The sequence below is a fragment of the Micromonospora sp. NPDC005806 genome (assembly GCF_042871425.1).
GTDB lineage: Bacteria > Actinomycetota > Actinomycetes > Mycobacteriales > Micromonosporaceae > Micromonospora.
Window position 1 is genome coordinate 1 of record NZ_JBIAIL010000039.1, and the last position, 56,046, is coordinate 56,046.

Below are 56,046 nucleotides of genomic sequence, written 5' to 3' on the forward strand. Positions count from 1 at the left end.
CAGCGCCCCTCCAGTGGTTGGGGTACTCCGGAGCAGATCACCAACCCCGAGTACTCGACCCTCGCCTTCGAGAAGGGGTTGAAGCAGGTCGACGGGTGGCAGGACATGCCGCTGACCCAGGCCGCCCAGACGGTGCAGGTGTCGGCCTACCCGGACGCCTACGCCCAGTGGGAGCAGCAGGCCGCCGACCTCGTCGCCCAGCACTGGAACAACTGACCCACACGCAAGACACACGCCGCTGGCCGGCACCCCGAGACAGGGGTGCCGGCCAGCGGCGTTTTCGCCTCGACGGGGCGGGTCAGCGAACGATCTTGAAGTTGAAAACGGCGGTGCCGAGCCGGCCGTAGAGACGCAGCCAGACCGGCAGCAGCATCTCGGTGCCGCGGGCGGTGGTGATGTCGCCCAGGTCGATCACGTCGGTGTGGCCGAAGCTGGTCAGCAGCTCGGTGACCACCTTCTTGGCGTCCGCGTCGTCGCCGGAGACGAAGACGCTGTGGTCGCCGTCGGCGAGCTGCCGGGGGTACGCCATCAGGTCGGCGGTGAGCGTGTTCAGTGCCTTGACCACCCGGGTGCGCGGGAACGCCCGCTGGATCCGTTCGCCCAGCGAGTCGTCGTTGAGCACCGACAGGGTGGGCGGCAAGCCCCTGCTGAAGTCGAGCGGGTTGGCGATGTCGAGCAGGACCTTGCCGGCCAGGTTCTCCTCGCCGGCTGCGGTGAGCGCGGGCAGGGAGCCGTCGCCACTGGTCGCGTTCACCACCAGTTCCGCGTCGGTGGCGGCCTCGGCGTAGCCGGCCAGGTCGACCTGCGGATGGGTCGCCGCCCACTCGGCCCAGTCCCCGGACTGCGTGGCCGCGACGTCCCGGGTGCCGACGACGACCTCGTGACCCAGCTCGGCCGCCCGCGCGGCGATCGTCCGGCCGACCATGCCGGTGCCCAGTACTGCGATGCGCATGTCGATTCCGTCCTCCGATGGTCGCGCGACGCCGGTGCCCCGCGCTCGGTGAAGTGAGACTAACAGACAGGTCTGTCTACTGCACGGTCTGCTGCCGGCCTGAGCGCCGCCTCGCTGTGCAGAAGGAGGTGGACCGACGGGTCTGTAGACTCGATCGGACCGACCGAGGGAGGACAGACCCGATGCCCGCGCCGCGTACCCCCGCCGGCTCCGCCCGGGAGCGCATCCTGGACACCGCGTTCCGGCTCTTCTACGCGTACGGGCCGCGCGGGGTCGGGGTGGACACGGTGATCGCCGAGTCGGGGGTCGCCAAGGCCACCCTCTACAAGCACTTCCCGAGCAAGGACGACCTGGTGCTGGCGTACCTGGACAAGGTCGACCAGGCGTGGTTCGGGGCGCTGCGCGCCGCGGCCCGGGACGCCGGTGACGACCCGCGCGAGCAACTCGTCGGCATGTTCGACGCGTTGAGCGGGGCCTGCCGCCGGGAGGGGTACCACGGCTGCGCGTTCATCAACACCGCCGCCGAGTCACCCGCCGGCAGCCCGGTGCACGCCCGTACGGTCGAGCACAAGAACGTGGTCCGGGCCTGGGTGACCGACCTGGCCCGGCGGGCCGGGGCGGCCGAGCCCGAGCTGCTGGCCCGCCAGCTCACCCTGCTGCTCGACGGCGGCCTGGCCAGCGGGGTGCTCGACGGCGACCCCGCGGTGGCCGAGGCGGCCAAGCGTTCCGCCCGCGCTCTGGTCGACGCCGCGCTCGGCGGGCGTCAGGCCACCCAGGCGTAGCGGCGTTCGGGGCGGCCGGCCGCGCCGTACTTCAGGGTCACCTCCGCCCGGCCGGTGCCGGCGTAGTGCTCCAGGTAACGGCGGGCGCTGACCCGGGATATGCCGACCCGGTCGGCGCACTCGCTGGCCGACAGGTTTCCCTCGTGCTCGCGCAGGGCGCGTTCCACCAGCTCGGCGGTCTCCGGGCTGAGGCCCCGGGGCAGCGCCGGGGCGGTGGCCACCGAGCCGCTGCGGGAGAGCACCCGGTCGACGTCCGCCTGGTCGGCGACGACCGCCGCGCGCAGCGCGGCCCGGCGGGTGGCGTACTGCTCCAGCCGGGTGCGCAGCTCGTCGAAGCCGAACGGCTTGAGCAGGTAGTTGACCGCGCCGTAGCGGACCGCCCGGCGGACCGCCTCGGCCTCCCGGGCGGCGCTGATCACCAGCACGTCGCAGTCGTGCCGGGCGGCCCGGATCCGGGTCACCACGTCCAGGCCGAACATGTCCGGCAGGTAGAGGTCGAGCAGGACCAGGTCGGGGCGGAGTTCGCCCACCGCGGCCACGGCCTGCTCGCCGGTGCTGGCGGTGCCGACCACCCGGAAGCCGTCGATCCGCTCGACGAAACCGCGGTGGATCCGGGCCACCATGAAGTCGTCGTCGACGACCAGTACGTCGATCATCGCGCCTCCTGCAGCACGTTCGGCGGCACCGACATCCGCGCGGAGAACATCGCGCCCTCCTCGGTGTTCGTCACCGCGACCTCGCCGCCGCGACGATGGCAGACCAGCCGGGTGAGCGCCAGGCCGATGCCCCGTTCGCCGCTGTGGGCCGCCTTGGTGGTGAAGCCGTGGGTGAACACCTCCTGGGCCAGCTCCGGCGCCACCCCGGGACCGGAGTCGCGGACGACGATCTCCACCGAGGAGGCATCCTGGCGCAGCTCGACCTCCACCCAGGCGGGGCGGTCGGACGACTCCCCGCCCACCGCCTCGACCGCGTTGTCGACCAGGTTGCCCAGCACGGTGGAGACGTCCGCCGCCAGCTCGGGCGGCAGCCGGTCCAGTCCGGTCCGCTCGGAGATCCGCAGCTCCACCCGGCGCTCGGCGGCGACCGCTGACTTCGCCATCACCAGCGCCGCCACCGCGGTGTCGTGGATCCGGCTGGTGATCGTGAGGTCCAGCGAGGCGCGGTGCCGGCTCAGCGCGTCGACGTACCGGACCACCTCGTCGTGCTCGCCGATCTGGATCAGCCCGGAGATGGTGTGCAGCTGGTTGGCGAACTCGTGGGTCTGCGCCCGGAGCAGCTCGGTGGTGCTGCGGAACCCGCCGATCTCCTGCTCCAGCCGGGCCAGCTCGGTCCGGTCCCGCAGCGTGGTGACGGAACCGAGCCGGCGCCCGTCCTTGCGGATCGTCATCCGGTTCATCACCAGCACCCGGCCGCCCCGGACCACCACCTGGTCCCGGGCTTCCGGGCCGCCGGCGCCGGCCAGGACGTCCCGCAGCCGGCCGTTGATCCGCAGCTCGGCGAGGCTGCGGCCGAGGCAGTGTTCGGGCAGGTCGAGCAGCCGCCGGCCGACCCCGTTGACCAGGGTGATCCGGTGCTGCGGGTCCAGCGCGATCACCCCCTCGGCGATGCCGTGCAGCAGCGCCTCCCGGTGCTCGGCCAGCCCGGCGATCTCGCGCGGCTCCAGGCCGAGGGTCTGCCGTTTGATCCGCCGGGCCAACAGCCACGACCCGACCACGCCGAGGCCGCAGGCGATGCCCAGGTAGGTGAACAGATAGGAGGAGGCCCCGACCAGCCGCTCCGACCAGGTCGGCGCCGTCTCGCCGACGACCACCACGCCCAGGTACCGCCCGAGGTTCTCCCCCTTCCGGTCCCCGAGCACCGGCACCTGGGCCACCAACTGTCGGGTGCCGCCGACCTCCAGCTCGCCGAACCAGCTCCGCCCCTGTGCCACCTGTGGGTCGCCGAGCACCACCGGGCTGCCGACCAGCGTCGGGTCCGTTGAGCTGACCACCCGGCCCCGGTCGTTCGCCACGATCACGGCGGTCACCCCGGACCTGTTCAGGGTGCTCTGCAGCAGCGGGGCGATCGCCTCTGTGGGCGCGGGCTGGTTGAGCTGGTCGCGCAGCAGCGGGCTGCTGGCGAGCTCCTCGCCGAGCGCGGCGACCCGACGCCCCTCGACGCGGTTGAAGGTGGCCGCCGACTGGGCCAGCGAGACAGCCGCGACCGCCACCAGCACCACGACGATGATCGCGAGCTGGAGGACGAGCAGCTGCCCGGCGAGCGTACGCCGCCGGGACGTGACCGCGACCACAAAGACCTCAACTTCCGATGGTGACACAACGCAGACAGGGGACCTGCCCGGGAGCCACCATCTTGCCGCCGGACTCATTCGAAACGGAAGAGAAACATGATGGCAACTCGGAGAAACGTGCTGGTCATGGGCGTGGCCGCCGCGACGGCGCTCGCCCTCGCGGCCTGCGGTGCCACCGCCGACAAGAACGGGGCCGGCTCCGCCAACGACGGCAAGCCGGTCACCGGACTGCGGATCATGGTCCCGAACACCCCCGGCGGCGGGTACGACACCACGGCCCGCACCGCCGCGAAGGTGATGGAGGACGCCAAGATCGCCACCGGCGTGCAGGTGTTCAACCTGCCCGGCGCGGGCGGCACGGTCGGCCTCCAGCGGACCGTGAACGAGAAGGGCAACGGCAAGCTCGCCATGCAGATGGGGCTGGGCGTGGTCGGTGCCTCCTACACCTCGAAGTCGGCGGCGACGCTGACCCAGACCACCCCGCTGGCCAAGATGATCGAGGAAGCCGGCGCCATCGTGGTGCCGAAGGACTCCCCGTACAAGAACATCAACGACCTGATCGCGGCCTGGAAGGCCGACCCCAAGAAGATCGCGGTCGGCGGCGGCTCGTCCCCCGGCGGCCCGGACCACCTGCTGCCCATGCAGCTCGCCAAGACCGTGGGCATCGACCCCAAGCAGGTCAACTTCGTCTCGTACGACGGCGGCGGCGAGCTGCTGCCGGCCCTGCTCGGCGGCAAGGTGGCCTTCGGCGCCAGCGGCTTCGGCGAGTTCCTCAAGCAGGTCGAGGCCGGCCAGATCCGGGTCCTCGCGGTGACCAGCGAGGCGCCGATCGAGGTGCTCAAGGACGTGCCGACCCTCAAGGCGTCCGGCATCGATCTGGTCTTCACCAACTGGCGCGGCATCGTCGCGCCGCCCGGGATCAGCGACGCCGACAAGAAGGTGTGGATCGACGTGCTGACGAAGATGCACGACTCCGCCGAGTGGAAGGCCGAGCTGGCCAAGCGCGGCTGGACCGACGCCTTCGTCACCGGTGACGAGTTCGGCACCTTCCTGACCGAGCAGGACAAGGCGGTTGCCGACATCCTCAAGCAGCTCGGGTTGGCATGACCGACAGGACGACCCGACCGGACCGGGGCGGCGACCAGCCGCCCCGGCCGGCCGCATCAATCGTGCCGGACCAGGCGGCGCCGCCGGACCGGGAGACGGGCGGCTTGCCCCCCGCGCCCGCCCCGGTCGCGGACCCGCCGGCCGCCGATCCGGCGGGGCAGCCCGCCGGATCGGCGGCACCTCCCGCAGGCGACGCGCCGGACGGTGACGGGCTGGCGGCGGAGAGCCCAGCGCCCAAGCGGGACCGGGCGCAGTACGGGATGTGCGTCTTCCTGGCCCTCGTCGGCGGGCTGGTCATCTTCGACGCGACGACGCGCATCGGGCAGGCGATCAACAGCGCGGACCCGATCGGCCCGAAGCCGGTGCCGATCCTGCTCGGCGTGCTGCTGCTCATCGTCGCCGCGATCTACGCGGTGGACGTGGCCCGCGGCGGCGCCGGTGAGGCGGAGGCCGGCGAGGACGTCGACCTGAGCACCCGGATCGACTGGCGGACCGTGCTGCTGCTGATCGGGGCGTTCCTGGTCAACGCTGTGCTCATCGACCGGCTCGGCTGGGTGATCAGCGGGACGATCCTCTTCTGGGGTTCGGCGTACGCGCTCGGCAACCGCCACTACTTCCGGAACCTGCTGATCTCCGTCGCGCTGTCGCTGATCACGTTCTACGCCTTCGCCATCGGGCTCGGTGTCAGCCTGCCCGCCGGCGTACTGCAAGGGATCCTGTAATGGAAAACCTGGGCAATCTGCTCGACGGGTTCGGCCATGTGCTGACCCCGATGAACCTGCTGATCGCGCTGCTCGGCGTGACCATCGGCACCGCAGTCGGCGTCCTGCCCGGCATCGGCCCGGCGATGACGGTGGCGCTGCTGCTGCCGGTCGCCTACAGCATGGGGCCGACCTCGGCGCTCATCATGTTCTGCGGCATCTTCTACGGCGGCATGTACGGCGGCTCGACCACCTCGATCCTGCTCAACACCCCCGGCGAGTCGTCCTCAGTGGTGACCGCGATCGAGGGCAACAAGATGGCGAAGGCGGGCCGCGCCGCACAGGCTCTGGCCACCGCCGCGATCGGCTCGTTCGTCGCCGGCACCATCGCCACGCTGCTGCTGGTGCTGGTCGCCCCGCCGGTGGTGAAGTTCGCGGTCAGTCTCGGCTCGCCCGAGTACCTCGCGGTGATGCTGCTCGCGTTCGTGGCGGTCACCGCGGTGCTCGGCGCGTCCCGGGTACGCGGCTTCGCCTCGCTGCTGCTCGGCCTGATCATCGGCGTGATCGGGGTCGATCAGACCGGTCAGCAGCGGCTCACCTTCGGGATCCCGCAGCTCATCGACGGCATCGACGTGGTCGTGGTGGCGGTCGGCATCTTCGCCATGGGCGAGGCGCTCTGGATCGCCGCCCACCTGCGCCGCAAGTCCGGTGAGGTGATCCCGGTCGGCCAGCCGTGGATGGGCCGGGAGGACTGGAAGCGGTCCTGGAAGCCCTGGCTGCGCGGCACCGCGTTCGGGTTCCCGTTCGGCGCGGTGCCGGCGGGTGGGGCGGAGATCCCGACCTTCCTGTCGTACATCACCGAGAAGAAGCTCTCCAAGCACAAGGCGGAGTTCGGCAAGGGCGCGATCGAGGGCGTCGCCGGGCCGGAGGCGGCCAACAACGCCTCGGCCGCCGGCACCCTGGTGCCGATGCTGGCGCTCGGCCTGCCCACCAACGCCACCGCCGCGGTGATGCTGGCCGCCTTCGAACAGTTCGGCATCCAGCCCGGGCCGTTGCTCTTCGAGCAGGAGTCCACGCTGGTCTGGACGCTGATCGCGAGCCTCTTCATCGGCAACCTGCTGCTGCTGGTGCTCAACCTGCCGCTCGCCCCGGCCTGGGCCCGGCTGCTGCGGATCCCGCGCCCGTACCTCTACGCCGGGATCATCTTCTTCGCCTCGATGGGCGCGTACGCGGTCAACGCCCAGTCGTTCGACCTGTTCCTGCTACTCATCCTCGGCCTGCTCGGCTTCGGCATGCGTCGCTTCGGCCTGCCGATCCTGCCGCTGATCGTCGGCATCATCCTCGGCCCGCGTGCCGAGCTGCACGGCCGACGGGCGCTGCAGCTCTCCGGCGGCGAGCTGCACGGCCTGATCGGTGGCTGGGTGTCCTGGGTGATCTACGCCGCCATCCTGGTGGTGCTCCTCTGGCCGCTGATCGGTCGGTTCGTGGTCCGGCCGCTGCGAGGAAGGTTGGTGACCGGATGACCGTGCTGGTGGGTTACGTGCCCTCGGCCCTGGGCGAGGCGGACCTGCACGCGGCGATCGAGCAGGCCCGGTTCCGCAACGAGCCGGTGTTGGTGCTGAACACCTCGCGCGGCGACGCGTACGCCGACCCGCGCCTCGCCCAAGAGGCCGACCTGGACCGGGTGGTCCGCGAGCTGGTCGCCGCGGGGGTGCCGCACGACGTGCGGCAGCTCATGCGAGGGCGGGACGCGGTCGAGGAGATCGAGGAGATCGTCGAGGCCGAGGACGTGTCGCTGGTCGTGATCGGCATCCGGCACCGTACCCCGGTCGGGAAGCTGATCATGGGGTCGAACGCCCAGGAGATCCTGCTCCGGGTGCCCTGCCCGGTCCTCGCGGTGAAGGCCGACTGAGTGGCGCCCGGGGACTACACGGTCCCCGGGCGCGCCCAGACCGCGCTGCTGCTCGCGCACACGATCGTGGTGCAGGCGGTCACCTTCATGCTTCGGCCGGCGTCCGCGTACCGGGCGCTCGAGCTGGACGTGCCGGGAGCGTGGCTGGGCGTGCTCGGGGCCAGCTTCGCCGTCGTACCGCTGGTGCTGGCCGTCCCCTCCGGACACGCGGTGGACCGGTTCGGCGAGCGCCGGATCGCGCTCGCCGGATCGGCTCTGCTCGCCGCGGCCGGCCTCGGCTTCGTGCTGTTCGCCGACTCGGTGGCCGGCCTGGTGGTGGCCAGCATGGCGCTCGGCACCGCGCACCTCTGCGCGGTGGTGGCCCAGCAGGCGCTGGTCGCCAACCGCACCCCGGCCCACCGGTACGACGCCGCGTTCGGCTACTACACCTTCGCGGCCTCGCTGGGACAGGCGCTCGGCCCCGGCCTCATCATTCTCTTCGGTGGAGACCGCCCCATCCCGGACACCCGGGCCATCTTCCTCGGCGCCACCGCGGTGGCGGTGCCGCTGCTGGTCGTCGCCCTGTTCCTGCGCCCGTCCGGGCACCACCGGGAGGCCGCCGACGGGCCCGGCACCGGCGGGATGCGCGACCTGCTGCGTCAGCCCGGCCTGGTCCGTGCCCTCACGGTCAGCTGCGTCGTCCTGGCGGCGGTGGACATCAGCCTGGTCTACCTGCCCGCCCTCGGAACGGAGCGCGGCATCGCCGCCGGCTCGATCGGCGTCCTGCTCGGCGTCCGCGCGGTCGCCTCGATGGCGTCCCGGCTGCTGCTCGGCCGGCTGGTCGCTGCGGTCGGCCGGCGGGCGCTGCTGGTCGGCACCGTCACCCTCTCCGCCGTCGGGCTGGGCCTGCTGCTGCCCCCGCTGCCGTTCCCGATGCTGATCCTGGTGGTGACTCTCGCCGGGCTCGGACTCGGTGCGGGCCAGCTGCTGACCATGTCGTTCCTGGCCGAGGTGGCCCCGCCCGGGCTGCGTGGCCGGGCGATGTCGCTGCGGCTCACCGGCAACCGGCTCGGTCAGGTGCTCATCCCCAGCGCCGCCGGGGTGCTCGCGGCGGGCGCCGGAGCCGCCGGCGTCCTCGCCTGCACGGCCGCCGGCCTCGGCGCGGCAGCCGTGGCCGCCACCCGCCTGCACCGCTCACCGCCCGCCAATCCGAACCCCTGAGTGAGATCCGAACCCCTGAGTGAGAGAAGGACGCCATGGAGACGCCCACCACCGCCGACCGCTACGACCGGTACGGCGACGCCCTCGGCTCGTGCGACACGCAGCTGCGTCAGTTCGGCGCGATCCGGGCCTTCGGCGGACCGGCCGTCACGGTGCGCTGCTTCGAGGACAACGCCCTGGTCAAGTCGATCGTCTCGGAGCCCGGGGAGGGCCGGGTCCTGGTGGTGGACGGCGCCGGCTCCCTGCACACCGCCCTGATGGGCGACCTCATCGCCGGCACGGCGGCGCAGAACGGCTGGGCGGGCGTGGTCATCAACGGCGCGGTGCGCGACGTCGCCGCCCTGGCCACCCTCCAGATCGGCATCAAGGCGCTCGGCACCAACCCGCGCAAGAGCGCCAAGACCGGCGCCGGCGAGCGGGACGTGCCGGTGTCGTTCGGCGACTGCGTCTTCACGCCCGGCGCCGAGGTGTACAGCGACGACGACGGGATCGTGGTCCGGCCCGTCGCCGGGCAGGACTAGCCCTCGCTGGCCGGGTGCGGGGCGACCTGGCCCTGGCGGAGCCGGGCGGCGCAGAGTTCGGCCAGCTTGGCGTACGCGGGGGCGCCGATCAGCGCGGTCAGCTCCGGGCCGTACGAGACGTACATCGACTCGGCGCCGACGTGTGCGTCGGTGGAGGACGTGCACCACCAGTCCAGGTCGTGCCCGCCCGCGCCCCAGCCCCGCCGGTCGAACTCGCCGAGCGTGGAGATCAGCACCTTGGTGTTGTCCGGCCGCTTGTGCCAGTCCTGGTCCCGGCGGATCGGCAGCTGCCAGCAGACGTCCGGCTTGTACTCCAGCGGATGCACCCCGTCCCGCAGCGCCTGGGCGTGCAGCGCGCAGCCGCCCCCGCCGGGGAAATCGGCGTCGTTGAGGAAGACGCACGGCGCGTCGACGTCCCGGGTGGCCGTACGCCGGGCCGGGTTCTTCCCGTCGATCGTGTCGTTCTCGGTCCAGTTCTTGAAGCCCCGGCGGAAGTGCTGCCAGGTCTCCGGGGTGAGCTTCCGGACCGCCGCCCTGACCCGCTTCTCGTCGTCGGAGTCGGTGAAGAACGCCCCGTGCGAGCAGCAGCCGTCCGCGGCCCGGCCGGCGATGATGCCGTGGCAGCCCTTGCCGAAGATGCAGGTCCACCGGGAGAGCAGCCAGGTCAGGTCCGCCCGGACGACGTGCTTCTCGTCGGCCGGGTCGACGAACTCGATCCACTCCCGCGGGAAGTCCAGCCCCACCTCCCGGCTGCGCGGGTCGTCGGGGTCGTCCACCAGCACGTGAAGCTCGATCTGCCCTGTCACCCGGACCAGCGTACGCGCGGTGACCCGAGCCGGCCGGCGAGCCGACGAAACGTGTTGGCCCTAGGGTCGACAGCATGCGACTGGGTGTCCTCGACGTCGGTTCCAACACGGTGCACCTGCTGGTGGTCGACGCCCACCACGGCGCCCACCCCTGGCCGGCGCACTCGGAGAAGGTGGTGCTGCGGCTGGCCGAGCAGATCGGCCCGGGCGGCGCACTCACCGACGCTGGCGCGGACGGGCTGGTCAAGGCCGTCGGCATGGCCCGGGCAGCGGCGGACGGGCTGGGGGCGGACGACCTGTTGGCCTTCGCCACCAGCGCGGTCCGCGAGGCCACCAACGCCGGCGAGGTGCTGGCGCGGGTCCGCGACGAGACCGCCGTACGCCTGGAGGTGCTCTCCGGCGCGGACGAGGCGCGGATGACCTTCCTGGCGGTGCGGCGGTGGTTCGGCTGGTCCGCCGGCCGGCTGCTGGTGATGGACATCGGCGGCGGCTCGCTGGAGCTGGCCGCCGGCATCGACGAGGACCCGGACGTGGCGATCTCGCTGCCGCTGGGCGCCGGGCGGTTGAGCCGGGAGCGGCTTCGGGTCGACCCGTCCGGCGCCGTGCGGCCGGCTCCCGAGGCCGTGGAGGAGCTCCGGGAGTACGTCGACGCCCAGCTCGACCCGGTGCTCAAGCAGCTCACCGAGGTCGGCTGGGAACGCCCCGTGGCCACCTCGAAGACGTTCCGGATGCTGGCCCGGCTGGCCGGCGCGGCCCCCTCCGGCGCCGGGCTGTGGGCCCGGCGCAGTCTGACCCGGACCGGGCTGCGGCAGGTGCTCGGGTTCATCCGGCACATCCCGCCGGCCCAGCTGCCTGAGCTGGAGGGGGTCAGCGCGCAGCGGGCCCACCAGCTCCTCGCCGGGGCGGTGGTGGCCGAGATGGTGATGCGCCGGCTCGACGTCGACTGCCTGGACATCTGCCCGTGGGCGCTACGGGAGGGGGTCATCCTCCGCCGGCTGGATCAGCTGGCGCCGATGTGACCCCGGCCGGCTGGTATGGCCGCTTTGCGGCTGCTCGTCCCGATGTCGGGCGACGGGGGCGGCTACCCTGAGGGACGTGACTTCCCACGTCCCGGTGCTCCTGTCCAGTTCCTCGGTCTTCCCTGAGCGGACCGCGGCGGCGTTCCAGCTCGCCGGGGCGCTGGGCTACGACGGCGTCGAGGTGATGGTCTGGACCGACGTGGTGAGCCAGGACCCGGGCGCGCTGCGCGGCCTGGCCGACCACTACGGCGTCCCGGTCCTCTCGGTGCACGCGCCCTGCCTGCTGGTCACCCAGCGGGTGTGGAGCCCCGACCCGTGGGAGCGGCTGCGCAAGGCCGCCGAGCTGGCCGAGACCCTCGAAGCGCCCACCGTCGTGGTGCACCCACCGTTCACCTGGCAGCGCGACTACGCCCGCAACTTCGCCGAGGGGCTCGACAAGATCGCCGGGCAGTTCGGCGGGCTGCGCTTCGCGGTGGAGAACATGTACCCCGTGCGGATGGCCGGGCGGCAGTTCGTCCCGTACGTCCCGGGCTGGGACCCGACCGACACCGGCTACGCCTCGTACACCCTGGACCTGTCGCACTGTGCCGCGTCGCACACCGACGCGCTGGCGATGGCGGACCGGATGGGCGCCGGGCTGGCCCACGTGCACCTGGGCGACGGCACCGGCGAGGGACGTGATGAGCACCTGGTGCCCGGGCGCGGCGGCCAACCCTGCGCGGAGCTGCTCCGCTCGCTGGCCGGCCGCGGGTTCACCGGCTCGGTCGCGGTGGAGGTGACCACCCGGGGCGCGAAGAGCCGCGCCGTGCGCGAGGCCGACCTGCGCGAGGCGCTCGAATTCGCCCGCGCCAACCTCACCGCCCCCTCCCCGGTCGACGCCTGACCGTTGTCGGGCGTCGACCGGGTCAGCTGACCGGGGTGAGGGTTTCGGCCGCCTGCGCGGGCACCGCCACCTGCTCGCCGACGGCCGCCCGCTTGCGCGCCCGGTGCGCGGCCACGTGGGAGCGGGTCGCGCAGCGCTCCGAGCAGAACCGCCGGCAGCAGTTCGACGACGTGTCCAGGTAGACGTTTCCGCAGCGCTCGTCGGCGCAGACGCCGAACCGGGCGCTGCCGTACTCGCAGAGCCAGACCGACAGGCCCCAGACCGCGCCGGCCAGGTATTCCGAGCTGACCGAGGCGCCCCGGCTGGTCACGTGCATGTGCCAGTCGCTGGAGTCGTGGCCGGAGATGCGCGGCTGCACCGGGAACGCCTCCAGCAGCGTGTTCAGCTCCGCCACCGCCTCGGTGTCCCGGCCCGAGGTGCCGAATTCGAAGACGTCGCGCAGGCGCTTCTGCGCCCGCCGGAAGATCGCCAGGTCCCGCTCCGCGACCTCGTCGCGCATCCACGCGTTGTCGTCGGGGAAGAGGGCCCGCAGGTCGTCGAGGTCGTCCAGCCGGGCGTTGACGAGATCAACCCCGGTCCGGGCGTACGCGTCGAAGTTCACGACACAACGGTAGACGACTCACGGGGTTCGCGGCGCATCGATGTAGTGGGGCAGGAACCGCGCGTAACCGTCCGTGATGAGGCTCTCGCTTTCGCGTACGCCGGCGCCGGCCGACTCGCCGTCGACGATCCAGCTCCCCAGCACCATCCGGTTCCCGGTGAACTCGGGCAATGCCCGGAACTCCTGGTAGCAGAAGCCCTCGTCGCCGTAGATCCCCGGGTTGGTGATCTCGGTGCCGGAGGTGACGATGCGGACCGAACCGCCCTCCCGGCCGAGCAGCGGCTTGGCCACGTACTCGGTCATCCCGCCCGGCGAGTCCAGGTATGCCGGCAGCAGGTACTCGTGGCCCGGGTACAGCTCCCAGAGCACCGCGAGCAGCGCCTTGTTCGACAGCAGCAGCTTCCAGGCCGGCTCGATCCAGGCGGTCGGGGTGCCCGGCTCCAGCGCGGGCGGCCCGTACGGCTCGGCCAGCATCCACTCCCAGGGATAGAGCTTGAAGCAGGTGGTGATCGGCCGGTCGTCGGCGTCGACGAAGCGTCGCCCGTCCCAGCCGATCCGCTGGATCGGCAGGAGTGTGACGTCCAGCCCGGCCTGGCGGGCGGTCTCGGCCAGGTAGCCCGCGGTGATCTGGTCCTCGCCCGACTCCTCCTCGTCGGACCAGGCCACGTGCACCCGCGGGTCGTGCAGGCCGGCGCCGATCTTGGCCCACGCCCCGACCAGCCGCTCATGCAGGCTGTTCCACTGGTCCGCGTCGGGCCGGGTGCGCTCCAGCCAGTACCACTGCACGATGCTCGCCTCGACCAGCGCGGTCGGGGTGTCGGCGTTGTACTCCAGCAGCTTGGGCGGCCAGCTGCCGTCGTACCAGAGGTCGAAGCGGCCGTAGAGGGTCGGCGGCCCCTCCCGCAGCGATCGGGCGACCGCCTCGGCCGCCCAGGCCGGGATGCCGAACTCGGCGTACCGGTTGCGGGCCACCACGTGCTCGGCGGCGACCACCGACATCCGGTGCAGCTCCTCGGTCGCCTCCTCCAGTCGGAGCACCTCGTCCAGCTCGAAGGCGTACGCGGCGGTCTCGTCCCAGTACGACATGATCCCGCCGTCGGGCAGCTCGGTGTCGACGTACACCAGGCCCTGCGCGCGGATGGTGGCGTCCCACTCGGCGCGCGGGGTGCTCGCCTCGCGCCGCACGTCAGCCGCCGCAGGAGGCGAGGTGGGTGCCGAAGCCGCCGCGGTCGGGCAGCGCGGCGGCGACCGGGGCGGGGGTGTCCCGGCCGCCGGCCGCCGCGGGGACCCGCAGGGCCAGCGCGACGGTGTCCCCGCCACCCCCGGCCGGGCCGAGGGCGCAGTCGTCATCGTCGTCGGTCATGTTGCAGCCGGAGAGGGTGAGTGCCAGGACGGTCAGCGTGCCGAGCTGGACGGTGGCCGACCGGAGCCGGCGTCGGGGGCGTCGTTCCACATGATCGTTGTAGCTGACCGGCGCCAGCCTCGCGCCCCGGCCGGAACGCTGCGTGACGTTGGCCGCCGCCCCCCGGCGCGGGCCCACGGGTGGGCGTTACGCTCGGCTCATGCTCCGTTCCGTCATCCTCGCCGCCTCCCGGTCATCCCAGGTCGAGCGGCTCGTCGCGACGGCCCCGTTCACCCGGGACGTCGTCCGCCGGTTCGTCGCCGGCGCCGGCACCGACGACGCGCTGCGCGCGACCCGCGCACTCGTCGTCGACGGCCAAGCGGTCACCCTCGACTACTTGGGCGAGGACACCACCACCCCCGAGCAGGCCAACGCCACCCGGGACGAGTACCTCAAGCTGCTGCGGCTGCTCTCCGCCGCCGAGCTCACCCCGGCGGCCGAGGTGAGCGTGAAGCTCTCCGCGCTCGGGCAGATGTTCGACGAGCAGCTCGCGTACGACAACGCGCGGGCGATCTGCGCGGCGGCCGACGCGGCGGGCACCACGGTCACCCTGGACATGGAGGACCACACCACCACCGACTCGACGCTGGACATCCTCGCCAAGCTGCGCAAGGACTACCCGTCGACCGGCGCGGTGCTCCAGGCGTACCTGCGGCGTACCGAGTCGGACTGCCGGGAGCTGTCCGGCGTCGGGTCCCGGGTGCGGCTCTGCAAGGGCGCGTACAAGGAGCCCGAGTCGGTGGCGTACCAGTCCGCCCGCGAGGTGGACAAGTCGTACGTGCGCTGCCTGAACGTGCTGATGGCCGGGGACGGCTACCCGATGCTGGCCACCCACGACCCGCGGCTGATCGCCATCGGCGAGGACCGGGCCCGCTGGTTCGACCGCAGCCCAGACCGGTTCGAGTTCCAGATGCTGTACGGCATCCGCCCGGAGGAGCAGAAGCGGCTCGTCGGCGAGGGCTACATGGTGCGTACCTACGTCCCCTACGGCGACGAGTGGTACGGCTACCTGATGCGGCGCCTCGCCGAGCGTCCGGCCAACCTGATGTTCTTCGGCCGCGCGCTGGTCTCCAAGAAGTGACTCAGGCGTTCGACCAGGCCCGGGTGCAGAGCACCAGGCGGTAGCCGTCCGGGTCGGCGAACGTCATCCCCCAGCGGTCCCAGTACGGGCCGGCGGAGACCCTGGTCCCGCCGGCCCGTTCCAGTCTGTCGAGCAGACCGTCGTCGACCGGCCCGTCCAGGTAGAGCACGAACAGGTCCTCCTCGGTCGGGCTCGGCGCGCCGGTCAGCTGCTCCCCGCCGACGAGTTCCAGGTGCCAGGCCGCGCCCGGCCAGCCGAGCATCACCAGGTCGTGCTCGCCGGGCCCGTCGGCCTCGCCCCGGTAGAGCACCTCCAGACCCAGGCCCTCGGCCCAGAAGCGTTCGGCGACGGCCAGGTCGCGGCTGGGGCGGGCGAGGCGGACGTGGGTGTCTGCGGACAGTGGCATGCGCAGCATCCTGCGACCTCCACTCGGCTTGAGGTCAACCCTTGACGGCGAAAGCTAATGGCATTAGCTTTGTAGCTATGACGATTAGCCAGGTGTCGCGGGACGGCGGAACCATCGCGTACGAGGTGCAGGGGGACGGCGCGCTCGTGGTCCTCTCGCACGGCATGGGGGAGAACCGGGCGGCCTTCCGGCACCTGGTGCCCCGGCTGGTGGCGGCCGGCTACCGGGTGGCCTCGGTCGACGTACGCGGCCACGGCGACTCCAGCCCGCACTGGCCCACGTACGCGCCGGCCGAGGTCGGCGCGGATCTGCTCGCCGTGGTCCGGGCGCTCGGCGGCGGCCCGGCCACCCTGGTCGGCAGCTCGTCCAGCGGCGCCGCGGTCGTCTTCGCCGCCGCCGAGGCACCCGAGCTGGTCAGCGGGATCGTGCAGGTCAGCCCGTTCGTCGCCCAGCCCAAGCCGAACCCGGTGATGCGGCTGGCCCAGGCGGCCGTGCTGCGCAGCCCCCGGCTGTTCGGGATGTTCCACCGCACGCTCTTCCCGTGCGGGCGGCCGGCCGACGACGCCGCGTACCGCAAGGAGATGGTCGCCAAGCTGCGCGGCCGGATGGCCGCGGTGCGCGGCGTGATCGAGCCGGTCGACCCGCACTGGACCGCGCGGGCGCGGAACGTCCGGCAGCCGGTGCTGGTGCTGATGGGTACGAAGGACCCGGACTTCAAGGACCCGGGCGCCGAGGCGCGGGCCGCTCGGCGGCTCTTCGCCACCGCCGAGGCGCGCATGATCGCCGACTCCGGCCACTACCCGCACGCCGACCAGCCCGACGCCACCGCCGCTGACCTGGTGGAGTTCCTGGCAGCGACCGCTCGTGCCTAGGGCCGGCCTGACCCCGCGGACCGTCGTCCGGGAGGCGGCCGTGCTCGCCGACGAGGTCGGCTACGACCGGCTCACCCTGGCCGCCCTCGCCGGCCGGCTCGGGGTCGCGCTGCCCAGCCTCTACAAGCACGTCAAGGGCGTGGACGCGCTGCACCAGAAGCTCGCCGCGCTGGCCACTGCCGAGGTCGCCGACGAGCTGACCGCCGCCGCCGCGGGCCGGGCCGGCGGCGACGCGCTCCGGGCGGTCGCCGCGGCATTCCGCGACTACGCCCGCCGGCACCCCGGCCGCTACCCGGCCACCCAGCGGGTTCCCGACCTCGGGGACCCCGAGCACCTCGCCGCCGGCGACCGGGCCGTCGGCGCGATCTACGCGATCCTGCGGGGGTACGGCCTCGACGGCGACGCGGCCGTCGACGCCACCCGGATGTTCCGTGCCGCGGTCCACGGTTTCATCAGCCTCGAGGCAGCCGGCGGGTTCGGGCTGCCCCGGGACATCGACCGCTCCTTCGACCAGATGGTGGCCGCGCTGGACACCGCGTACCGGGACTGGAGGTCCTGATGAAGGCCGCACTGCTGGGCGTCATCTTCCTGCTGGAGCTGGCGCTGCTCGTCGCCGCCGGCTGGTGGGGGTTCACCCTCGACGCCGGGTGGCCGGTACGCCTGCTCGCCGGGCTCGGCGCACCGCTGCTGATCGCCGTCGTGTGGGGCCTGTTCTGCTCGCCGAAGGCCAGCGTGCCGCTGCCCGCGCCGGCCAAGCTCACCGCCCAGGCCGCCTGCTTCGTCACCGGCGGGCTGCTCCTCGCGCTGGCCGGGCGACCGGTGCCCGGGATCCTGCTGGTGGCCCTCTGGGCCGTGGACAAGGCCCTCCTCACCCTCGCCGGCGACCCGGTCTGACCCGACGTGCGGGTGGGCGCTGGCCCGAAAGCCCGGCGGGTCGTACCCTTCGCCGGTGACCGACGGTGACGAGCGGCCCCCGGGCCCGGCGGTGCGCGGCGGGGAGCAGCGCGCCACCGCGACCGTGGGCGCCGAGGAGCCCGCCGCCCCGCCGCCGACCGATGCCGACCACCCCGCACCGGCGCCCGCAGCGGACAGCGAGCACGCGGAGGCGACCCCGCCCGTGCCGCCGCGCGGCCGACGCCGGCGGCTCTGGATCGCGATCACCCTGGTCCTGGTCCTGGTGCTGGTGGCGTGCGGTGTTCCCGGCGTACTCCAGCTCGGCCTGGTGGGCGACGCGGCCGGGCGTCCCGCCGCCGGCCCGACCGACGACCCGGCCGCGCGTCGTCTCGGCCAGCGGATGACCGCCCAGCTCGACCGACAGGCCGCCGCGCTGCTCGGCGGCGACCGGGCCGGCTTCCTCGCCGTCGCCGATCCGGCCGCCCGCCCCGCCCTCATTCGCCGGTACGCCGCGTTGCGGGCGCTGCGGGTGACGGTGTGGCGACCAGCGGCCGAAGCTCTGCCGACGGCCGTCGACGGGCGGCCGGGGGAGTGGCGACTGCCGGTCAGGTTCGGCTACTGCTTCGTGGTGCCGGGCTGCACCCCGGGCACCGTGGCGACCGGCACCCGGTGGCGGCTGGCGGGGGAGGAGCCCCGGCTGGTCGCCGTCGAGGAGTCCGGGGCGAAGCCGGCCGGCGCCCGACCGTGGGAGGTCAGCGACCTGGCGGTGGCGGTGGGGAAGCGGACCGTCGTGGCCACCACGCCGGCGCTCCGGGCCAGGCTGCCCGGCCTGCTCGCCCAGGCCGAGGCCGCCGCCAAGGTGGCCGACCTGTACGCGGTGACCGGCCTGCCGCCGGACCGCTACCTGGTCTTCTACGCCGGGCGGGCCGAGTGGCAGCGCTGGTACGGCGGCGGCCGCCCGAAGTGGACGGCGGGCTACGCCGTCGGCGTCGGCGGCGGGCGCCACGACGTGGTGCTGAATGCGCAGAGCCTGTCGCCGACCGGGGTCGACGACCTGCTCCGGCACGAGCTGACCCATGCCGCGTCGTTGCCCGACCGGGGCTACTCGGACCGGTCGAGCTGGTGGCTGGTGGAGGGCCTGGCCGAGTACGCCGGCGCGGACGGTCAGCCGGTGGGCCGCTACGACGGCCTGGCCGAGGTGCGCAAACTCGTCCACGGCGGGTGGAACGGCCGGCTCGACTCGCTCGCCCCCGCCGACGACGCGGCCGACGACCGGGTCGGCGGCGCCTACGGCATCGGCTACCTGGCCGTCCGCCACCTGGTCGACCGGTACGGCGAGCAGCGGGTGCTCGACTTCTTCCGGGCCGTGGTGCACGAACACCGGTCGGTGGACGCCGCCTCCGACAAGGTGTTCGGCGACCCGTGGTCCGCCCTGCACGACGACTGCCTCCGGTACGTCCGAGCCGTCGTCGGCGCCTGAGCCGCGGCGACCGCCGAGGGGACTCGGTTAGCGGGGTGGTCGCCCCGGGCTGGTTCGGGGGCGACGTGCGGCGTACTCGTACGATCGACCAGTGCGCCGCCCCCACTTGCCGCGGCTGCCCGCGGCCACCCGCCCCCGCCTGCTCACCGCCCTGCTCGCCGTCGTCGCCCTGACCGGCACCACCGCCGCCTCCTGCGGTGACGACAGCTCGCCGGTCACCGTGGCCCAGGTGGGCCGCTCCGAGGTGGCCGAGGTGATCGACGCGCCGGCCACCGTGGCCGCCCGGGCCGCCGCCACCCTCACCGCCCCCGCCGACGGCACCCTGGCCAGCCTGCGTGTCCAACCCGGTCAGCGGGTCGTCCGCGGTCAGGTGCTCGCCGTCATCGACTCGCCGTCCGCGCAGGACCGGCTCCGCCAGGCGCGGGAGGCGCTGCGGGCGGCGAAGCGGGCCGGCCGGGGCGTCGGCGTGGGCGACCTGGGCGGCCGGCGGCGCGGCACCGACCAGGCGGCGGCCGAGGCGTTCGACGCCGCGCGCCGGGCCGCCGGGAAGATCGGTGACCCACAGCTGCGGTCGGCGCTGCTGCTCCAGGTCGAGTCCGCGCAGCGGCAGTACGAGTCGGCCGCCCGCGCCGCCGACCGGGCGGTCGCCGCGGTGCAGCGCGGGATGGCCGGGCTGAACAGCGCCGTCGGCGCGCTGTCGGCCGCGCAGCGGCTCCAGGCGCAGCAGGCGTACGACCTGGCGAAGGCGACCGTCGACGCGTTGACCCTGCGCGCCCCGATCCCGGGAGTGGTGCAGCCGGGCGGCACGCGTACCGGCGGGTCGACGGACCTGTCGGCGTTGCTGGGGGCGGCCGGCGGGAACACGGCGGGTGCCGATCCGTCGGTGTTCGGGTCGACCGGGCAGGGCGGGCCGCCGCCGGGGGTGGACGACGCGGTGCCACCCGGCGGCCGGGTCACCGCCGGCACGCCGGTGCTGACCGTCGTGGACACCGGTCAGCTCGGTCTGCTCGCCGAGGTGGACGAGACCGACGTGCTGCTGGTCCGGGCCGGCCTGACCGCCTCGGTGGAGCTGGACGCGGTGACCGGCGCGACCTACGACGCCGCGGTGCGCTCGGTGGACCTGCTGCCCACCACCTCGGCCCGGGGCGGCGTCAGCTACCGGGTCCGGCTCAGTCTCGGCGCCGGTCGGCTCGGCGAGGGGGAGCCCGCTCCGGTGCCCCGGCCCGGCATGAACGCCGTGGTCCACCTCCGGGTCCGCGAGGCCACCGACGCGGTGGCCGTACCGGCCTCGGCGGTCTTCTCCGCCGACGGCCGGGACGTGGTGTGGGTGCTCCGCGACGGCAAGGCGGACCGGGTGTCGGTCACCGTCGGCGTGCAGGGACAGGACCTGGTGCAGATCGTCAGCGGGGTGCAGGACGGCGACCGGATCGTGGTGCGCGGCACCGACCAGGTGCACGACGGCCAGGAGCTGAAGTGAGCCCGGCACCGGATGCCGGACGGCGGGCGCGCCGGTGACCGGCCCGCTCCCCGTCGGGGTGCCGGCGATCGAGGCGGTCGACGTCTCCCGGACGTACGAGCTGGACGGGGTGTCGGTGCCGGCCCTGCGCGGGGTGTCGCTCACCATCGACCCCGGCGAGTACGTGGCGGTGATCGGCCCATCCGGCTCGGGCAAGTCCACGTTGATGCACCTGCTCGGCGGGCTGGACCGGCCGACCGGCGGTCGGCTGGCGATCGGTGGCCGGGACGTGGCCACCCTCTCCGCGCCCGAGCTGGCGACGCTGCGCAACCGGACCATCGGCTTCGTCTTCCAGGCGTTCCACCTGCTGCCCCGGACGTCCGCCGTGGACAACGTGGCGCTGCCCCTGGTCTACCGGGGGGTCGGGGCACGGCAGCGGCGGGAACGCGCGGCGGCGATGCTCGGTCGGGTCGGGCTCGGGCACCGGCTGGACCACCGCCCCAACCAGCTCTCCGGTGGCGAGCAGCAGCGGGTGGCGATCGCCCGCGCGCTGGTCACCGACCCGGCGGTGCTGCTCGCCGACGAGCCCACCGGCAACCTGGACACCGCCACCGGCGAGGCGGTGCTGGAACTGCTGGAACGGTTGAACGCCGAGTCCGGGGTGGCGCTGGTGATGGTGACCCACGACCAGGAGGTGGCTGCCCGGTCGCGGCGGCGGATCGCCGTACGCGACGGTCTGATCCGGTCCGACACGCTTCATGATCGACCGCTGTCCGGCGCCGCCGGTCGACCTGAGACACTGGACGCCGCTCCCAGCGCGGAGCCCCGGTCCGTGTCCGGACACGGTCCGGGGCACCCGTCCGGTGGCTTCGGTGGCGCCACCGGAGCCACCGGACGCCTTCCGCGTACGGCTGGAGCGGGCGGGACCGGCGACGGGCCGGACCGCGCCGACGGGCCGCGGCCCGACGCGGAGGCCGCGTCCGGAGGTGCCGGATGAGGGTCGCCGAGGCCTGGCGGGTGGCGCTGGGCGCGCTGCGGGCCAACCGGATGCGCAGCGCGCTGACCATGCTCGGGGTGATCATCGGGGTCGCCTCGGTGGTGGTGCTGGTCGCCATCGGCACCGGCACCAAGCAGACGGTCGAGCAGCAGGTGGAGGGACTCGGCTCGAACCTGCTCCTGGTGGTCCCCGGCAAGATCGACGTGGGCACCGCGCCGGTGGTCTCGCCGCTCGACCTGAAGGACGTGGACGCCGTCTCCCGGGTCGTCGGCGACCCGGGGCGGGTGGCCGTCACCGTCACCTCCGGCGCCACCGCCCGGGCCGGCAACCGCTCCGACTTCACCACCGTCCAGGGGGTGCTGGAGACCACCCCGCGGGTCTTCACCCGCTCGCTCGCCCGGGGCCGCTACCTCACCGGGGCCGACGTGGACACCAGCCGCCGGGTGGCGGTGCTCGGGGCGTCCGTGGCGCGGACGCTCTTCCCGGACCGGGACCCGCTCGGCCAGCAGGTCGCCCTGGCCGGGGTGCGGTTCCGGGTGATCGGCGTCTTCGCCCCGCTCGGGCAGAGCCTGGGCGTGGACCGGGACGACGAGGTGCACATCCCGGTGACCGCGGCGCAGCGGCTCTGGGGCACCCAGCGGATCGACGGCATCGCGGTCAAGGCTCCCGACCGGGAGCGGATCGACCAGCTCGGCGACCGGATCGTCGCCGAACTGTCGCGCCGGCACCCGGACACCGAGTTCAGCGCGGTCACCCAGCAGCAGATCCTCGGCGTGCTCGGGGACATCCTCGTCGTGCTGACCGGGGTGCTGGCCGCCATCGCCGGCATCTCGTTGCTGGTCGGCGGGGTCGGCGTCTCCAACATCATGCTGGTCTCGGTGCGCGAACGGACCCGGGAGATCGGCCTGCGCAAGGCGGTGGGGGCGCGACCCCGGGACATCGGGGTGCAGTTCCTGCTGGAGGCGGTGCTGCTCACCTCGCTCGGCGGGTTGACCGGGATGGCGCTCGGCGTGGGCACCGCGCTGCTGGTCGACGCGGTCTCGCCGATCCCGGCGGCGATCACCTGGTGGTCGCTGGCGCTCGCGTTCGGGGTCTCGGCGGCGGTGGGCATCGTCTTCGGCGTGGTGCCGGCCCAGCGCGCCGGCCGGCTCGACCCGGTGGTGGCGCTGCGGGCCGAGTGACACCGGGACACCAGTGGGGCCATCCCGGCCGCAGGACGGCCTCCCGGAACGGGACGGGACGCGCTTCTGGGAAGAAAACGCCAGGTCAACGGTGCGGAAACGGCTGATTGTCCATGATCATCCGTGGGAAGGGATCGCGCCGGTCACAGCCGTCCCGCTACCGTACTGGTAACACGCGCGTTGCCCGTCGTGGCCGGATCAACCAGCCCGGTGGCACGCGCCGGGCATGGGAATGGGTCGGTGAGCCATGGCCGGGTCGCAGTCCGACGCTCGACTGTCGGATGTCAGGTTCCTGACCGTCGCCGAGGTGGCGACGGTCATGCGGGTGTCCAAGATGACGGTCTACCGCCTCGTGCACAGCGGTGAGCTGACCGCGGTGCGGGTCGGCCGGTCGTTCCGGGTGCCTGAGCACGCCGTGCACGAATACCTCCGGGGCGCCTTCCAGGAAAGCGCCTGACGCACCGGCGGCCAGGCCGACGAGTGCGACGAAAGGGGCATCGACGGGGGCGCGTTGGTCCTGCTGACGCACTCCGGCTACCCTGGACCCCGACCGTGACCGCACCCTGGTGTGCCCTGCCCACCATGCTGGTCCGGTCCGTTGTCCGCAAGCGGTCACGACGCCACCCGCGGTGGTGTCTCCCGGTCCGCCCCGCACGTTGCATCGAAAGGCTGTCGTATGGGCTCGGTGGTCAAGAAGCGCCGCAAGCGCATGGCTAAGAAGAAGCACCGCAAGCTGCTGCGCAAGACCCGCGTCCAGCGTCGCCGTCTCGGCAAGTGACCGGGGCCGGGCCCTGGCCCGGCACTCGGCACCACTTGCCAACTGTCGACCCTCGGAGGCTCAGGTGATCAGGCCGTGCACGTCCCGGCTCGATCCCGCCTGCCAGGCAAGGCGCACGACATGACCCCCGGTGGCACCTCAGGTGCTCCGGGGGTCGTCGTCGTGACCGGGGTCGGCCGCTACCTGGGTGCGCATGTCGCCGCCCGCCTCGCCGCCGACCCCCGCATCGAACGCGTCATCGGGGTCGACCCGGCCACCCCCAATCCCGAGTTCACCGACCTGCTGCGCGGGGTCGAGCGGGTCCACCTCGACGTCGACTCGCTCGGCGGCCTGCTGGTCGACCTCGACGTCGACGCCGTGATGCACCTGGCCCTGGTCACCGCCCCCGACCCGCAGCACGGCGGCCGGGCGGCGATGAAGGAACAGAACGTCATCGGCACCATGCAACTGCTCGCCGCGTGCCAGCGGGCGCCCCGGCTGCGCAGGCTCGTGGTGCGCTCCTCGACCGCCGCGTACGGGGTGTCCTTCCGCGACCCGGCCGTCTTCACCGAGGAGACCGAACCACGCGAGGTGCCGCGCGGGGGTTTCGGCCGCGACATCCTCGACATCGAGGGGTACGTCCGCGGGTTCCGCCGCCGGCGCCCTGACGTCACCGCGACCGTGCTGCGCTTCGCGCCGTTCATCGGCTCCGCCGCGGACACCACGCTCACCCGCTACTTCGCCCAGCCGGTGGTGCCCACCGTCTTCGGCCGCGACCCGCGCCTGCAGTTCGTCCACATCGACGACGCCCTGGAGGTGCTGCACCGTTCGGTCGCCGAGGAGCACCCGGGGACGTACAACGTCGCCGGTCCGGGGGTGCTCTCGCTGTCCCAGGCGATCCGGCGGGCCGGCCGGGTGGGCGTACCGGTGCTCGAACCGGGCCTGTCCGGGGCCGCCGCGATCGCCCGCAGCCTCGGCTTCGGCCGCTACGGGTTGGACCAGGTCGACCTCTTCGTGCACGGTCGGGTGGTGGACACCACCAGACTGGAGCGGGAGTACGGCTTCACGCCCCGCTCGACGGCCGACGCCTTCGACGACTTCATCCGCGCCCACCACGGTGGGGTCGTGGTGACCCGGTCCCAGCTCGCCGCGGCCGAGCAACTGCTGCTGGAGAGCATCCGGCAGGTCCGGGCCGCGGTCCGGGAGCGCTCGTGAGCGGGGCCGAGGAGCGGGGCGAGGCCCGCTACGACGTACCGATGCCCACACCCGCACCGGACGCGGAGCCGGCGCGGCGCAACGGACACCGGCGGGCCACGGCGACCGCCGCCGGGCCGTTGGCGACCGGCGCCCCGACCGCCGACGAGCCGGACACCTCCGCCGACGAGCCGGCGCGGACCCCGACGGACGACCCGGGCGGCGCCGGCCCGAAGAAGCCGGTCGCGAAGCAGGCCGTCGCGAAGAAGGCCGTCGCGAAGAAGGCCGTCGCGAAGAAGGCCGTCGCGAAGAAGGCCGTGGCCGGTAAGGCCGCCGCTGGCGCGACGGACGCGGTGACGACGAGCGGCCCGAAGGACCGCGGGGCGGACGAGCGGCCGGGAACCCGCGCCGGGGCGCCGCCCGGGCCGGCGGTGGCGGACCGGCCGGGGGACCACTGGGACCGCAAGGTCGCCAAGGGGCTCGCCTTTCTGCGGCGGCGGCTCTCCGGCGACTACGAGGTGGACGAGTTCGGCTTCGACCCGGACCTGACCGACGCCGTCTTCCACCCGCTGGTTCGGCTGCTCTACCGGGACTGGTTCCGCACCGAGGTCTTCGGCGTGGAGCACATCCCCGACGCCGGCCCCGGCCTGGTCGTCGGCAACCACTCCGGCACCGTGGCGCTGGACGCCCTGGTGCTGGCCGCCGCGCTGCACGACCGGCACCCCGGCCGCCGCTACCTGCGGCTGCTCGGCGCGGACCTGGTCTTCCGGATGCCGGTGGTCTCCGAGATCGCCCGCAAGACCGGGGGCACGGTGGCCTGCAACCCGGACGCGGAGCGACTGCTCGGCCATGGCGAGTTGGTCGGTGTCTTCCCGGAGGGCTTCAAAGGCGTCGGCAAGCTCTACTCCGACCGCTACAAGCTTCAGCGCTTCGGGCGGGGCGGCTTCGTCTCGGCGGCCCTGCGTACCGGCACGCCGATCGTGCCGGTGGCGATCGTCGGTGGCGAGGAGATCTACCCGATGCTGGCCGACATCAAGCCGCTCGCCCGGCTGCTCAAGCTGCCGTACTTCCCGGTGACGCCGACCTTCCCCTGGTTGGGGCCGCTGGGCATGGTGCCGCTGCCGAGCAAGTGGCTGATCGAGTTCTGCCCGCCGATCCCCACCGCGCACCTGCGCGACTCCGCGGACGATCCGCTGGTCGTGTTCAACCTCGCCGACCAGGTGCGGGAGACCATCCAGCAGACCCTGCACAAGCTGCTCGAACGCCGCCCCGACCCGTTCGGCCCCTGACCGGCGGGCGTGCGTCAGTCGGCGCGGTGGCGGCGGCGGTGAAGGGCCAGGCCGGCGGTGACGGCGCCGGCGAGCAGCCCGGCGGCGGCCGTCGACGGTACGGCGATCCTGACGGCCCGGCGGCCGGTGCGGAAGTCGCGGACGTCCCAGCCCCGCTCGCGGGCCTGCCGGAGCAGCGCCGGATCCGGGTTGATCGCCACCGGGTGACCCACAGTGGACAGCATCGGCAGGTCGTTGGCGGAATCGCTGTAGGCGGCGCAACGGCCCAGCTCCAGCCCCTCGACCGCGGCGAGCTGAGTGATCGCCTCGGCCTTGGCCGGCCCGTGCATCAGGTCGCCGACCAGCCGGCCGGTGTACGCCCCGCCGACCACCTCGGCGACCGTGCCGATCGCCCCGGTCAGCCCGAGCCGGGCCGCGATCACCCGGCCGATCTCCACCGGGGCCGCGCTGACCAGCCAGACCCGCTGGCCCTCGGCCAGGTGCCGCTCCGCCAGCTTGCGGGTGCCGGCCCAGATCCGCGGGGCCATCAGCTCGTCGAAGATCTCATCCGCGAGCCGTTCCACATCGTCCACCCGCCAGCCCTGGATGAAGGCGAGCGCCGCCTCCTTGGCCTGCGACATGTCTCCGGCGTGCTCGGTGGCGAGCAGTCGGAACTTCGCCTGCTGCCAGGCGAACCGGGCCAGGTCACCGGTGGTGAAGTACTTGCGGGCGGCCAGCCCGCGGGCGAACCAGTAGATCGACGCGCCCTGCATCATCGTGTTGTCCACATCGAAGAAGGCGGCGGCGGTGCGGTCGGGGGTGGGGGTGACCGGGGGTGCCTCCGCGGTCTCCGACCAGCCGGCGGTGTGTCCGTGGACGTCGGTGCTGACCGTCACCTTCCGGGTCCGGGTCACCGCGATCTCCCTCCCCCTCGCCGACCGGGTACGCCTCCGCATCGAGCCTATCCGGCGGTGCGTGACGGACGGATGTCCGCCGGGAGAAGTGTGGCGGCTCTCGCCGCGCGGTCAGCGGTCGCCGGGGCAGGAGACCGGGGCGGGACCGAGGGCGTCACTGGCCACCGGGGCCGGCAGCCTGCAGGCGATCGCCGCGCGCAGCCCGTCGGCCCGCTTGCCGACGGCGTCGAGCAGGGCCAGCGACCGGCGGGTCCGGTCCCGCTCGACGTGGTCCGCCCGGTCGAGCAGCCCGCTGACCGCCTGCCGCTGGCCGGTGAGGAACCCGTTGATCGCGTCCAGGCCGGCCGGGTCGGAGCGCTGAGCCGCCACGGTGGTCAGCAGGCGTACGCCCTGCCGGGTGTCGGCGTCCATGTCGTCCAGGACCGCGCTGAAGCCGAGTCGGTCGCCACGGACGCTGGCCGCCTCGTCGAGCCGGGTCCGGGCGAAGTCGAGGAAGAGCTGGCCCCGGCTGATGTCCGAGCTGGTCAGGGCGAGTTGGGCGCGCTCGGTGGAACGCTTCATGCCGTAGAGGGCGTCACCGGGCACCGCGTTCTCGCTGGCGGCGGAGATGCCGGAGAGGGCCACTGCCCCGGCGGCCACGCCGACCAGAATCGCGCCCCGGGCCCGGACCCGCCGGCCGGTCACCGCCGGCAGCAGGGACTGGCGCCGTCCGCCGGACGTCGTGGCGACCGCGGTCTTCGCCGCGGTGCCGGCGCCCTCCCGCTCGGCGGCGGCGACCAGCATGGCGCGCAGGCCGGTGCGGAACTCCGCGTCGACCTTGACGGTCGGCGGGTCGGCGGTGAGCCGCTGACTCACCGCGACGAGGGCGGCGAGATCATCGTCGGCCCGGGAACGGGCGTGGTGCCGCCGCCGGTCGCCGTTGGCCTCCTCGAGGAGCTGCGCGAAGCGTTCGGCACGCCGACGGGAGAAGAGGTCGCTGTCCACCGCAGGCACCCCCTCTCGCTGGTCGCGGCCGGTTGGCCGTCATGTCACCGGCGACCGGTGGCTGCCTGACCCCGACGGCCGGCCGAGTCGGCCGACCATGCCCGCCGGACCGGGTGGCCCCGGGGACGTCGGGACAACCACTGGCCGCACTCGGTGAAACGGACCGCGTCGGGTGCTGGTTACGGGGCGGGCGGGGATGAAATCACCAAGCGTGATCGTCGTCACGAGGCACCGGGAGGCACGCGTACCCCCGCCGGGCAGGTCGCCGGGAGGGTGGGGAAGGGTAGGGATCAGGGCTGGAAGCCGTCGGGCAGGAGCCGGGCCAGGGCCCGGACCGCCCGGTACTGCAACGCCTTGATCGCGCCCTCGTTCTTGCCCATCGCCCGGGCCGTCTCGGCCACCGAGAAGCCCTGGAGGAAACGGAGCACGATGCATTCCTGCTGCTCCGGGTTGAGCTGCTTGACCGCGGTGAGCAGCGCGACGTTGGTGATGTGCTCGACCACGGCCGCTTCCGGGCTGCCCTCCGGCCCCCGGTCCTCCCGGTCGGCGTCGAGCACGTCGCCGGTGGTGACCTCCAGCCGGTAGCGGCCGGACTTGAAGTGGTCGGCGACCAGGTTGCGGGCGATGGTGACCAGCCAGGCGCCGAGGTCCCGACCCTGCCAGGTGAAGCTGCCGATCCGCTTGAGCGCCCGGAGGAACGTGTCGGAGGTGAGGTCCTCGGCGAGCTGCCGGTTGCCGACCCGGAAGTAGACGAAGCGGAAGACCGTGTCGACGTACCGGTCGTAGATCAGGCCGAACGCTTCGGCCTCGCCGGCCTGCGCCCGCTCGACCAGCGCCCAGACCTCGGTCGCCGGGTCGGACGGGTCGGGACGGCTCGGGTAACCGGTGGCCGGGGCCTCGGCGGGCACCGCCGGCAGGACGGCCGTGTCGGCGGCCCGGATCGCGGGCAGCACGGCGGTCTCGGCGGCCGACGGCTCGGCGTTGGCCGGGGTCTCACCGCGGCGAGCCTGCGCCGGCATGGTCGGTCGGGAGGGCGCGCCGAGCCGGCCGGCGGCGGGCTTCGCGTTGCTCCCGGGTACCGCCGGGCGCGGCGGCGCCTCGTTGTGGTGCGAGCGGTTGCGGCCCCGCCGCGTCCCCTCACCCCGTACCGCGAGGCTCCACATCCCCTCGGCGGAGGCGCGTGGCGCCGCCTCGAGCCGCTCGTTGACCGGGGTCCGCTGGGTCGGGCCGGTCACTCCGGCGGGGCGTTCCGCGTAGCCGAAGGTGGTCACCGCGCCTCCCCGGTCCAGGCGGGGCGCGGCCGCACCGGCTGTCGCGGCGTGGCGGCGGGACCAGGCGCGCCGCGGCCGGGCAGGGCCGTTCCGGGACGTGCCGACGGGCGGCAGATCCCCTTGAGGTGCTGGTCCAATGCGCTCACAGGCACGGGGGCCTCCTCGGGCTGAGGGGTGTCGACTCACGGCAAACGGGGTGAGCCGACCGCCTGATGATAGGGCCAACGTCACCCGCGCGTGGCAAGTCCGTTACACAGAGCGGAAGTATTTCCCGTGCCGTCGCACGGATGGCGGACCCGTTGTCCGTCGTGTGCGATTGACTTTCGCGCCGGAAACTGGTCCGGAGTGGAAAGTCCTGGTCGGAGCTAATTTGGTACCCCCGCTCGGCGTGTCGCGGCGGCCGTCCCGCGGCACGGTTCCCGGCTGCCCGGGGTTCGCGTGCGGCGGCTTGCCGGCGGCCGGCTCCCGCCCACCGGACTCCCGGGCGGACCGCCGCGCGGTCCCGTCGAGGGGACGCCCGGACCGGCGAAGCCGTCAAGCGTGGCCCGGCGGACGCGGCTGTGCCAGACTCAGCCACCGTGCAGGACGCAGCCGACAGCTCCGCGCCGAACCTCGCCGACCGACTCCGCCGGGCGGCCGACATCCACGGTGACCGCCCCGCGCTGCACTGGCGCGACCGGACGCTGACCTGGTCCGAACTGGACGCCTCGGTCACCGCGACCGCCCGCGCGCTGGTCGTCGCGGCGCCACCGTCGCCCGGCGACGCCCACCCGCCCCGGGTCGCGATCGCCTTCGGCAACACCCCGGACTTCGTGGTCACGTACCTCGCTGTGCTGCGTGCCGGCCTGGTGGCGGTGCCGATCAACCCGGGCTTCACCGCCCGGGAGCTGCGGCATGTGCTCGCCGACTCGGGAGCCGCCGTGCTGGTCTGCGCCGAGGAGGTCCGGGACCTGGTCCCCACGGACGAGCTGCCGGCGCTGACCGCCGCGCACACCGAGCCGCCGGTGATCGACGGTGACGGCCCGGCCGGTTTCCCGGCGCGGGGTGGGGACGACCTCGCCGTCCTGCTCTACACCTCCGGCACCGAGGGCCGGCCCAAGGGGGCGATGCTGTCGCACCGCGCCCTGGCCGCCAACCACGAGCAGGTCGGCCGGATCACCCCGCCGGTGGTCGGCCCCGACGACACCGTGCTGCTCGCGCTGCCGCTCTTCCACGCGTACGGGTTGAACTCCGGGCTGGGCGCCGTCGTGCACCACGGCGCGACCGGGGTGCTGGTCGACGAGCTGGGCCCGACCGGGGCGCTCGACGAGATCGCCCGGTACCGGGTCAGCGTGCTGGTCGGCGTACCGTCGATGTTCCTGACCTGGGCCGACGCGGACGATGCCGGCGCGGCGGCGCTGGCCTCGGTGCGCGTCGCGGTGTGCGGCGCGGCGCCGCTGCCGCCGCCGGTCGCGGCCCGCTTCACCGAGGTCACCGGGCACCCGGTGCACGTCGGGTACGGGCTGACCGAGACCGCGCCGGTGCTCACCTCCACCCTGGTCGACGGGGAGCCCAAGCCCGGATCCGTCGGCCGCCCGCTCCCCGGGGTCGAGCTGCGCCTGGTCGGGGCGGACGGCACGGAGCTGTGGCGGGACGGCGTGCCGGCGGCCGAGGAGGACGCCGACGAGCTGGACCTCTCCGACGACGCGTCGGGTACCGACCCGGGGCAGATCGTGGTGCGCGGCGACAACCTGTTCGCCGGCTACTGGCCGGACGGGCGGGGCGGTCCGGACGCGGACGGCTGGTGGGCCACCGGCGACGTGGCGTACGCGGACGAGGACGGGGACCTGTACCTGGTCGACCGGCTGGGCGAGTTGATCCTGGTGAACGGCTTCAACGTCTACCCGCACGAGGTGGAGTTGGTGCTCCAGGCGCATCCCGGGGTGGCCGAGTCGGCCGTCCTGGGGGTGCCGCACCAGCGAACCGGCGAGACTGTCCGGGCGTACGTGGTGCGGGCGGCCGGCTCGACGGTGACGGGGGAGGAGCTGCTCGGCCACTGCGCGCGTAACCTGGCCCGGTTCAAGTGCCCGACCGCCGTCGAGTTCGTCGACAGCCTGCCCTACTCGGCGATCGGCAAGGTACGCAAGACCGAGCTCCGCCCGGCGGCGCCTCCGGTGCCGGTCCCGGCGCCGCCGACCGAGATCCGCACGGAGGTACCCGATGTCCACTGATCCCCGGCTCACCCTGATCACCCGGCCCGGCTGCCACCTCTGCGATGACGCGAGGGCGGCGCTCGGCCGGGTGGTGGCGGTCACCGGCGACAGCTGGACGGAGTGGGACGTGACCGACGACATCGAGCTGGAGCGCGAGTACGGTGACCGGCTGCCGGTGGTGCTGCTCGACGGCAAGGAGCACGGCTACTGGCGGGTCGAGGAGGAGCGCCTGCTGCGGGACCTGACCACCCCGCAGCTCTGACCGGCCCCTATGGTGCAGCGATGACCTCTGTGCGCCGCCACCTGGTGTGGGACTGGAACGGGACCCTCCTCGACGACCTCGACCTGGTGGTCCGGGCCACCAACGTGGCCTTCGCCAGCGCCGGCGGTCCGGAGGTCAGCGCCGACGAGCACCGGGTGCGGTTCCGCCGGCCGATCGCCGACTACTACGCCGAGATGCTGGGCCGGGTCGTCGACGACGAGGCGTTCGGCGCGCTGGACCGGATCTTCCACGACGCGTACCGGGCCGGGCTGACCAGCTGCGCGCTGGCCGCCGACGCGACCGCCGCGATCGCCGCCTGGCCGGGCAGCCAGTCGCTGCTGTCGATGTGGTTCCACGACGAGCTGGTCCCGACGGTCCACACGTACGGGCTGACCCCGCACTTCAGCCGGGTGGACGGGCTGCGGGCCGCGGTGGGTGGCGGGCACAAGGCCGAGTGGCTGGAGAAGCACCTCGCCGAGCTGGGCCTGGACGGCCGCGAGGCGGTGCTGATCGGTGACTCGCTCGACGACGCCGACGCCGCCGGATCGGCCGGGGCCGCCTGCGTCCTCTACACCGGCGGCCTCTCCGACCCTGCCCGCCTCCGCACCTCCGGCCACCCGGTCGCCGACACCCTCAGCCAGGCCGTCTCGATCGCCCGCGCTCTCCCCTGACCCGTCCCGGCCTCAGCACGGGGGGTCAGGCGCGGAGGTGGGCGAGGACGGCCAGGACGCGGCGGTGGTGGGTGGTGGCGTCGGCGGGGAGGTCGAGCTTGGTGAAGATGTTGCGGACGTGCTTCTCGACCGCGCCGTCGCTGACCACGAGCGCCCTCGCGATGGCGGTGTTCGAGCGGCCCTCGGCCATCAGGGCGAGCACCTCCCGCTCGCGCGGGGTCAGCGCCGCCAGCGGGTCGTCGCGCCGGCGCCGGACCAGCAGCTGGCCGATCACCTCCGGGTCGAGCACCGTGCCGCCGGCCGCCACCCGGTTCAGCGCGTCCAGGAACTCGTCGATCGCCGCCACCCGGTCCTTGAGCAGGTAGCCGATCCCGCCACCGCCGGCCCCGCCGGCGGTGGCGAGCAGGTCGTCCGCGTACGAGACCTCGACGTACTGGGAGAGCACCAGGACCGGCGTACGTGGCACGCGTCGGCGGGCCTCCACCGCGGCCCGCAGCCCCTCGTCGGTGTGCGAGGGCGGCATCCGCACGTCGACCACCGACACGTCCGGGCGGTGCGTCACCACCGCCTCGACCAGGGCGTCCCCGTCCCCGACGGCCGCCACCACCTCGTGCCCCGACTCGGTCAGCAGCCGGACCAGCCCCTCCCGGAGCAGTACGGCGTCATCCGCGATCACCACCCGCATGGTTCCGGTGTCTACCACGTCCCCGTCGGGGTTCACCGGGGCAGCTCGGCGTGGACGACGGTCGGACCGCCGGCCGGGCTGGTCACCTCCAGCGCGCCCCCGGTGGCCCGGACCCGGTCGGCGATGCCGCTCAGGCCGTGCCCCTTGGCCAGGTGGGCCCCGCCCACCCCGTCGTCCCGGACACTGATCTCCAGCCGGCCGACCCGGCGGGTCACGGCCACCCGGCAGGTACCGGCTCGGCTGTGCTTGGCGACGTTGGTCAGCGCCTCGGCCACCACGAAGTACGCGGTGCTCTCCAGCGCCGGGTCCAGCCGGCCGGCGGGCGTGCCCAGGTCGTCGTCGACCACCAGCTCGGTGGGGACCAGGGCGCGGGCGGCGAGGGCGGCCAGGGCGCTGGGCAGGCCCCGGTCGACCAGGATCGGCGGCGCGATGCCCCGGGACAGGGCGCGCAGCTCGTCGAGGGTCTCCCGGGTCTGGGCGACCGCCTCGTCCAGGGTGCGCCGGGCCGCCTCCGGGTCGGCGGCGAGCTGCTGGCGGGCCCGGCTGAGGTCCATGGCGAGGCGGACCAGGCGCTGCTGCGGGCCGTCGTGGATGTCCCGCTCCAGCCGGCGCAGGGCGGACGCCTCGGCGGACGCGGCGGCCCGCTTCTGCTCCTCCAGGGTGCTGATCCGGTTGCGCATCTCGGCCACCCCGGTGAGCAGGGAGCGGGCCAGGCCGGCCTGGAGCCGCGCGCAGGCCCGGGCCACCAGCGGCAGGGTGAGCAGGCAGAACAGGCCGATCGAGGTGTTCAGGGCGACCCGCGCCCCGGCCCCGTCGCCCATCCCGAGGAGCTGGCTCAGGTCCTGGTCGTCCGGCCCGCGCGGGATGGCCCAGTCGTACGCGGCGTAGAGGGTGCCGGCGACCGCGATCGCCCACCAGACCAGCACCACGATGAACGTGGGCAGCGTCACCAGCAGTTTGACGAAGGCGTGCAGCAGGTCGAGCCACGACTGTGGGTCGCGCATCGGCGTGAGGATCCGGCGCCAGTAGCCCGCCCTCGGCTCGGGGGCCAGGTAGACGGGGCGGACCCGGGGCTGGCGGAGCACCGCGGGCAGCCGCAGCCGTTCGAGGTCGGCCAGCGCGCGGGCCGCGTACAGGGTGCCGGCGAGGACGGGCAGGCCGAACGTGGTGACCAGCAGCCCGGCGGTGAGGGAGATCCCCGCCACCGCCAGCACGAATCCGATCAGTGCCAGCGGCAGGCCGAACAGCACGTAGCCGGAGTCGCGCAGGAGCTGCCGGCCGAGGCCCGGGGCGGGGGTGGTGGGGGCGGGCGCGGTGGCCAGCGGTACGGCGGTCATATCCCGAGGCTATGGTCCGCCGTGCGCCGGACCCATCCCGTGCACCGGCCTCTCCGGGGTGGGGTTGTCCCCACCTCGGACGTGACACGCGCCTCGCCACGCCGGTGACACAGCGCGACCGGGCGCGTGCGATTGGTCAGAGAAGTCGGGATTGAGCAATAATCGGCAGGCGGCGCCGAGGGAGCGCGGTCTATCGATCTTGTCGGGATGGAGGTGCAGGTGGAGGCGCGTCGCGAGTCAGCAAGATCGCGATTTGTGCACCCCTTCACAAGCGCCTACTCTGTAGTTTCGACGCGCCCTGCTAGCACAGCCGGCAATATCGGTCGCCAGCGGGAGTCCCGAGACGACCGGCCACCGTCGCTGGTCGAGGATCGCACCGCACGGAGTCTCATGAGTCAGCACCGTCACCCAGGCGCGCCCGGCCGCGCCGGTGCCGTACCGGCGCTCCCGGACCTGCCCGAGGCCACCGTGGCGCGGCTCCCGGAATACCTCCGTGCCCTGCACGCGCTCGCCGAGGCCGGCCACGAGACGGTCTCCAGCGAGGGGCTGGCCAACGCCGCCGGGGTGAACTCCGCGAAGCTCCGCAAGGACCTCTCCCACCTCGGCTCGTACGGCACCCGGGGCGTCGGCTACGACATCGCGCTGCTGATCGACCAGATCGAGTTCGTGCTCGGGCTCACCCAGCGGCGGGCCGTCGCGCTGGTCGGCGTGGGTAATCTCGGTCACGCCCTGGCCGGTTACGACGGCTTCGCCAGCCGCGGGTTCCGGATCGCCGCGCTCCTCGACGCGGACCCGTCCCGGGTCGGCGAGGAGATCAACGGCCTGGTCGTCCGGCACATCGACGAGCTGCCGCAGGTCGCCGTCGAGGAGTCGATCTCGATCGGCGTGATCGCCACCCCGGCCCGGGCCGCCCAGGCGGTGGCCGATCAACTCGTCGCCGTCGGCGTGACGAGCATCCTCAACTTCGCGCCGTGCGTACTCTCAGTTCCGGAGGGGGTCGACGTGCGCAAGGTCGACCTCGCGATCGAGCTGCAGATCCTGTCCTTCCACGAGCACCGCAAGGCGTCGCTGACCGCGCTCCCCGTCTCCGGCGGGTCCGCCCTCACCGCCCTGCCCGGCGGGCTCGCGACCACCGACAACCAGGAGGCGATCGGCACGTGAAACTGCTCGTCGTCGGCGCGTCCTACCGCACCGCCCCGGTCGCGACGCTGGAGCGGCTGGCGGTCCCGCCCGCGGACCTCACCCGCACCCTGGACCGCCTGATCGCCCAGCCGTACGTCGCCGAGGCCGTACTCGTCTCCACCTGCAACCGGGTGGAGGTGTACGCGGCCGTCTCCGGTTTCCACGGCGGCCTCGGGGACATCTGCGCCGTCCTGGCCGAGCAGGCCGGCAGCCCGCCGGCGGCGCTCGCCAACCACCTCTACGTGCACTACGACGCCGCCGCCGTCGACCACGTCTTCCGGGTCGCCGCCGGGCTCGACTCGATGGTGGTCGGCGAGGCGCAGATCCTCGGCCAGCTGCGGGACGCATACCACTCCGCCGCCGGCGCCGACTCCGCCGGGCGGCTGCTGCACGAGCTGATGCAGCAGGCGCTGCGGGTCGGCAAGCGGGCGCACGCCGAGACCAACATCGACCGGGCCGGGCAGAGCGTGGTCACCGCCGCCCTCGACCTGGCCGCCGAGCTGCTCGACGGCGACCTGGCCGGCCGGCCCGCCATGGTGGTCGGCGCGGGCGCGATGGGCTCGCTGGGCGTGGCCACCCTCTCCCGGCTGGGCGCCGGGCCGCTCACGGTCACCAACCGGGGCGCCGACCGGGCCGTCCGGCTGGCCGAGTCGTACGGCGCGAACGCCGTGCCGATGACCGAGCTGGTCGACGCCCTCTCGACAGTGGACACCGTCGTGGCGGCCACCGCGGCCACCGAGCCGGTCCTCACCCTCGACGTGGTGACCCGGGCGTCGGCCCGGCGGGGCGCCGACCGCGGCCCGCTGGTCCTGCTCGACCTGGCCGTCCCGCGCGACGTCGAGGAGGGTGTCGCCGCGCTGCCCGGCGTCGAGGTGATCGACATCGACCGGATGGCGGCGATCCTCGCCGACGGTCCCGCCGCCGCCGACGCCGCCGAGGTGGGCCGGATCGTGGCCGCCGAGGTCGAGGCGTTCCTCAGCTGGCTGCGTGGCGCCGATGTGGCGCCCACCGTGGCCGCGCTGCGCGGGCGCGCCGACGACGTGGTCACCGCCGAGCTGCGCCGGCTCGCCCAGCGCCGCCCCGACTTCAGCGACGACCAGCGCGCGGAGGTCGCCCGCACCGTGCACCGGGTGGTGCAGCGGCTGCTGCACCAGCCGACCGTACGGGTCCGCCAGCTCGCCGCCGAGCCGGGCGGCGACCAGTACGCCGCCCTGCTGCGTGAGTTGTTCGACCTGGAGGTGCCGCAGACCTCCCCGGTCGACACCGTCCCCGACGTGGTGGCGTCCGACATCGACGGTCGTCCGTCGTTCGACGCCGCGGACGTCCCGTCCACCGGAGGTGCGCGATGACCGCCCCCCTGCGCCTCGGCACTCGGGGCAGCGCCCTGGCGATGGCCCAGTCCGGCCACGTCGCCGCGGCCCTCACCGAGGCCACCGGCCGCGCGGTCGAGCTGGTCGAGGTGGTGACCGCCGGCGATCGCTCCACCGCCCCGGTGCACCGGCTCGGCGTCGGCGTCTTCGTCTCCGCGCTCCGGGACGCGCTGACCGCCCGCACCATCGACTTCGCCGTCCACTCGTACAAGGACCTGCCCACGGCGGCGGCCCCCGGGCTGCACATCGCCGCGGTGCCGCCCCGGCAGGACCCGCGGGACGCGCTGGTCGCCCGGGACGGCCGGACGCTCGCCGAGCTGCCGCCCGGCGCGCGGGTCGGCACCGGCGCGCTGCGCCGCATCGCCCAGCTGCACGCGCTCGGGATGCAGCTGGAGGTCACCCCGGTCCGGGGCAACGTGGACACCCGCCTCGGCCGGGTGCTCGGCCCGGACGCCGACCTCGACGCCGTCGTCCTGGCCCGGGCCGGGCTCGCCCGGCTCGGCCGGACCGACGTGATCACCGAGACGCTCGACCCGATGCTGATGCTGCCGGCGCCCGCCCAGGGCGCGCTCGCGGTGGAGTGCCGGGTCGACGACCAGGACCTGGTCGAGCTGCTCGCGATGCTCGACCACGCACCGTCCCGCGCCGCGGTCACCGCGGAGCGGGCACTGCTGGCCACCCTGGAGGCCGGGTGCAGCGCGCCCGTCGCCGCCTACGGCGAACTCGCCGAGGGTGACGCCGGCGAGGAGATCTACCTGCGCGGGGCGGTGATCAGCCCGGACGGTACCCGTGACCTCCGGCTGTCCCGCACCGGAACGCCCGCCGACGCGGCGGAGATCGGCAAGGCACTCGCCGCCGAACTCCTCGAACTCGGCGCCGACTCGATCCTCGGCCAAGAAGGACACGCCGGCCCGGGGACCCAGCAATTTGGGAGCACAGAATGACCCGCACCCGTAAGCCCGTAGGCCGGATCGCGTTCGTCGGGGCCGGACCCGGCGACCCGGGCCTGCTGACCCGCCGGGCGCTGGACGCCCTGGTCGACGCCGACCAGGTGGTGTACGACCGGGGAGTCCCCGAGTCGCTGCTCGAGCACGTCCGCGCCCAGGCCAAGTCCGACGCCGAGTTCAGCCCCGCCGAGGGCGTACCGGGGGACGTGGCGAAGGTGCTGATCTCCGCGGCCCGCTCCGGGCAGAACGCGGTGCACCTGGTCGCCGGGGACCCGTTCGGCCACGACTCGGTGGTCAAGGAGGTGCAGGCGGTCGCGCGTACCGCCGCGCACTTCGAGGTGGTCCCGGGCATCGGCCAGGCCGAGGGGGTGGCCACCTACGCGGGCGTGCCGCTGCCGGGAGTGCGGACCGCCGCCGACGTCGAGGACGTCACCACGCTGGACTTCGACGCGCTGGCCGCGGCCGTCAACCGGGGCTCGCTGGCCCTGGCCGTGGACGCCGGCGACCTGGCCGCCGTCCGGGACGGCCTGCTGGCCGCCGGGGTGGACGGCGCCACCGGCGTCGGCGTGACCGGCGACGGCACCGGCGAGACGCAGTACACCACCACGTCGAGCGTGGACTCCTTCGTCGCGGCGGCGCTCGGCTTCACCGGGCGGGTCGTGCTCACCATCGGTGCCGGCGTCGGCCAGCGGGACAAGCTGAGCTGGTGGGAGAATCGCCCGCTGTACGGCTGGAAGGTGCTCGTCCCGCGGACCAAGGAGCAGGCCGGCGTGATGAGCGCCCGACTGCGCGCGTACGGGGCCATCCCGTGCGAGGTGCCGACCATCGCGGTCGAGCCGCCGCGCACCCCCGCCCAGATGGAGCGGGCGGTCAAGGGCCTGGTCGACGGCCGGTACGCCTGGGTGATCTTCACCTCGGTGAACGCGGTCCGGGCGGTCTGGGAGAAGTTCGCCGAGCACGGCCTGGACGCCCGCCACTTCGGCGGCGTCAAGATCGCCTGCATCGGCGAGGCGACCGCGGACGCGGTGCGGGCCTTCGGCATCCAGCCGGAGCTGATCCCCTCGGGCGAGCAGTCCTCCGAGGGCCTGCTGGCCGAGTTCTCGCCGCACGACGAGATCCTCGACCCGGTCGGCCGGGTGCTGCTGCCGCGCGCCGACATCGCCACCGAGACCCTCGCCGCCGGGCTCACCGAGCGCGGCTGGGAGGTCGACGACGTGACCGCGTACCGGACCGTCCGGGCGGCGCCGCCGCCGGCCGAGATCCGCGACGCGATCAAGTCGGGCGGGTTCGACGCGGTGCTCTTCACCTCGTCCTCCACCGTCCGGAATCTGGTCGGCATCGCCGGGAAGCCGCACGCGCGTACCGTGGTTGCTGTCATCGGGCCCAAGACTGCCGAGACGGCGACGGAGTTCGGCCTGCGGGTCGACGTGCAGCCTCAGCACGCCTCGGTGCCCGACCTGGTGGAGGCGCTCGCCGCCTACGCCGTCGAGTTGCGCGAGAAGCTCGCCGCGATGCCGGCCAAGCAGCGCCGGGGCTCGAAGGTGCAGGGGCCGACCGCGCTGAGGTTCCGGTAGTCGTCACAGGAGGTCCTCATGCCGTACCCCGAGATCCGGCCCCGCCGGCTGCGCCGTAACGCGGCCGTCCGGAGGCTGGTGTCCGAGACCCGCGTCGACCCGGCCGAGCTGGTCGTGCCGATGTTCGTCAAGGAGGGGCTGACCGAGCCGCGGGCCATCGCGTCGCTCCCGGGGGTGCTCCAGCACTCCCGGGACTCGCTCCGCAAGGCCGCCGTCGAGGCGGTCCAGGCGGGCGTCGGCGGGATCATGCTGTTCGGCGTGCCCGCCACGCGGGACGCCACCGGCTCGGGCGGCCTCGACCCGGACGGGATCCTCAACGTCGCCATCCGGGACGTCGTCGCCGAGGTGGGGGACGCCACGGTGGTGATGAGCGACCTCTGCCTGGACGAGTTCACCTCGCACGGGCACTGCGGCCTGCTCACCCCCGACGGCTCGGTGGACAACGACGCCACCCTGGAGGCGTACGCCCGGATGGCGGTCGCCCAGGCCGACGCCGGGGTCCACATGGTCGGGCCGTCCGGGATGATGGACGGCCAGGTCGGCGTGATCCGTCGGGCGCTGGACGCCGCCGGGCACCAGGACGTGTCGGTGCTCGCGTACGCCGTCAAGTACGCCTCCGCCTTCTACGGCCCGTTCCGGGACGCCGTCGAGTCGGCGCTCGACGGCGACCGGCGCACCTACCAGCAGGACCCGGCGAACCTGCGCGAGTCGCTGCGCGAGGTGGAGCTGGACGTCGCCGAGGGCGCCGACCTGGTGATGGTCAAGCCGGCCCTGCCGTACCTCGACGTGGTGTCGGCGGTCCGGGCCGCGGTGGACGTCCCGGTCGCCGCCTACCAGGTCTCCGGCGAATACGCGATGGTCGAGGCGGCCGCCGCGAACGGCTGGATCGACCGCGAGCGGGTGATGCTGGAGACGCTCACCTCGATCCGCCGGGCCGGCGCGCAGATCATCCTCACCTACTGGGCGGTTCAGGCCGCCCAGCTGCTACGCGAGCGCTACTGAGCGGGCACGGTCAGCGCCCGGGCCAGCTCGGCGACGGTGTAGACCCGGCGAGGCTGCTCCGGTAGCTTCCCGCCGCCCGTGCCGCCCGGACCAGTCTGGTTCAGCCCCCTTTGCTCTGCTGCAGCCCACGCAACACCGAAGCGCTCGCGGTGTTGCGTCCGCTGCAGCAGAGCAAAGGCGGGCGCGGAACAGGTTGCGGTTGCCCGGACTGGACGGTCAGGCCGCGCCGACGGCCGGTGGGTGTGCGACGGAACGCACTGTCCACAGCTCTGTCCACAGGGGTTGCCGGTGACGTGCGGTCGCGGGCAGGGTCCGGGGCATGGCATCCGCGCTCGATCCGCCGCCGGCCGATCCGACCATCGGTCCCTTCCCGATCGCCGGGCTGGTTCGGCGGGCCCGGCGGATCGCCGGGCTCGGCCAGCGGCAGATGGCCCGCTTCGCCAAGGTGGCCCCGTCGACCGTGGGCCGGGTCGAGACCGGTGAGCTGACACCCAGCCTCCGAGTTCTCGAGCGGCTCCTCGGCGCGGCCGGCCGCTACCTCGCCGTGGTCGACCAGGACGGCCGGGTGACCCAGCCGATGGCGAAGTACCGGAACGCGCCGCGTCCGCCTGACCCGCGGCGGTGGGACTACTGAAACGGCCCGCCGCCCAGCCGCAGGGGCTGGACGGCGGGCCGCCTCCGTGCGAAACCGTCAGTCGTCGTTGGTGATCGTTCCGACGCCGACCGGGTCGGCCAGCCGAACCCCCGGCGCGGCCACCACGTACAGGTTGAGCTGCTCGTCCGGCTCAGCCTTCTTGTCACCGCGGACCGTCACCGGGAAGGCGAGCGACGTCTGGCCAGCGGCCAGCGTCCGGCAGCCCAGGTACGTGTCGTAGTCCGACCCGGCCTGCGCGGTGATGCCGTAGGTGGCGGCGCAGACCAGGATCGGCTCGGAGAGCGGCCGGGACACGGTCACCGTGAACTTCAGCGCCGTGTCGCCCTTGTTGCCCTCGACCACCGAGGTGTCGGCCACGCTCAGCGACGCGCGGGAGCGGAACCGGGCCACCTGCGGGTCGTGGTCGCTGGCACCCCGGTCTCCCAGGCCCTCGGCGTCGGTCGGGTAGTCGGCGTTGATGTGCGCCGCCCGCACCTGCACCAGGTCGGCGTGGAGCTTGTCGTTGACGAACAGGTTGTCCAGCGTCTGGGCCATCCCGTTGAAGGTGTACGAGTAGGCCGCCGCCGGCACGTCCGCGACCAGGTCGTCCCAGAGGTTGTGCATCCCGGCCCGGTACAGCGGGCCGAGCTGGTCCGACGGGGTCGGGTTCTCCGCCGTGGCGATCGGGTCGTCCGGACGCGGGAACACGTTCAGGTCACCGCCGTAGACGACCCGGGCGTCCGGGTCGCTCGCCTCGACCGCCTGCACCAGCGCGGCGCCGTACGCGGCCTGCTCCCGCCGCTGCCCGACCCGGGTGTCCGGACCGGACGAGTAGTGGTTGCTGACCGCCCAGAGCGTGTAGTGCTCGGTCGAGCCGGGGGCGGCCGCCACGGTGAATTTCGCCAGCTGCGCGGCCCGGGTGTAGACGTTGGATCCGTCCACGCCGGTGGAGCGGTCCACGTCGGCCGGCAGCACCGCGTTGAACGCCTTCGGATTCTGCACGTCCGCATTGGATGGCAGCCCCGTCGAGCGGTACTGCACGGTCGGGGCGGAGCCCAGCAGCGGGTCGGTGGCGGTCGCCTCGGCCAGGGTCAGCCGGTCGGTGCGGTAGAGGAACGCCGAGGTGATGCCCCGGGCGTCCGCACCGGTCCGGTCGTACGCGGCCGCGTAGGCGGGGCCCCCGTTGGCCGCGATGGCCAGCGCCAGCTCCTGGACGGTGTCCGGCGCGCCGTCGGCGTTGTTGGTGTCGCCGCAGACCAGGTTGTCGTCGACCACCGAGCAGATGTCCTGGTCCTCGGCCTCCTGCACCAGCACCAGGTCCGGGCTGTGCAGCGCGGTGACGATCTGCCGGGCCTCCACGTTCAGCCGCGCGGCGTACGCTGCCTCGCTGGCCGGCACGTAGTCGAACGGCGGGCTGACCCCGGTGCAGCCCGAGTTGCCGGCGAAGTCGCAGCCGTCGAACGGGTCGTCCCGGTAGTCGTACAGGTTCTCCAGGTTGTAGGTGGCGACCGCGACCTCGGAGTTGCGGTCCGCGGGCTGCGGCGGGTTGTTCTCCGCCGGGTCCGCGCCACCGGTCAGGGTGAGCTGCTCCGGCTGCACGCTGTACTTGCTGAACGCGTACGAGATGGCGCCGTAGGCGTCCTCGGTCAGCGTGTCGTACGTGCGGGCCTCCGGCAGCAGCGCGGTGGAGTCACCGGCGGTCGCCTTCACGCCGCCCGCGCCCAGCAGGATCCGCTGGTTGTTGCCGTTGTCGAAGACGGTGCCCGGGATGTCGTCCAGCGGGTGCGCGTCCCGGAACACCCGGCGGGCGTACGGGTCGGACCGCTTCATGATCGGGTCCTCGCGGTCCACCACGTAGATCTCAGAGTCCAGGGTGGAGGCGAAGATGTGCCGCGGGGCGGAGACGCCGCTGCCGGAGCGGACCCGCATCCGGGTGCCCTCGTGCCGCTCCCAGAACAGGTCGGCGGCGGCCGCGTCGGCTGGCGGGATCCCGTCGTCCACCTGCACGACGGTGTCGACGTCCAGCCCGGAGTCGAGCTTGCGGACCAGCGAGGCGCTGGAGAGCTGGGTCTGGTTGAAGAACTCGGAGACCCGGCCGCGCAGCACCACCTCGTCGCCGACGGTCGGGGCGTAACCACCGATCAGGGTGGTGAACGAGCCCATGAAGACGAAGATGCCGTCCGAGGTGAGCGGGTCGGCGTCCTCGGTGCCGGTGCGGCTCTGCAGGTAGAAGCCGTACTGGTCGGCCCCGGCGGAGGAGCGGGTGAGCGACTTCTGGGTGATCACTCCGCGCACGTCGTACAGGGCGGAGCTGGTGCCGTTGCCGCTGGCCGGGGCGAGCGGCGACCGGTCGGTGCGGCCGTCCTCGTCGTCGCCGGTGCGGCCCTGCACCTCGCCCACCGAGAGCACCGTGGTGGCCTGCACGGTGAGGGTGCAGGTGGCGGTGCCCCCGTCGGCGTCCGTCGAGGTCACGGTGACCGCGTACGAGCCGGCCGGGAGGCCGGTCGCGGTCAGCGTCGCGGTGGCGGTGCCGCCGACCCCGGCGGCCGGGGTGAACGCGGTGCGGCTGATCGAGCCGCTCGCCGGCGCCGGGCTGACGGCGGTGACCGCCAGGTCGGTGACCGTGTCGTCGGCGTCGGTGGCGCTGACCTGGCGGGTCGCGGTGCCGCCCGCCTCCACGGTCAGCGTGCCGCCGCAGTTCAGCGCCGGCGGCTGGTCGACCGGGCCGCCGCCGTCGATGGTGTGGCTGCCCAGGCCGTCGAAGGTGTCGGTGGCGAAGCCGGCCCACTGCACGGCCGGGTCGAAGGAGTCCGACGGGTCGGTGTCGCCGGAGGTCACCGAGGGCAGCCGGCGCAGCGTGTTGTCGGCCGTGCTGGCGAGCCCGGTGCCCCACTCGGTGCCCGGGTCGACGCCGACCTGCCCGATCGAGTCGATCACGGTGGTGCCCTTGCGCAGCACGATCGCGTCGTCGCCGTTGTAGAGCGAGCCGCCGTACGTCTGGTCGGCCTGGGCGAGGATCGCGGCCGCGGCCGAGGAGGCGGCGAACACGAAGACGTCACCGGCGGCCACGGTGCCGCTCAGGGCGACGTTCGTCGACGTGGTGGCACCGTTGAAGAAGAGCTGGAGCTGGTATCCAGCGGCGGCCAGGTCGACCGGGGCGCCGGTGCCGTTGTAGAGCTCGATCGCCTTGTTGTTGGACGAGCCCTCGACGTACTCGGAGATGAACAGGTCGGTGGGCGCGGCGCTGGCCGCGGGGGGTGCGACGCCGATGGCCGTGACGGAGACGGCCGCCGTGGTCGCGAGCGCGGCAAGGGTGCGGCGCGGGCGCATGAGGCCTCCACGATGGGTGGACGGGAACTAACGCACGTTAAGTGCCGTTCCGGTCCTTCGTCCATCCCCCGGGCAGCCGTTTGGTGAATATCCGTCAGCGATGCGGGTCGAGGCGGTGCACCAGCTCCGCGACGTCCACGCCGTATTCGCACCAGTCCCGGTCGGGGCGGTAGCCCAGCTCCGCGTTGACCTTCAGCATCGCCTCGTTGGCCTGCGCGTTCCAGGTCTGCACCTCGGCCAGCTCCAGCTCGGCCGAGCGCAGCTCCAGCAGCATCCGCGCCTTGATGGCCCGGTCGATGCCGTAGCCGCGGTGGTCCCGGACGACGATGGTGTCGTACTGATCGGCCCGGGTCGGGTGCTGCGCCGGCACCACCACCTCGGTCAGGCCGGCCACCTCGCCGGTCTGCTCGTGCCGGGCGAGCACGATGTACGGCTTCATGCCCCGCCGGCGCAGCGTGTCGAGGCTGTCCCGGAGCCGCTGCGGGTCGTACGAGCTGGGGCGCAGCTCGCCGTCGTCCACGTCCCGCACCTCGGCCTTGGCCCGCGCGTACGCCTCGAGCAGGTCGTCCGGCAGCCCGCCCGGGCAGAACTCCAGGTGGTAGCCGGCGCCGATCCCACCGGCCATCTCGGTCAGCGCCGGCCAGTCGACCGCGCCCAGGTCGAGCACGCTGCGAGTCTCCACGTACTCCCGGGCGAAACCGAGCGACTCGTAGAACGCCACGGCCGGGGTGTCGCCGACGACCTCCACGCCGATCGACTGGAAGCCCTCGTCCCAGACCCGGCGGGCGGCCACCCGCACCAGCTCGCGGCCGAGCCTGGAGCGCCGGACCGTCGGGTGGACCAGCACCTCCAGCACGCCGATGCCGCCGAGGAGCAGCACGTTCACGTGCCCCAGGATGGCGCCCGGGGTGCCGTCCGGGGCCGGGTCGGCCTGGGTGACCCAGGAGATCCGCCGCTCACCCGGCATCACCTCGGAGAGGTACTCCCGCAGGGAACTCTCCCGCCAGGGCGGATCCTGCGGCAGGTCGGCCGCCAGCACCGCGTTCAGCGTGTCCAGCAGCGACGCGATCTCGGCGGACGACGCGGTTCGGGGGTCCCACTCGCGCACCTTCACCCGTCTAGCTTGCCGGGAACGGCTGCCCGGGGGAAGGGTTCAGTCCGCGAATGTACGCGAGCGGTCACGTCACGTACCGCTCAGCCGCCCGTACTCGTCCGCCTTGTCGAAGACGTCCTGGGCGTACCGGCGCACATCGTTGTAAGACAGGATGGCGCCCCACCAGTCGCCCGGGATGGTCATGTTCCGGCCGCCCTGGCAGAGGTAGTTGCCGGCGGCCAGGGCGGCGTCGTCGATGTCCTGCGGATTCTTGACACCGTCGTCGTCGGCGTCCGCGCCGGCCTCCTGCCAGGTGCTCGGGATGAACTGCATCGGACCGAGCGCGCGGTCGTAGACGGTGTCGTGGTCGAGCTGACCCCGGTCGGTGTCGGTGATGCGGGAGCGGCCACCCTGACCGTCGAGCGGGGGACCGAGGATCTCCGGTGCGGTGACGCCGTTCGGCTGGAGGGTGGCGCCGTTGGCCGACCCGTGCCGGGACTCGACGTACCCGATCGCGGCCAGCGTGGTCCAGCTGAGCTGGCAGCCTCGTTGCGTCTGGCCGAGCACCCACTCGGCGTAGCCGTACGCCTGGAGCGCCACCACCGGGATGCCGGTCGTCCGGCTGACCTGCTGCGCCCACCCGGCGAGCGCGTGCGCCGGGCGGCCGCCCGGCAACGGACCGGTCGGCTGCGCGCCGCCGGGCGTCCCGGTCGGCACGGGGACGGCGGTGGCACCGGGAAACCCGAGGTCGGTCGTCCCGGGCACCGGGCCGCCCTGCGGTACGCCGCTCAGCGGGGCGGTCACGGTGGCGTCGACGGCCACCGGCTGCGGCTTGCGCATGGCGGCCGGCACCAGCAGCGCGCCCGCCGCCGCGGTGGCCCCGACCAGGGCGAGCAGGAAGACGCCGGGCAGGGTGGTCCGCCCGCTGGGCCGCCGCGACCAGGCGCGGGTGGCCCGGGCCGCGCCGACGGCGAGCTGCCGGGGCGGCGGCACCCGGACCGCGTGCGCGAACGGCATCCGCCGCCGCCGACCATCCGCCGTGTTGCCCTTCCCGGGCCCGGTGCCGGCGTCGGTCGGGGTGGCGGAATCGGCTGTCCCGTCCGTCGCGCCGGTGCCAGCGGTGTCCGCCGGCTTCGGTGCCGAAGTGCCGGCGTCTGCCGGGCTCGGTGTCGTGGCGCGCCGGGGCCGGGGAAGGGGAGCCGGGCCGGCGACGCCGTCGGGCGGCGCCGCCGATCGCAGGGGCCGAATCGTCGATCGCTCCTCGCCGTCCACCACCCGTCGAGTATCACCCATGGCCGCCGTGGCGTCAGGCCCGGTCGTACGCTGGTGGCATGCCCCGGTACGAGTTCCGCTGCCGCGCCTGCGGCTGCTGATCAGGCAGACCACCTCGTCTCGCCGGTCGACCCCGACGGTGCCGGCAGTGTGATCCTTCGGCACCTTGGGTCGGAATCTGCCCGACCGTTCTCACGATGTGTGACCGCGTGACCATAGGGCAGCATGAAGCCGACGTCAGGGGGCGGAGGTTCCACGCATGTCGCTACGGATCCACCTCCCGAGCGGATGGGTGACCTTCGTGTTCACCGACATCGAGGGCTCGACGCGGCTGGCCCAGCTGCTCGGTCCGGGCTACCGCCCGGTGCTGCGGGAACACCGCCGGCTGCTGCGTGACACGCTGGCCGGCACCGGCGGGGCGGAACTGCTGACCGAGGGGGACTCGTTCTTCCTCGCGTTCGGCGACGCGGCCGCCGCGGTGGGCGCCTGCCTGACCGCGCAGCGCGCGCTGGCCGGCCACGACTGGCCCACCCCGGAGGCCGCGCCCCGGGTACGGATGGGCCTGCACACCGGGTACGCCGAACCCCGCGACGGCGAGTACGCCAGCCCGGAGGTGCACCGGGCCGCCCGGGTGGCCGCCGCCGCCCACGGTGGACAGGTGCTCTGCTCAGCCGCCACCGCCCGGCGCGCCGAACCGCTGCCCGACGGAGCGTCCCTGTTGGACCTCGGGCTGTACCGGCTGCGCGGCTTCGACGACCGGGAACGGCTGTTCCAGCTGGTGGCACCCGGCCTGGAGCGCACCTTCCCGCGCCCGCGTACCGCCGACGCGGTGCCGCACAACCTGCCCACCCAGGTCACCTCGTTCGTCGGCCGGGAGGCGGAACGGGCCGAGCTGGGGCGGCTGATCGAGACGTATCGACTGGTCACCGTGCTGGGCGCGGGCGGTGCCGGCAAGACGCGGCTGGCGGTCGAACTGGCCTCGGGGATCGTCGAGGCGTACCCGGACGGGGTGTGGTTCGTCGACATCGCGGCGGTGACCGACCCGGGCCTCGTGGCGTTCGAGATCGCCGCCGTGCTCGGCCTCCGGCCGGAGCCCGGCCGCCCGATCATGGACACCCTGGTCGAGTACGCGGCCGCCCGCCGGATGCTGGTCGTGCTGGACACCTGCGACGCCCAGCCGGCGGCCTCGGCCGAGGTGATCTCCCGGCTGCTGGCCGGCGGCCGGGGCGTCCGGGTGCTCGCCACCAGCCGGGAGTCGTTCGGCCTGCCCGGCGAGGTGGTCTGGCGGATCCCGCGACTCTCGGTGGAACCCGGCCCGGACGGCGGCGAGAGCGACGCGGTGGCCCTGCTGTTCGACCGCACCGCGGCGGCCCGGGGCGGCCGCCCGCCGGACCCCACCGAGCAGGCCGACCTGCGCCGGGTGGTCCGCCGGCTGGACGGGCTGCCGCTCGCCATCGAGCTGGCCGCCGCCCGGCTGCGGGTGCTCTCGGCCGGTCAGCTCGCCGAGCGCCTCGACGACATGCTGGGCACCCTGGACGCCGGGCGGGCGGAGCCCGAACCGTTGCCGGTGGAGGCCGGGTGGCCCGGCGACCAGCAGGACAGCGTCGACCTGGTGGCCGCCCCGCCCACCCCGGCGAGCCGGACCGGGCAGCGCTCGGCGAAGGAACGCCACCTGACCATGCAGGCCACTGTCACCTGGTCGTACCGGACGCTGGGGGCGCGCTCGGCCCGACTGCTGCGCTGGCTGGCGGTCTTCGCCGGCCCGGTGGACCTGCCCACCGTGCACTGGCTGCTCGACGACGACCCGCTCGACCCGCTCTCGGTGCTGGTGGACAAGTCGATGGTGCTGGCCGAGCCACACGCCTCGGGCAGCACCTACCGGATGCTCGACCCGATCCGGGCGTACGCGGCCCGCCGGCTGATCGAGGCCGGCGAGGAGCGGGCCGCCCGGGAACGGCACGTCGCCTGGTCCCGGCACGCCCTGGAACGCGCCCACCTGGGCGCGGACGGCCGGCCGGTCACCCTCTCCCTGTACGCGCTCGACCCGCTCGCCGGCGAGCTCCGGGCGGCACTGCGCTGGTGCGCCACGGGCGGCAGCGCCCGCTCCGGCCTGCGGCTGGCCGGCGGGCTGGATCAGTGGTGGCGGGAGCGGGGGCTGGCCCGGGAGGGGCGGCTCTGGCTGTTCCGGCTCTACGGCCGGATCGCCGAGACCGGTGAGGCGATCCCGGAGGCGGAGCTGGCGGCGGCCTACCACATGCACTCGTTGCACGCTGGCGCGGACGGCGTGTTCGCCGAGGAGCTGCGCTACTCGCAGCGCGCCGAGGCGGCCGCCCGGCAGGCCGGTGACCGGGGGCTGCTGGCCCGGGTGCTGGCGGGCCGGGCCGCGCCGCTGGTCGACATGGGACAGTTCGCCGAGGCGGAACGGGTCTGCCGCGAGGTGATCGACTGGGCGTACGCCCAGGACGTGGTCTCCGACGCGCTGCTGGCCATCTACAACCTGGCCGAGCTGCTCTGGCGCCGGGGCGCGCTGGACGAGGCGGCCGAGCTGGTCGGCGCGGCCCGGCCGGTGGAGGCGGCCCGCCCGGTGGAGCGGGGCCGCCGCTCGGTGGACATGCTGCTCGGCCTGGTGGCGCTGGCCCGGGGCGACCTGGTCGCCGCGCACGAGCACCTGTTGGTGGCGCTCCGCTCCCAGATGGCCCACGGCTACCTGGGGCGGGCCTGCGACACGGTGAACGCGATCGCGGTGCGCTGCGCGCTGGGCGGCGAACCGGTGACCGCGGCCCGGCTCTTCGGGGCGGCGCAGGCCACCCGGGCCAACCTGCGGGCCACCCCGGGCATCTACGGGCCGTACTGGGTGGCCCGGCAGGTGGAGCTGCGCCGGGTGCTCGGCGACGCGGCGTTCGACGCCGCGTACGGCGCGGGCGCCGAACTGGGCCCGGAGGAGGCGGCGGCGCTGGCCCTCGGCGTCGAACACCCCGACCTCGCGGCCGACTCCCCCCGCTTCACCGCCCCCACCCCGGCCCCGCGCCGGTCCTCCGCCGGTTGACCAGGAAGTTCGCGTCCGGGATTCCGGCGTACGGCGGCGCGAACCTCCTGGTCGACCAGAACGGGGTCAGGAGCGGGCGGCGGCGAGCTCGGCCCGCGCCTTCATCCGGGCGGCGCGGTCGATGTCGGCCTGCTGGACCGCGGCGACCGAGCCGAAGGCGCTGACCGCCTGGTAGTACGTCCAGGCCAGGCTGTAGCAGGCCGGCCGGACGATCGCGTTGTACGTGGCGCAGACCCGCTTCAGGTCCGCGTAGAAGGCGCTGTCGAGGCGGGATTTGTTGGCGGAGAAGAGGCCCATCGCCTTGTAGTTGCGGTAGCCGAAGTCGTGCCGGTAGCAGGAGAGGCTGAAGTTGAAGCCGAGCGGGTTGTCCGGGCTGGACGAGCAGTAGTCGGTGGACCAGTCGAAGGCGTACTCGGACCAGGCGGCCTTGTTCAGCCGGCCGGCGTTCCAGGCGTTGTAGCTGGTGGCGCTGGTCTGGGTCCAGCTGGAGAGCACGCTCAGCTTCTGCTCGCGGCTTACGGCGGCCGCCGCGGGTGAGGCGACGCCGAGGGCGGTGAGCAGGGCGAGCGTGCCGGCGGCGAGGAGGGTGGCGAGACGTCTGGACACGGGTACCTCCGCAGGGGTGTGCGGTGCGGTGGGTTACCGGCGGGTCACCGGGTGTCGATAAGTGTCGATCCATCTCGCGGCATCGAGGGACGGTCAACATGAACTGTTCATGACATGCGTTTAAACAGACGAATGCCCCCGGTCGCCGGGGCGGCCGGGGGCATTCGAGGTGGGTCAGCGCACGAAGCGCGGCGGGCTGACCGGGCCCTCGTTCCAGGACCGGTCCAGCGCGCTCACGTAGTAGGTGTAGCGCACGTCGGCCGCCGCCATGGTGTCCACCCAGGACTGCACGTCACCGTCGGCGCCCCGGACGGTGCCGATCAGGTGGGCCGCGTCGGCGAAGTCGCACTGATCGGCGAGGCCGGTGCCGTCGAACCGGTAGATCGCGTACGAGGTGGCGGTGCCGAAGGGGCCCTTGCCGTCGGCGGGCTGCCGCCAGCTGAGGCGTACCCCGTCGTCCTGCCGCTCGGCGCCGGTGACCACCGGGGCGAGCAGCCGCTCCGACGGCAGCTGGGACATGGTCGGCACCAGCGCCGGGCGGGAGTAGTGCTCGGCCGTGTAGATGTCGGTGGCGCCGAGCCGGTTCGCCTTCACCTGCACCGCCGAGAAGTGCACGTTGCCGAGCACCTCCGGGTACGACCGGTTGAGCGTCAGGTGGTTCGACAGCTCGTTCGGGTTCATCCAGAACGACCCGTACGCCGGGTCACCGCTCTTGTAGTCGGCCTGGCCGATGTAGAGCTGGACCCTGGTGCCGCGCACAGTCTCCGCCCACCACGGCACCAGCCGGGTGTAGTCGGCGGCCGGGTACTGGCCGATGTACCAGTAGAGCTGCGGCACCACGTAGTCGATCCACTCCTCCTTGACCCACTTGCGGGTGTCGGCGGAGATGATGTCGTACGACTGCGAGCCGGTGGTGTCCGAGCCGTTCGGGTCGGCCGACTTGTTCCGCCAGATGCCGAACGGGCTCACGCCGAACTTCACCCACGGCTTGACCGCCTTGATCTTGGCGTTCATCTCCTGGATCAGCAGGTTGATGTTGTCCCGCCGCCAGTCCGCCTTGTTGGTGAAGCCCCGGTTGTACTGCGCGAAGGTGGCGTCGTCCGGGTACTGGTACGTGCCGCTCGGGTACGGGTAGAAGTAGTCGTCGAAGTGCACGCCGTCGATGTCGTACCGGTTGACCGCGTCCATCATCGCGGTCTGGACGAACTCGCGGACCTCGGGGATGCCGGGGTTGTAGTAGAGCCGGCTGCCGGCGACCCCGGCCGGCGGGTACGCGAACACCCAGTCCGGGTGCTGCCGGGCCGGCGCGTTCGGGGCGAGCTTCGACAGGTCCGCGCCGGCGCCGCCCGGGGCCGGCATGGAGACCCGGTACGGGTTGAGCCAGGCGTGGAACTCCAGGTTCCGCTTGTGCGACTCCGCCACGAGGAAGGCCAGCGGGTCCCAGCCCGGGTCCTGGCCGCGCACCCCGGTCAGGTACTCCGACCACGGCTCGTACGGCGACGGCCAGAACGCGTCCGCAGTCGGGCGGACCTGGACCACGACGGCGTTGTGGTTCAGCTTCTGCGCCAGGTCGAGCCAGGCCAGGTACTCCGCCTTCTGCGTGGCGACCTGGTCGGGCGCGGTCTGCGAGGCCTTGGTGGGCCAGTCGATGTTCGTCACCGAGGCGATCCACATGGCCCGGAACTGCCGCTTGGGCGTGGCCGGGTTGGTGACGCAGGTGGTCGAGGATGCGGTAGCGGCGTCGGTGTCCGCGGCGCGCGCGGGGGTGCCGGCGAGGAGTGCGCCGAGCAGCGCCACGGCCACCCCGGCGGCGCTGAGCCGAGTTGCCTTCATGCGGTGCGGTCCCTTCGTTGGGCTCCCGGAGATGTCGGGTGACGACGGACGCTCGGCGCATCCGGAAAGATTCGCCGCAGAACATCTGTCGCTGGTAGGAAACTTTCATCAATCGCCGGGCGGCGCAAGACCTCGGGGCGGAGCGATGCCAAGGTTGGGCCGAACGCCCGATGGTGACCCGGCTCACACCGCCAACCGTGAACTTTCTGACACGTCTGATCACGGATAACTGCCCCCGGGCCCTGGGTAGCTTGGCCGGTCACCGACCGCCGCCGTGGTGGTCGCAGGCTGGTGAGGTGGTGATTTCGTGTCCGTACTGCGGACCAAACCGATCAGGGATGTGATCGCCCAAGGGGCGGCCGACGGCAGCGACGGACGTCCCGGACTGCGTCGCCGCCTCGGCGCGCTCGACCTCATGGGCTTCGGCATCGGCATGGTGATCGGCACCGGCATCTTCACGCTGACCGGCATCGAGGCGAAGAATCACGCCGGTCCCGGCGTGGTGCTCTCGTTCGCCATCGCCGGCGTGGTCGCGCTGCTCGCCGCGCTCTGCTACGCCGAGCTGGCCTCCAGCGTGCCGACCGCCGGCAGCGCCTACACCTACGCGTACGCCACGATGGGCGAGATCGTCGCGTGGATCATCGGCTGGGACCTGCTGCTGGAGTTCGCGCTCGGCTCGGCGGTGGTCGCCCGAGGCTGGTCCGGCTATCTCGCTGAGCTGGTGGGCCTGCCCACCGCCTGGTTCGGCGAGGAGGGCAGTGTCGTCAACCTCGGCGCCATGGCCATCGTGCTGATCCTCGGCGTGGTGGCCATCGTCGGCATCCGCGAGTCGGCCCGGGTGACCAACCTGCTGGTCCTGGTCAAGGTGGCGATCTGCGTCTTCATCGTGGTGGCCGGGCTGTTCTTCGTGAAGGCGACCAACCTCAGCCCGTTCGTCCCCTCCGCCGAGCCTGCCGGTGGCGGCCAGGACGGCATCCGGCAGCCGGTCACCCAGGCCATCTTCGGGCTGGAGCCGTCGGTCTTCGGCTTTGCCGGGGTGCTCACCGCTGCCGCCGTGGTGTTCTTCGCGTACACCGGCTTCGAGGCGGTGGCGAACCTCGGGGAGGAGACGAAGAAGCCGCGTCGGGACCTGCCGCTGGGCCTGCTCGGCACGCTGGGCATCTCCACCGTGCTGTACATCGGCGTCTCGCTGGTGGTGGTCGGCATGGTCCCGTACGGCGAGATCAACGAGGGCGCGCCGATCGCCTCGGCCTTCAAGGCGGCCGGCGCCGGCTGGGCGGCCACGCTGGTGTCGATGGCGGCCATCGCCGGCCTGACCAGCGTGATCCTGGTCGGCCTGGTGGCCATGGGCCGGATCGGGTTCGCCATCTCCCGCGACGGGCTGATCCCGCCCGCGATCGCCAAGATCCACCCGCGCTGGGGCACCCCGTACCGGATCGCGGCCATCATGACCATCGGCGTCGCGCTGCTCGCCGGCTTCCTGCCGCTCGCGGCCCTCGCCGATCTGGTCAGCATCGGCGCGCTCTGCGCGTTCGTGCTGGTGTCCGTCGCGGTGCCGATCCTGCGCCGCCGCCGTCCGGACCTGGAGCGGCCGTTCAAGGTGCCGTTCTCCCCGGTGGTGCCGATCGTGTCGGCGCTGGCCTGCCTCTACCTGATGCTCAACCTGTCGGTGGAGACCTGGATCCGGTTCCTCGCGTGGATGCTGCTCGGGTCGGTCATCTACTTCGGGTACGGATACCGGAAGAACCGCCTGGCCCGTCGCGAGGCTGCCGCGTCCGCTGCTCCTGGCGAACCCGCCGCTGTCTGAGTTGTCGGGGTTTCCGGGGAGCCCACCCCCTTCGGGCTCCCCGGAAACCGTGACCTGCTCGTTCAGCCGAGGTCCGGTCGCTGTCGTGGTCAGGGGCGCGGTTGGGGGGTGGCGGTGGGGCCCTTGAGGACGGGTTTGCCATTCGGCCAGACGAGTTCGTCGAGCCAGACCTGACGGCCGGGGTCGGTGCTGCCGTCCTGGCCCGGCGGCCAGGCGTGGTAGAGCAGCCAGGTGCGGCCGTCCTTCTCGACGATCGAGGCGTGCCCCGGGCCGGAGGCCACCGCGTTGCTCCGCAGGATCGGGTTCTCCGCGGCCTTCACGCACGGCCCGGTCGGGCTCTCGCAGACCGCGTAGCCCTCGGCGTAGCTGTCCCGGTCGTAGGCGTTGGCCGCGAAGAACAGGTGCAGCTTCCCGTCGTGGCGGTGGAAGAACGGCCCCTCGACCAGGGCGCCCTCCCAGGGCTCGGTCTGCTTCAGCAGCCTCGTCGGGGTGCCGACCAGGCGCAGCCCGTCGTCGCTGAGCCGCTGCGACCAGAGCCAGGTGTCCACCCCGATCGCGTTCCCGTCGTTCTTCCAGAGCAGCCAGAGACTCCCGTCGTCGTCCCGGTACGGGCTGGCGTCGATCGACCCGCCCAGGTCCGCCTGGCAGATCAGCGGCCCGGCCGAGCCGTCCCGGTACGGCCCGAGCGGCGTGGCCGCCACCGCCCGCCCGACACACTGGCGGCCGGAGGCCCGGTCGGCCACCGTGTAGTAGAGGACGAACCGGTCCGGGGCGAGCTGGATCGCCTCCGGCGCCCAGGTCTTCCCGGTGTCCGCCCAGCCCGGCAGGTCCGGCAGCGCGTCCCCGGCCTCGGTCCAGTCGACCAGATCGGGCGAGGTGAGCACCGGGACGTTGCGGCCGCCGGAGTTGGTGTGGAAGAGGTACCAGTTTTCGCCGACCCGGATCGCCTGCGGGTCGGGGGCGTCGCTCCGGACCACCGGATTGGTGAACATGCGTGCGTCCTCCGGCGTACTCGTAGGGGTTCTTGCGCTGTCGCAGCCGGTGACGAGCAGCACGGCGGTCAGGACCGCCGCGCCGCGTCGCCGGAGCCGTCCGCCGGTCATCCCTTCAGGCCGCTGCGCGACACACCCTGGATGATGTGCCGTTGGGCGAGCACGAAGAGGACCAGCACCGGCACGCTGGCCAGCACCGCCCCGGCCATGATCACCGGGTAGTCGGTGATGTACGCGCCCTGGAGCAGGCCGAGCCCGGCCGGCAGGGTCAGCCGTTCCGGACTGAACAGCACGTAGACCGGCCAGAGGAAGTCGTTCCAGTTGGTCAGGAACGACAGCACCGCCAGGGTGGCCAGCGCCGGCTTCGACAGCGGCAGCAGCACCCGGGTGAACACCTGCCAGTGGTTCGCCCCGTCCAGCACCGCGGCCTCCTCCAACTCGCGCGGGATGGAGAGGAAGAACTGCCGCAGGAAGAACACCCCGAACGCGCTCGCGGCACCGGGCACCACCACCACGGTCAGCGTGTCGATCCAGCCCAGCCGGTCGGCGATCACGAAGTTCGGGATGATCAGCGAGGTGGGCGGGATGAACAGCGTGCCCACGATCAGCGCGAACCCAGCGCCCGGCCCCGGAACCGCAGCCGGGCCAGCGCGTACGCGGCCATCGAGGCGGTCACCAGCACCAGCAGCGCGTGCAGGGTGGCGGCCAGCATGCTGTTGGCGAACCAGCGCAGCACCGGGTTGGCGTCGTTGTGCAGGATCCGGTCGAAGCCGTACGTGGCGAACGGGTTCGGCAGCCAGCTCGGCGGGATCCGCTGCGCGTCGCCGTACGTCTTGAGCGAGGTGAGCAGCATCCAGACCAGCGGGGTGACGAACACCAGGGTCAGCAGCACCAGGGCGGCGTAGCGCCCGGCGCGTCGGAGCGTCGTCATGCGGCCTCCCTCAGTCTTCCCGGTACCGGAAGAACCGGAAGTTGACGATGCTGATGACCGCGAGCGCCAGCGCGAAGAGGATGCTCATCGCGGCCGCCCTGCCGGCGTCGTTGTCCCGCAGGCCCTCGTCGACGATCCGCCACACCACCGTGCGGGTCTGCTGTCCCGGCGCGCCCTGCGTGATCAGGAAGGACTGGCCGAAGACGTTGGCCGAGCGAGGATGGTGGTGGTCAGCACGAACAACAGCACCGGCCGCAGGCCGGGCAGGGTGACGTTGCGGAACCGGTCCCAGGCGTTCGCCCCGTCCACCTTCGCCGCCTCGTACAGCTCCGGCGAGATGTCCTGCAGC

At 73.5% G+C, this 56,046-nt stretch carries 55 protein-coding genes and 1 pseudogene (1 of these 56 only partly in view); 33 read left to right on the forward strand and 23 right to left on the reverse strand.

The genetic code is table 11. The annotated features are described in order from the left end of the window. Positions 1–216 (forward strand): annotated as a pseudogene (locus ACFYOS_RS29375) (hypothetical protein); the annotation flags it as partial. Between the two features lie 82 nt (positions 217–298). Here ACFYOS_RS29375 and ACFYOS_RS29380 read toward each other — a convergent pair. After that, positions 299–952: an NADPH-dependent F420 reductase gene (locus ACFYOS_RS29380; protein WP_387148482.1), complete on the reverse strand. Its 654-nt coding sequence runs from the start codon at positions 950–952 to the stop codon at positions 299–301. Positions 953–1,134: 182 nt separating this feature from the next. Here ACFYOS_RS29380 and ACFYOS_RS29385 point away from each other — a divergent pair, with 182 nt between their 5' ends. After that, a complete protein-coding gene (locus ACFYOS_RS29385; RefSeq protein ID WP_387148484.1) occupies positions 1,135–1,734 on the forward strand; it encodes a TetR/AcrR family transcriptional regulator in 600 nt (199 codons plus the stop codon). On the opposite strand, the gene ACFYOS_RS29390 is transcribed toward ACFYOS_RS29385, so the two are convergent. Both ACFYOS_RS29390 and ACFYOS_RS29395 read right to left on the reverse strand, forming a co-directional pair. Further along, positions 1,716–2,390: a response regulator gene (locus ACFYOS_RS29390; RefSeq protein WP_387148486.1), complete on the reverse strand. Its 675-nt coding sequence runs from the start codon at positions 2,388–2,390 to the stop codon at positions 1,716–1,718. The genes ACFYOS_RS29385 and ACFYOS_RS29390 overlap by 19 nt on opposite strands. Next, a complete protein-coding gene (locus tag ACFYOS_RS29395; RefSeq protein WP_387148488.1) occupies positions 2,387–4,024 on the reverse strand; it encodes an ATP-binding protein in 1,638 nt (545 codons plus the stop codon). Before ACFYOS_RS29395 ends, ACFYOS_RS29390 begins: the two co-directional genes overlap by 4 nt. A 99-nt stretch (positions 4,025–4,123) precedes the next feature. On the opposite strand from ACFYOS_RS29395, the gene ACFYOS_RS29400 reads away from it, so the two are divergent. The 6 genes from ACFYOS_RS29400 to rraA are packed head-to-tail and all read left to right on the forward strand — an operon-like array spanning position 4,124 to position 9,465. Next, positions 4,124–5,131, forward strand: coding sequence for a Bug family tripartite tricarboxylate transporter substrate binding protein (locus tag ACFYOS_RS29400; protein ID WP_387148490.1), 1,008 nt, complete (start codon positions 4,124–4,126; stop codon positions 5,129–5,131). Beyond that, positions 5,128–5,853, forward strand: a complete 726-nt coding sequence (locus ACFYOS_RS29405; RefSeq protein WP_387148492.1) for a tripartite tricarboxylate transporter TctB family protein — start codon at positions 5,128–5,130, stop codon at positions 5,851–5,853. The genes ACFYOS_RS29400 and ACFYOS_RS29405 overlap by 4 nt, the downstream gene beginning before the upstream one ends. Next, on the forward strand, positions 5,853–7,355 hold the full coding sequence (locus ACFYOS_RS29410; RefSeq protein ID WP_387148494.1) for a tripartite tricarboxylate transporter permease: 1,503 nt from the start codon (positions 5,853–5,855) through the stop codon (positions 7,353–7,355). The genes ACFYOS_RS29405 and ACFYOS_RS29410 overlap by 1 nt, the downstream gene beginning before the upstream one ends. After that, positions 7,352–7,744, forward strand: a complete 393-nt coding sequence (locus tag ACFYOS_RS29415; protein ID WP_387148495.1) for a universal stress protein — start codon at positions 7,352–7,354, stop codon at positions 7,742–7,744. The genes ACFYOS_RS29410 and ACFYOS_RS29415 overlap by 4 nt, the downstream gene beginning before the upstream one ends. Then, positions 7,745–8,944, forward strand: a complete 1,200-nt coding sequence (locus ACFYOS_RS29420) for an MFS transporter (RefSeq protein WP_387148497.1) — start codon at positions 7,745–7,747, stop codon at positions 8,942–8,944. A 35-nt stretch (positions 8,945–8,979) separates the two neighbouring features. Beyond that, positions 8,980–9,465 carry a ribonuclease E activity regulator RraA gene (rraA, locus tag ACFYOS_RS29425; RefSeq protein ID WP_387148499.1) on the forward strand — a complete coding sequence of 162 codons (486 nt, stop codon included), beginning with the start codon at positions 8,980–8,982 and terminating at the stop codon, positions 9,463–9,465. Here rraA and ACFYOS_RS29430 read toward each other — a convergent pair. Beyond that, on the reverse strand, positions 9,462–10,271 hold the full coding sequence (locus tag ACFYOS_RS29430; RefSeq protein WP_387148501.1) for a hypothetical protein: 810 nt from the start codon (positions 10,269–10,271) through the stop codon (positions 9,462–9,464). The genes rraA and ACFYOS_RS29430 overlap by 4 nt on opposite strands. Before the next feature lie 74 nt (positions 10,272–10,345). Here ACFYOS_RS29430 and ACFYOS_RS29435 point away from each other — a divergent pair, with 74 nt between their 5' ends. Next, positions 10,346–11,290 carry a Ppx/GppA phosphatase family protein gene (locus ACFYOS_RS29435; protein WP_387148503.1) on the forward strand — a complete coding sequence of 315 codons (945 nt, stop codon included), beginning with the start codon at positions 10,346–10,348 and terminating at the stop codon, positions 11,288–11,290. Between the two features lie 76 nt (positions 11,291–11,366). Further along, positions 11,367–12,173: a sugar phosphate isomerase/epimerase family protein gene (locus ACFYOS_RS29440; protein ID WP_387148505.1), complete on the forward strand. Its 807-nt coding sequence runs from the start codon at positions 11,367–11,369 to the stop codon at positions 12,171–12,173. Between the two features lie 22 nt (positions 12,174–12,195). Here the strand turns inward: ACFYOS_RS29440 and ACFYOS_RS29445 are convergent, their stop codons facing one another. Genes ACFYOS_RS29445 through ACFYOS_RS29455 form a run of 3 tightly spaced genes read right to left on the reverse strand, consistent with a single transcriptional unit; the run spans position 12,196 to position 14,314 of the window. Further along, a complete protein-coding gene (locus ACFYOS_RS29445) occupies positions 12,196–12,774 on the reverse strand; it encodes a CGNR zinc finger domain-containing protein (protein ID WP_387148507.1) in 579 nt (192 codons plus the stop codon). A gap of 18 nt (positions 12,775–12,792) precedes the next feature. Continuing rightward, positions 12,793–13,959, reverse strand: coding sequence for a glutathionylspermidine synthase family protein (locus ACFYOS_RS29450; protein WP_387148509.1), 1,167 nt, complete (start codon positions 13,957–13,959; stop codon positions 12,793–12,795). 1 nt (position 13,960) lies between these two features. Further along, complete coding sequence (locus tag ACFYOS_RS29455; protein ID WP_387148511.1) at positions 13,961–14,314, reverse strand: hypothetical protein; 354 nt, start codon at positions 14,312–14,314, stop codon at positions 13,961–13,963. Positions 14,315–14,336: 22 nt separating this feature from the next. On the opposite strand from ACFYOS_RS29455, the gene ACFYOS_RS29460 reads away from it, so the two are divergent. Then, positions 14,337–15,257: a proline dehydrogenase family protein gene (locus ACFYOS_RS29460; protein ID WP_387148513.1), complete on the forward strand. Its 921-nt coding sequence runs from the start codon at positions 14,337–14,339 to the stop codon at positions 15,255–15,257. A 1-nt stretch (position 15,258) separates the two neighbouring features. On the opposite strand, the gene ACFYOS_RS29465 is transcribed toward ACFYOS_RS29460, so the two are convergent. Then, complete coding sequence (locus ACFYOS_RS29465) at positions 15,259–15,663, reverse strand: VOC family protein (RefSeq protein ID WP_387148515.1); 405 nt, start codon at positions 15,661–15,663, stop codon at positions 15,259–15,261. Between the two features lie 77 nt (positions 15,664–15,740). Between ACFYOS_RS29465 and ACFYOS_RS29470 the strand changes: the two genes are divergently transcribed. From ACFYOS_RS29470 to ACFYOS_RS29520, 11 genes are all read left to right on the forward strand, one after another. Then, complete coding sequence (locus tag ACFYOS_RS29470) at positions 15,741–16,535, forward strand: alpha/beta fold hydrolase (protein WP_387148517.1); 795 nt, start codon at positions 15,741–15,743, stop codon at positions 16,533–16,535. Beyond that, on the forward strand, positions 16,528–17,094 hold the full coding sequence (locus tag ACFYOS_RS29475; protein WP_387148520.1) for a TetR/AcrR family transcriptional regulator: 567 nt from the start codon (positions 16,528–16,530) through the stop codon (positions 17,092–17,094). Before ACFYOS_RS29470 ends, ACFYOS_RS29475 begins: the two co-directional genes overlap by 8 nt. Beyond that, positions 17,094–17,429, forward strand: coding sequence for a YrdB family protein (locus tag ACFYOS_RS29480; protein WP_387148522.1), 336 nt, complete (start codon positions 17,094–17,096; stop codon positions 17,427–17,429). The genes ACFYOS_RS29475 and ACFYOS_RS29480 overlap by 1 nt, the downstream gene beginning before the upstream one ends. Positions 17,430–17,484: 55 nt before the next feature. Further along, the gene (locus tag ACFYOS_RS29485; RefSeq protein WP_387148524.1) at positions 17,485–18,909 is read left to right on the forward strand and encodes a hypothetical protein; all 1,425 of its coding nucleotides are present in this window, start codon (positions 17,485–17,487) and stop codon (positions 18,907–18,909) included. Positions 18,910–19,000: 91 nt separating this feature from the next. Further along, a complete protein-coding gene (locus ACFYOS_RS29490) occupies positions 19,001–20,386 on the forward strand; it encodes an efflux RND transporter periplasmic adaptor subunit (RefSeq protein WP_387148526.1) in 1,386 nt (461 codons plus the stop codon). 34 nt (positions 20,387–20,420) lie between these two features. Beyond that, a complete protein-coding gene (locus ACFYOS_RS29495; RefSeq protein WP_387148528.1) occupies positions 20,421–21,362 on the forward strand; it encodes an ABC transporter ATP-binding protein in 942 nt (313 codons plus the stop codon). Further along, positions 21,359–22,543 (forward strand): ABC transporter permease, encoded by a 1,185-nt coding sequence (locus tag ACFYOS_RS29500; protein WP_387148530.1) that lies wholly within the window; start codon positions 21,359–21,361, stop codon positions 22,541–22,543. Before ACFYOS_RS29495 ends, ACFYOS_RS29500 begins: the two co-directional genes overlap by 4 nt. A gap of 247 nt (positions 22,544–22,790) precedes the next feature. Further along, entirely contained in the window at positions 22,791–23,000 is a 210-nt protein-coding gene (locus ACFYOS_RS29505; RefSeq protein WP_013288759.1) for a helix-turn-helix domain-containing protein, read from the forward strand. 219 nt (positions 23,001–23,219) lie between these two features. Further along, positions 23,220–23,321, forward strand: a complete 102-nt coding sequence (locus ACFYOS_RS29510; RefSeq protein WP_007465623.1) for a 30S ribosomal protein bS22 — start codon at positions 23,220–23,222, stop codon at positions 23,319–23,321. Between the two features lie 120 nt (positions 23,322–23,441). Next, positions 23,442–24,515, forward strand: a complete 1,074-nt coding sequence (locus ACFYOS_RS29515; protein ID WP_387148532.1) for an NAD-dependent epimerase/dehydratase family protein — start codon at positions 23,442–23,444, stop codon at positions 24,513–24,515. Between the two features lie 410 nt (positions 24,516–24,925). After that, complete coding sequence (locus tag ACFYOS_RS29520) at positions 24,926–25,783, forward strand: lysophospholipid acyltransferase family protein (protein WP_387148599.1); 858 nt, start codon at positions 24,926–24,928, stop codon at positions 25,781–25,783. Between the two features lie 14 nt (positions 25,784–25,797). Here the strand turns inward: ACFYOS_RS29520 and ACFYOS_RS29525 are convergent, their stop codons facing one another. From ACFYOS_RS29525 to ACFYOS_RS29535, 3 genes are all read right to left on the reverse strand, one after another. Then, positions 25,798–26,676, reverse strand: a complete 879-nt coding sequence (locus ACFYOS_RS29525) for an HAD family hydrolase (RefSeq protein ID WP_387148534.1) — start codon at positions 26,674–26,676, stop codon at positions 25,798–25,800. 111 nt (positions 26,677–26,787) lie between these two features. Then, complete coding sequence (locus ACFYOS_RS29530) at positions 26,788–27,660, reverse strand: DUF5667 domain-containing protein (protein ID WP_387148536.1); 873 nt, start codon at positions 27,658–27,660, stop codon at positions 26,788–26,790. Between the two features lie 290 nt (positions 27,661–27,950). After that, entirely contained in the window at positions 27,951–28,931 is a 981-nt protein-coding gene (locus tag ACFYOS_RS29535) for an ECF subfamily RNA polymerase sigma factor, BldN family (protein WP_387148538.1), read from the reverse strand. A 578-nt stretch (positions 28,932–29,509) separates the two neighbouring features. On the opposite strand from ACFYOS_RS29535, the gene ACFYOS_RS29540 reads away from it, so the two are divergent. Genes ACFYOS_RS29540 through ACFYOS_RS29550 form a run of 3 tightly spaced genes read left to right on the forward strand, consistent with a single transcriptional unit; the run spans position 29,510 to position 32,056 of the window. Then, positions 29,510–31,141 (forward strand): AMP-binding protein, encoded by a 1,632-nt coding sequence (locus tag ACFYOS_RS29540; protein ID WP_387148540.1) that lies wholly within the window; start codon positions 29,510–29,512, stop codon positions 31,139–31,141. Further along, entirely contained in the window at positions 31,131–31,385 is a 255-nt protein-coding gene (locus ACFYOS_RS29545) for a glutaredoxin family protein (RefSeq protein ID WP_387148542.1), read from the forward strand. Before ACFYOS_RS29540 ends, ACFYOS_RS29545 begins: the two co-directional genes overlap by 11 nt. A 20-nt stretch (positions 31,386–31,405) precedes the next feature. After that, a complete protein-coding gene (locus ACFYOS_RS29550) occupies positions 31,406–32,056 on the forward strand; it encodes an HAD family hydrolase (RefSeq protein WP_387148544.1) in 651 nt (216 codons plus the stop codon). A gap of 25 nt (positions 32,057–32,081) precedes the next feature. On the opposite strand, the gene ACFYOS_RS29555 is transcribed toward ACFYOS_RS29550, so the two are convergent. Both ACFYOS_RS29555 and ACFYOS_RS29560 read right to left on the reverse strand, forming a co-directional pair. Continuing rightward, entirely contained in the window at positions 32,082–32,741 is a 660-nt protein-coding gene (locus ACFYOS_RS29555) for a response regulator transcription factor (RefSeq protein ID WP_387148601.1), read from the reverse strand. Between the two features lie 32 nt (positions 32,742–32,773). Continuing rightward, positions 32,774–34,078, reverse strand: coding sequence for a sensor histidine kinase (locus ACFYOS_RS29560; protein ID WP_387148546.1), 1,305 nt, complete (start codon positions 34,076–34,078; stop codon positions 32,774–32,776). A gap of 390 nt (positions 34,079–34,468) precedes the next feature. Here ACFYOS_RS29560 and ACFYOS_RS29565 point away from each other — a divergent pair, with 390 nt between their 5' ends. From ACFYOS_RS29565 to ACFYOS_RS29590, 6 genes are all read left to right on the forward strand, one after another. Next, a complete protein-coding gene (locus ACFYOS_RS29565) occupies positions 34,469–35,239 on the forward strand; it encodes a redox-sensing transcriptional repressor Rex (protein ID WP_387148548.1) in 771 nt (256 codons plus the stop codon). Beyond that, positions 35,236–36,609: a glutamyl-tRNA reductase gene (locus ACFYOS_RS29570; RefSeq protein ID WP_387148550.1), complete on the forward strand. Its 1,374-nt coding sequence runs from the start codon at positions 35,236–35,238 to the stop codon at positions 36,607–36,609. Before ACFYOS_RS29565 ends, ACFYOS_RS29570 begins: the two co-directional genes overlap by 4 nt. Continuing rightward, positions 36,606–37,574 carry a hydroxymethylbilane synthase gene (gene hemC / locus ACFYOS_RS29575; protein ID WP_387148552.1) on the forward strand — a complete coding sequence of 323 codons (969 nt, stop codon included), beginning with the start codon at positions 36,606–36,608 and terminating at the stop codon, positions 37,572–37,574. Before ACFYOS_RS29570 ends, hemC begins: the two co-directional genes overlap by 4 nt. Further along, the gene (locus ACFYOS_RS29580; protein ID WP_387148554.1) at positions 37,571–39,151 is read left to right on the forward strand and encodes a uroporphyrinogen-III synthase; all 1,581 of its coding nucleotides are present in this window, start codon (positions 37,571–37,573) and stop codon (positions 39,149–39,151) included. Before hemC ends, ACFYOS_RS29580 begins: the two co-directional genes overlap by 4 nt. Before the next feature lie 18 nt (positions 39,152–39,169). Continuing rightward, complete coding sequence (gene hemB, locus ACFYOS_RS29585) at positions 39,170–40,153, forward strand: porphobilinogen synthase (RefSeq protein ID WP_387148556.1); 984 nt, start codon at positions 39,170–39,172, stop codon at positions 40,151–40,153. Between the two features lie 319 nt (positions 40,154–40,472). Continuing rightward, positions 40,473–40,787 carry a multiprotein-bridging factor 1 family protein gene (locus tag ACFYOS_RS29590; RefSeq protein ID WP_387148557.1) on the forward strand — a complete coding sequence of 105 codons (315 nt, stop codon included), beginning with the start codon at positions 40,473–40,475 and terminating at the stop codon, positions 40,785–40,787. A gap of 57 nt (positions 40,788–40,844) precedes the next feature. Here the strand turns inward: ACFYOS_RS29590 and ACFYOS_RS29595 are convergent, their stop codons facing one another. The 3 genes from ACFYOS_RS29595 to ACFYOS_RS29605 all read right to left on the reverse strand — a co-directional run bounded on the left by ACFYOS_RS29595 (position 40,845) and on the right by ACFYOS_RS29605 (position 46,485). Continuing rightward, on the reverse strand, positions 40,845–44,117 hold the full coding sequence (locus tag ACFYOS_RS29595; RefSeq protein ID WP_387148559.1) for a lamin tail domain-containing protein: 3,273 nt from the start codon (positions 44,115–44,117) through the stop codon (positions 40,845–40,847). A gap of 94 nt (positions 44,118–44,211) precedes the next feature. Then, complete coding sequence (locus ACFYOS_RS29600) at positions 44,212–45,231, reverse strand: GNAT family N-acetyltransferase (RefSeq protein WP_387148561.1); 1,020 nt, start codon at positions 45,229–45,231, stop codon at positions 44,212–44,214. A 69-nt stretch (positions 45,232–45,300) separates the two neighbouring features. Beyond that, on the reverse strand, positions 45,301–46,485 hold the full coding sequence (locus tag ACFYOS_RS29605; RefSeq protein ID WP_387148563.1) for a lytic murein transglycosylase: 1,185 nt from the start codon (positions 46,483–46,485) through the stop codon (positions 45,301–45,303). Between the two features lie 256 nt (positions 46,486–46,741). On the opposite strand from ACFYOS_RS29605, the gene ACFYOS_RS29610 reads away from it, so the two are divergent. Continuing rightward, entirely contained in the window at positions 46,742–49,528 is a 2,787-nt protein-coding gene (locus ACFYOS_RS29610; RefSeq protein WP_387148565.1) for an ATP-binding protein, read from the forward strand. Positions 49,529–49,594: 66 nt separating this feature from the next. Here the strand turns inward: ACFYOS_RS29610 and ACFYOS_RS29615 are convergent, their stop codons facing one another. Then, on the reverse strand, positions 49,595–50,134 hold the full coding sequence (locus ACFYOS_RS29615) for a phospholipase (RefSeq protein WP_387148567.1): 540 nt from the start codon (positions 50,132–50,134) through the stop codon (positions 49,595–49,597). Between the two features lie 174 nt (positions 50,135–50,308). Next, on the reverse strand, positions 50,309–51,967 hold the full coding sequence (locus ACFYOS_RS29620; protein ID WP_387148569.1) for a glycoside hydrolase family 10 protein: 1,659 nt from the start codon (positions 51,965–51,967) through the stop codon (positions 50,309–50,311). 307 nt (positions 51,968–52,274) lie between these two features. Here ACFYOS_RS29620 and ACFYOS_RS29625 point away from each other — a divergent pair, with 307 nt between their 5' ends. Continuing rightward, positions 52,275–53,774: an amino acid permease gene (locus ACFYOS_RS29625; RefSeq protein ID WP_387148571.1), complete on the forward strand. Its 1,500-nt coding sequence runs from the start codon at positions 52,275–52,277 to the stop codon at positions 53,772–53,774. 89 nt (positions 53,775–53,863) lie between these two features. On the opposite strand, the gene ACFYOS_RS29630 is transcribed toward ACFYOS_RS29625, so the two are convergent. The 5 genes from ACFYOS_RS29630 to ACFYOS_RS29650 all read right to left on the reverse strand — a co-directional run. Next, complete coding sequence (locus ACFYOS_RS29630; RefSeq protein WP_387148573.1) at positions 53,864–54,766, reverse strand: glycoside hydrolase family 43 protein; 903 nt, start codon at positions 54,764–54,766, stop codon at positions 53,864–53,866. 107 nt (positions 54,767–54,873) lie between these two features. Then, entirely contained in the window at positions 54,874–55,368 is a 495-nt protein-coding gene (locus tag ACFYOS_RS29635; protein WP_387148575.1) for a carbohydrate ABC transporter permease, read from the reverse strand. Between the two features lie 2 nt (positions 55,369–55,370). Beyond that, a complete protein-coding gene (locus ACFYOS_RS29640) occupies positions 55,371–55,697 on the reverse strand; it encodes a hypothetical protein (protein ID WP_387148577.1) in 327 nt (108 codons plus the stop codon). A 10-nt stretch (positions 55,698–55,707) separates the two neighbouring features. Further along, positions 55,708–55,845, reverse strand: a complete 138-nt coding sequence (locus tag ACFYOS_RS29645; protein ID WP_387148579.1) for a hypothetical protein — start codon at positions 55,843–55,845, stop codon at positions 55,708–55,710. A 35-nt stretch (positions 55,846–55,880) separates the two neighbouring features. Continuing rightward, positions 55,881–56,046, reverse strand: the end of a protein-coding gene (locus ACFYOS_RS29650) for a carbohydrate ABC transporter permease (RefSeq protein WP_387148581.1). It continues 623 nt past the right edge of the window; only the last 166 of its 789 coding nucleotides appear in the window; its start codon lies off the right edge, out of view; the stop codon is at positions 55,881–55,883.

Excerpts from the sequence above, each read along its gene's own strand:
- ACFYOS_RS29400 (WP_387148490.1), top strand. The coding sequence starts at position 4,124 with ATGGCAACTCGGAGAAACGTGCTGGTCATGGGCGTGGCCGCCGCGACG.
- ACFYOS_RS29640 (WP_387148577.1), bottom strand. The coding sequence starts at position 55,697 with ATGACGACGCTCCGACGCGCCGGGCGCTACGCCGCCCTGGTGCTGCTG.
- ACFYOS_RS29460 (WP_387148513.1), top strand. The coding sequence starts at position 14,337 with ATGCTCCGTTCCGTCATCCTCGCCGCCTCCCGGTCATCCCAGGTCGAG.
- ACFYOS_RS29465 (WP_387148515.1), bottom strand. The coding sequence starts at position 15,663 with ATGCCACTGTCCGCAGACACCCACGTCCGCCTCGCCCGCCCCAGCCGC.
- ACFYOS_RS29565 (WP_387148548.1), top strand. The coding sequence starts at position 34,469 with ATGAGTCAGCACCGTCACCCAGGCGCGCCCGGCCGCGCCGGTGCCGTA.
- rraA (WP_387148499.1), top strand. The coding sequence starts at position 8,980 with ATGGAGACGCCCACCACCGCCGACCGCTACGACCGGTACGGCGACGCC.
- ACFYOS_RS29405 (WP_387148492.1), top strand. The coding sequence starts at position 5,128 with ATGACCGACAGGACGACCCGACCGGACCGGGGCGGCGACCAGCCGCCC.
- ACFYOS_RS29590 (WP_387148557.1), top strand. The coding sequence starts at position 40,473 with ATGGCATCCGCGCTCGATCCGCCGCCGGCCGATCCGACCATCGGTCCC.
- ACFYOS_RS29550 (WP_387148544.1), top strand. The coding sequence starts at position 31,406 with ATGACCTCTGTGCGCCGCCACCTGGTGTGGGACTGGAACGGGACCCTC.
- ACFYOS_RS29580 (WP_387148554.1), top strand. The coding sequence starts at position 37,571 with ATGACCCGCACCCGTAAGCCCGTAGGCCGGATCGCGTTCGTCGGGGCC.
- ACFYOS_RS29620 (WP_387148569.1), bottom strand. The coding sequence starts at position 51,967 with ATGAAGGCAACTCGGCTCAGCGCCGCCGGGGTGGCCGTGGCGCTGCTC.
- ACFYOS_RS29630 (WP_387148573.1), bottom strand. The coding sequence starts at position 54,766 with ATGTTCACCAATCCGGTGGTCCGGAGCGACGCCCCCGACCCGCAGGCG.
- ACFYOS_RS29555 (WP_387148601.1), bottom strand. The coding sequence starts at position 32,741 with ATGCGGGTGGTGATCGCGGATGACGCCGTACTGCTCCGGGAGGGGCTG.
- ACFYOS_RS29480 (WP_387148522.1), top strand. The coding sequence starts at position 17,094 with ATGAAGGCCGCACTGCTGGGCGTCATCTTCCTGCTGGAGCTGGCGCTG.
- ACFYOS_RS29415 (WP_387148495.1), top strand. The coding sequence starts at position 7,352 with ATGACCGTGCTGGTGGGTTACGTGCCCTCGGCCCTGGGCGAGGCGGAC.
- ACFYOS_RS29610 (WP_387148565.1), top strand. The coding sequence starts at position 46,742 with ATGTCGCTACGGATCCACCTCCCGAGCGGATGGGTGACCTTCGTGTTC.
- ACFYOS_RS29385 (WP_387148484.1), top strand. The coding sequence starts at position 1,135 with ATGCCCGCGCCGCGTACCCCCGCCGGCTCCGCCCGGGAGCGCATCCTG.
- ACFYOS_RS29380 (WP_387148482.1), bottom strand. The coding sequence starts at position 952 with ATGCGCATCGCAGTACTGGGCACCGGCATGGTCGGCCGGACGATCGCC.
- hemC (WP_387148552.1), top strand. The coding sequence starts at position 36,606 with ATGACCGCCCCCCTGCGCCTCGGCACTCGGGGCAGCGCCCTGGCGATG.
- ACFYOS_RS29500 (WP_387148530.1), top strand. The coding sequence starts at position 21,359 with ATGAGGGTCGCCGAGGCCTGGCGGGTGGCGCTGGGCGCGCTGCGGGCC.
- ACFYOS_RS29545 (WP_387148542.1), top strand. The coding sequence starts at position 31,131 with ATGTCCACTGATCCCCGGCTCACCCTGATCACCCGGCCCGGCTGCCAC.
- ACFYOS_RS29515 (WP_387148532.1), top strand. The coding sequence starts at position 23,442 with ATGACCCCCGGTGGCACCTCAGGTGCTCCGGGGGTCGTCGTCGTGACC.
- ACFYOS_RS29470 (WP_387148517.1), top strand. The coding sequence starts at position 15,741 with ATGACGATTAGCCAGGTGTCGCGGGACGGCGGAACCATCGCGTACGAG.
- hemB (WP_387148556.1), top strand. The coding sequence starts at position 39,170 with ATGCCGTACCCCGAGATCCGGCCCCGCCGGCTGCGCCGTAACGCGGCC.
- ACFYOS_RS29390 (WP_387148486.1), bottom strand. The coding sequence starts at position 2,390 with ATGATCGACGTACTGGTCGTCGACGACGACTTCATGGTGGCCCGGATC.
- ACFYOS_RS29510 (WP_007465623.1), top strand. The coding sequence starts at position 23,220 with ATGGGCTCGGTGGTCAAGAAGCGCCGCAAGCGCATGGCTAAGAAGAAG.
- ACFYOS_RS29435 (WP_387148503.1), top strand. The coding sequence starts at position 10,346 with ATGCGACTGGGTGTCCTCGACGTCGGTTCCAACACGGTGCACCTGCTG.
- ACFYOS_RS29595 (WP_387148559.1), bottom strand. The coding sequence starts at position 44,117 with ATGCGCCCGCGCCGCACCCTTGCCGCGCTCGCGACCACGGCGGCCGTC.
- ACFYOS_RS29410 (WP_387148494.1), top strand. The coding sequence starts at position 5,853 with ATGGAAAACCTGGGCAATCTGCTCGACGGGTTCGGCCATGTGCTGACC.
- ACFYOS_RS29505 (WP_013288759.1), top strand. The coding sequence starts at position 22,791 with ATGGCCGGGTCGCAGTCCGACGCTCGACTGTCGGATGTCAGGTTCCTG.
- ACFYOS_RS29560 (WP_387148546.1), bottom strand. The coding sequence starts at position 34,078 with ATGACCGCCGTACCGCTGGCCACCGCGCCCGCCCCCACCACCCCCGCC.